Here is a 47,715-nt window from a genome sequence, read left to right as displayed (position 1 = left end):
GTCCGGCCCGCCCGCCCGCCGTCGGCACCCCGCCGGCGCGTCCGACCGCCGCGCGCCGAATCGTCCGGGCCACCGGCGCCGGAGCCCGGCGCCTGCCGATTCCACGGGCTCGACTGGGTTCCTTGGCCGGCCGGCGGTGCGCTCCCCGGCGCCGCGCCTGCCCCCTCTGCGCTCTCTTCCGCTCGCGCGTCGGAAGCCGCTTCCGCCATGGAAGCGGCGGCCTGGCCGGGAACGTCGATATGGCCGGCCGGGTGTTCGCGCGCCGCGACCGGTACGTCTTCGTACTGCCCGGCTTCCCGGTCCACCGGCGCCGGCCCCGCGGCAGCGGCCGGCGCCTCGACGATCGGTGGCCGCTCCCCGCGCACCTCGGCCGGCGGCGTTCCAGCCGCGAGGGATTCGGTCACCGGCATCCCCCCGGTGGCCGAATCGGCCGCCGGCATCCCGGCAGTGGCAGGATCGGCCGCCGGCATCCCGGCGGGGCTCGACCCGGCGCCGGCACTGTTCGCGGAACCACCGCGCGATCCGGCCGTACCCGGTTCGCCGGCCGCCGATACCGCGCCACCCTTCGCGGGCTCGTCCGGCGTGGTCGAGTGCCCGGGATCCGCAGGCGGCGCGGACAGGGAGGACTCTGCCGCCGTCATCGGCGTCGGGATCCAATTCCTGGGTGCGACAGGCACTTCCGACGGCACGCGCGCGCCACCGTGCTGGACGGCGGCCGGGCCGCGGGTCCCGTCGACCGGCGTGGGCTGGGTGCCACCGGGTGCCCCCGCCGGTCCGGGCTGCGCGACCGGTGTGGTGAAGTCGAGGTCGGCCACGCTTTTCGCGAATTTCTCCGCGTGCTTCACGATATCGTCGGCGTGATCGTCGAGAACCTGCGCGTAGCGGCGGACCTCGTCGGGATCGATATACAGGGAGTCGTTCCCGCCGCCGTCCACTCCCAGCAGATCGGCGGCGGCGTTGTAGACGACCCCGCTGATCATGTCCGAGACCGCCGCCTCGAGCGGTTCGATGGCCTTGCCGAGTACCTCGGCGACGATATAGGCCACGAGCATCTCCTCCATGGCCTTGATCAGACGTTTCGCCGCCAGTGAGATCGTCTGCCCTACCGCCGCGGAGGCACCGGAGGTGGCGATCGTCGCGGCCATGGTCGCGGTGTAGGCGGCCGCGAGGAGCGCGAGTTCGGTCAGCACGGCGACCTTCACCACGGTGATCACCTCGGCGGCGATCTCGAGCGCTCTCGCCACCGCCCGGCACAGTTCGTCGAGTCGCTCCATATGCGAGGCACTCAAACTCGCCCAGGATGCCACCAGCGCCCGGTACGACTGCCCCTGATAAACCGACCCCATATCGGTGATCGTCCCGGTGGCCGCCTGGTGCGTCCCCGAGACATCGTCGGCGAACGTACGGACCTGAGTGGCCAGCTCACGAACCTGATCCTCGTTGATGTCCGGGTACGGGACACCGATGAAGTTCAGGAACTGCGCTACTTCGTGGGGTATCTCTATGGCCAAGGGCGGGTGTTCCGCTCAGACGACCCGTACGACGACGGCGCTGGGGGGCATCGGGGAATAGGTCACGGTGGCGCCGGAATACGGCGCCTCGATCACCATACCGTTTCCCGCGGCGAGCTGAACGTGTTCGGGTCCGCGCGAACTGAACGACGACGCCGGGAACACCAGATCACCGGCCCGCACGTCGCGCGGATCGATGCGCTCACCCGAGTAGATCTGCTCATAGGTGGTGCGTGGGAGCACCACCTCACCGTCGGTGGCCTGGGCGATGGCGTACTGCGTCAGCCCGGAGCAGTCGAAGCCGCCGCCACTGGGCCCACCGGCGCCACCGCCACCCCAGATGTAGGGCAGGCCGAGCGCGCCATCCGCTACCTGGGCCGCCCGGCCGCCGCGGGTCTTGTCCCAGTTGCGGCGGATACCCCGGCGAGACGGCTGATGGGCCACCCTGCTGACCTGTTGCCCGGAAACCATACGGGGCCGGCGGCGCCTCCGCTTGCGTTGCGGCGCACCCGCTTTGCGGGTGCGCTCGGCGAGGGCCACCGGCGGCATGATCTGGGCCGCTTGTTTGCGTGCCGCGTCGATATCGGCGTTCACCTGCCTGGTCGCGTTCGTGATCGTCTGCTGAGCCGAGTCGAGTAGTGCCGGGCCGCTGAACCGGGTGTCACCGATGGAGGTGATGGCCTGGATCCGAGCCTGCAGATCGGAGATCTGACTGCTGAGGACGCCGCGCCCGTTCAGTGTGCCGGCCCCCGATTCACCGACCGTTTTGGTCACCAACCCGTCCCGGCCGTACTGGGTGTCGAGCACCGTACGTTGCTGGCCCAGCGCATCACCGTAGCCACGGGCGCCCCCACCGGAAAGCCGGGTGAGATCCGCGGCCATGGCCTGCGCGAGCGTGACCGAGGCACGCTCGGACGGCTGCCCGGCCCCGTACAACCCGAGCAGCTCGCGCAACACACCGTGCACATCGTCGGTCAGTGCCGGCATGCGATCAGCTCACCATCGCTCATCGCACCGACTTACCTCTCTGCCCCAGCACCCCGGGCAATTACTCGGCAATCAAGCCTCTGTTGTCCGTTCGACTATGCGACAACACGCCGATGAACGACGCCTCCCGTATTCCCATCCTTAGGAAGGCAACACAATAAAGTGGACATCACGGGAGGCGACGACAGCGGATGGACACAGCGACGGCAGACGCGGATCTCGATACCCCCGGAACCACAGGCGGCCACCGGCCCCCCGGCGCGCGGCCGGGCGAGCCACGTCCCGGTCCGCCGGTGCCCGGCGCGGCCGGGGCCCAGCCGACCACCCTGATGAGTAAGAAGGACACCGCGACCGGCGAGACCGTCGCGGCGCGCACCGGCGGACCCACGTCCGAGAGTGGGATGCAGATCGTCGGCAACTCCGGCCCGGACAAACCCCGATACCAGGTGACGCTGGTGGTGCCGCCGGGCGGTTCCACCGAGCTGAAAACTTTTATCGGGCAGGCGCAGAGCACCATCCAGCAGTCGGTCGACGTACTCGGCTTCGGCCGGTCCGACCCACCACCACCACCGAAAAACGGGAAGACTCCGGACAAGGTGCGGACTCTCGACCTGCCCCAAGCGGGCAGAGGTGTGGACCAGTACAAGCAGCAGGTGTTCTCGGCGGGTGCACGGCAGGACACCATGGTCGGCATGGACGCGCAGGTGGACGGCACCTCGCAGATGGTCGCCGCCGAGCAGGCCCAGACCCTGTTCTCCATCCAGCACGTCGTGGCCGACCTGAACACCGCCCTGCGCTCGGTGGGCTCGAAGAAGCTCAAACCGGCCGAGGAAGCCACCATCATGGATCATGTCGCCGCTGCGGTGACCAAGATCCACGACAAGGTGCAGGACGCGCAGAATGTGAACGTCGGCGCCGCAGGCGGCGGCTCGGGAGGCTCCGCCGGTGGCGGCGGAGCGGCCGGCGGCGGAGCGGGCGCGGCGGGTGCTGCCGGCGGTCTCGGTTCCATGTTGCCGATGCTCGCCATGCTGCCCATGGCGCTGATGCCCATGCTCGGCCAGCTCCCGGAACTCCTCGGTCAGAAAGACGACGAGGACGACGAGGACGACAAGGACGACGAAGCCCGGCCCGGTCAGCCCGCTCCGTCACCCGGCCCCACGCCGAGCGATCCGACGACCACGGCCCCCCCGGACAACGCCGCGCCTCCGCAGGGCGACACCCCGCCACAGAACCAGCCGCCGCAGACGCAGAGCGAAATTCCCTACGGCCCGACACCTCCCAGCAAACAGGTGTGACGCCGTTGCTCGCACCCCGCGAGCGAGCAACGGCACCACTCCGGACCACGCACCGCGCGGTTCGCCCCCGGCTTCATACGCAGCGGATCATCGGAATCCGCCGCGCGGCCCCTTCGAGCATCTCCACGGCTCATGGCCGGACAACAGCTCCGAGCGGTTCACTACCCGGGCCGCCCACCACTGGAACCCTGTGTTCGGAGACCGGCACCGGAAGCTCGGTCCACCGTCCGTTTCGCCCCCGTGCCCTCCCGCTCCCCGCGGGAGGGCACCGGCATCAGGAAGCCGCTCCGCGGGACTCCGGTGGCGGAGTCACCGAGGGCGGCACCGCCCCCGCCGGTGGGGCGCCGGTATCGGGCGCGGCGACGGCTCCGGTCGGCGGGGCGGCCACCGCGGGCCGCGGCGCATCCGTCCCGGCGACGGCTCCCGGTTCCACGGGGGCCGATACGCCCGTAGAACCACCGGCCGGGCGTACCACCTGCTCGTCGACCCCGGCGGATACCGCCGCCGGTGCGGCGACGAACGTGGGGTGCTCCAGGATCTGACTGTGCGCGTACACCGCGTCGCGCAGGCTCTGCCGGTCCGGGTCCTGATCCAGCAGCGCGACGAGTTCGTTGCAACGTCGCTCCCAGACCATGGCCCGCAACGCGCTCACCTCCTCGCCCACCCGGATGGCACCCAGATCGACCCGGCCCACATCCACCCGCTGCGAGATCATCGCGGCAGCCAGCAGATCATCGGCGTCGCGGAGCTCGTCCCACCAGGACCGGGGGATGTCTTCGCCGGCTTCGACCCGGGCCAGGATGCGGTCGCGGATACCGCGGGCGCCCACGCTGTCATAGTGCCCCGGCACGGAGCGGCCCAGGTGCGCGTGTGCGTCGAGCGCGAGTTCCACACAGCGCGCCCGTACTCCGGCATCGGGTACCGCGGCCACGGACTCCAGCGCCGGCGCGGAGCCGGTGAGGCCCAGGCGGTCAGTGGTATCGGGAGTGAGGACACGAAGATCGAGCTCGTAGCTCGGCCCGACGAGTCCCTGCATCGCGGCATCGGGCAGCCGGCTCTGCAGACCGGGATCGATCGGCCCGGACGAGGCGAGCGCGGAAAGCACGGCATTGGCCTTGGCGCCCCATGCCTTCCCGAATTCGGCCAGGATCCGTGCCGGGTCGGAGACACCCTCCCAAGGAGCCGCGACTTCGCCGTCGGCACCGAGCAGTTCGTCCCACAACCACGGTGTGGAGACCTGGCGGGGCAGGAACAGCCCGGCGGGCATCCAGCCGCGGCCCTCGTTGGAGGTGATGAACATGCCCGCGCCGCCGGGCCCGCGCAGGACCGCCACCGCCCAGGTCATCCCGACCGCTGATTCGGTGGCGGCGAGGACGGCCCCGAGCAGGGTCTTGGCGAGCACGAGGTCGTCATTCACCACGTCGCCGACGATGTAGGCGGGTTCGGACGCCTTGTCCTTCGCCGAGGCGACCGCCGAATCGAAAGGAGTTCCGATGATCGGGACCGGAGTTCCGCTCGCTGTACCCGCGTCCGCGCCGGTCGGCGGTATCGCCGCCGCGCCCCGGCCTTCCTGGCCGCCGCCGGCGGGGCCGCTGACGACGCTGCCCGGATGAACCGGGTCGCCGGTAACGCCCGAACCACCCGCGGGGCCCGCGGTGATCGGCGACGCGCCCGTCGCGGCGACCCGGTCGCCGGCCGGCGGCACGGCGCCGGGCGGGGCGGCAGCGCCGCCGGGTACTTCGCCGTTGCGTCCGGGCGCGGCCGCGCCGTTGGTGGCGGTATCCCCACCACCCGGAGCACCCGGCAATCCCGGGGACGCCGCGGCAGCGGGCATCTGGGTGCCCGGGGCACCCGGTGTCGCGGATTCACCGGCCGGTCCGCCCGGCGGGGGGCCCGACGGCGGCCCGGAGGGGATGCCCGCGGGCGCAATACCCGGATCGCCGATCCCGCGCGGACCATCGGGATCTTCCAGCGCCCTACCGATATTCGCGGCACCTTCAGCGTCGGTCCGCTCGTAGGCTTCCGCCGATTCGATCAACGAGTCGGCGGTTTGATCGTGCTCCCGCGCCAGCGCCTCGCCCGCCCGTTGCCGCGCCTCGTAATAACGTTCCAGCGCTTCCTTGACCGGGTTCGCGATCTTTCCATAGGTGGGTTCGAAGTTCGCGAGCCATTCGGCCGGTGGCTGGGCCCATTCCCGGGTTTCCGCCGCGACCTGCCGATGTTGGCTAGCCAGCTGGCGCAGTACCGCAGGGTCGATATCCAGCCATTCCGGCATGCTCGATCAATCCTTTCCCACCAGCGACTCATCCTCATTGTCGATTCTCCCCAATGCTGGGGAGACCGTACGGTCGGCCCGAACCCGGGACCTCAGCGCACCGAGGCCGTACTCACCGTGGCGCGGCGCGGAGCGGGTGGCGCCGCCGGCGGCGATGCGAAGAAGGGGTGTCCGAGGATCTGCGCGTGCGCGTACACCGCATCGCGCAAGGTCTGCCGCGACCGCTCCTCGGCCAGTAGAAGGACCAGTTCGTTGCACCGGCGCTGAAAGGTGAGGGTGCGCAACAGCGACAACTCCGATCCGGGATCCAGAGCCGCCGCGTCGGAACGGAGTTCGCCCAGCCCGATACGACCGGTATCGGCCCGATGTCCCAGCGCGGTGGCGGCGATCAGATCGTCGGCGTCCTGGATCTCCTCCCACCAGCTGTCCGCGAAATCCCGGCCGTCCCGCAGGGCGCGCAGAATGCGGAGCCTGATCGCCGGAGCGTCCATGGTGTCCACCGCCGGCAGTTCCGCCCGTGCGACGCGTGTGTGCGCGTCCACCGCCAATTCCAGGCAGCGCAACGCGATCCCGCTGTCGGGCACCTTGGCAGCCCGGTCGAGCAATCCGGGCGCGGCGGTGATTCCCAGCCGGTCCAGGGTTCCCGGGGAGGGGTTGCGCAGGTCCATAGTGTCCGACGGCGGCACCGAGCCTGCCAGCGCGACCGTACCGAGCAGACGGCCCAGCTGTGGATCGATCGGTTGCGACGACGCCAGCGCCGATAGCTTCGCACCGGATTTCGCGCCCCAGGCGATCGCGAACTCCACCAGTACCCGGGCCGGATCCGCGACGCCCTCCCAGCCGCACCCCTCGGCCACCGACCACAACCACGGCAGCGACACCTCGCTCGGCAGATACAGCCGAGCGGGCAGCCAACCCCGTCCCTCGTTCGAGGTGACGAAAGCGCTCACCCCGGTGGCGTGGCGCAGCACCGCGACGGCCCAGTCGACGCCGACCACCCACGAATCGGTGACCGCTCGGATACCGCCCAGCAGGGTGCGGGCCAGTACCAGGTCACCATCGACCCTCTCCCCCACCACGAACGACGGCGCCGAGGCCGAGAGCATGGCGGCGCCGACCGCGTCGTGTACCAGTTCGCCGGGCCCGGCGGACTTCCCCGCGCTCGCATCACCGTCCGGTATGGGGACGGGCTGCTTCCCCGGGGACACCGCGCTGACAACCGAGGACGCTCCGGGCGTGAGCGCTTTGCCGGTCGCCCCCGGCCCGCGATGCGCTTCGACGGGTACCGCGGCTCCCCGGCCGGCCTGAGCGGAGGACACCGTGCCCGCGGCCGGGGCCGAGCCACCCGCCGACGTGGCGGGCGCCTGCGCCCCGGTATTCGCGGCGGTCGCCGACGTGACCGCCGGGGCGGCTCCCGCCGCCGATGCCACTGCGGCCGGGAAGATCGGCGGTGCCGCGGCCGGTGCGGCCGGATGCTCCTCGGACTCCGGTGCCGGTGCGCCGGTCCCCCGGAGCACACCTAACACGTCGGCGGAGCCGTTGTCGCGGTGCATCTGCACTTCACGATCGGGCTGTTCCGATACCTCCGTCCGGGCGGGAACATCCGCTGCGGCCTGTGCGTCGCTCGGGGTATCGGCCGCCGCGGCCTCGGGCACGGCGGCGCCGCCGGTTCCACCGTGGACATCCGGTTGCGGCGCGGCGCCCTCGACGCGCGGTACCGGGGGCACATACCCCGGGGTGCCGGGCCCCGGCCCGGGATCGGCGCTCACCGGGCCGGGGCCGGGGGCCGGCCCCGTGACCGCGGGGCCGCCGGGCATCTCACCGGCGTTCACCGGCACTCGGACCTCGGGCGGCGAGAGCGGCTGCGGCCCGACCTGGTCCGGTCCGGGACGCAGCAGATCGTCGATCAGGTCGATCAGTATCCGGCCGAGCTCCGGATTCGGCAGTATCGGCCGCTCGAAGCCGGGAACCCACGGCCCGCCGTCGTAACCCGGTGTGTGCCGCCCCGGGTGGTCGTGGTGGTCGGGACCACCGTGCGGGCCGGGGCGCCGGCGCGGGGTGTGCGGGACCGTCCCCCCGGTACGCCACGGTCCCGGCTGACCGAGCGCCTCGGCGATATCGTCCAACCGGGGCAGCCCCTGCGGTCCCAGCGAATTCAGTGCCGCGTTGACAATATCGACCACCTCTCCGCGGGCCTCGCCGAGGATCTGCTCGGTCGCCTGACGGTCGGCCTCGGCTTCGGCTTCATCACCCTCTTCGTCGTCGCCGTTGTTGTCACCGCGGGTGGCCTGCTCGATCCGGTCGGTGGCATCGTCGACCACATCGAGCATTTGATTCCTGGTGCGCCGCACCACATCACCGAACGTATCGAAAGTGTCTGCCGCGGCCGACAGCGCCGCCGCGAAGGCACGCGGGTTCTCTTCCAGCGCGACCAGGGCGCGCCGGATCTCCGCCAGCCCGGCCGAACGCCGGACCGTCTCGTCGAACGCGTGCCGTGCCTGTTCGACATCGGAGAGATTCAGCGCCTCGGCGCCCTCGCGCGCAGAGCTCGCCAGGCCGTGCCACGCCGACGGCGGTATCTGTGGCCAGTCGTCGCCGACGATGCGGTTCCAGTGTGGGCTGGTCTGCTCCGGCGCCATCGTGTCCGGTCAGACCGCGGCGGAATGGACGACGCCGCGGCCGTCGATATCGGCGTTGCCGAGCACCGTTCTACCATGATCGGTGGCCTGCACAGTGGTATCGGATTGTCCGGCGACCGCCGCGGCCGCGGCGGCGAAGGTGTCCCGGATCCAGTCCAGTTTTCCGGTCATGTTCCGGTCCAGCGGCGAATCGGCTTTCGATTGCAGTACCAGCGAATCGACGGTGGTGCCGACGCTGTCGGTCATCACCGTGAGAGCTCCGGCGGCCTCACCCACGCTCGACGTCACCGCGTCGAGGGAAACAATGTCCACCATGGTCGTGTCCTGTCTGTCCTGTGCCCAGGTCAGGCCGGGCGGAGGCCGAAGGCCTGGTCCTCCAGAGCCTGATAGGCGGCTTCGGTCGGCAGGCCGAACGAATCGATGGTGTAGGGCCGGGCGCCGTTGGCCTCCATCTCGCGCCGCAGCCCCAGCCGGGACTTCGCGTGCGCGAGCCCCGCGACCTTGAGAATCTCCGCGCTCAACCAGGTGTCGCCGTTTTCCCGGGCGTCGTCGGTGATGTGCAACCCCACGATTTCCCCGTCGCGGTCGCAGGCCACGCCGACGGTATGGTCGGGGTTGAACACCTCGTGCACCTGGGGCGGCCCCACGGATTTGGTGCTCGGGGTGCCGTCGAGCCCCTCGTCGGTGTCGTCGTAATCGAAATCGTCGTTCATTTGCGTCTCCTGCAGGGTTTCGCCGAGCCTAGGCCAGAGTTTCCGACAGCGCCGACCACGTTTCGTCGCCGATGGTCATCGCCAGCCGCAGCGGCCAGACCCGCGCGCCCAGATACATCTCGCCACTTCCGTCACCGATGAGGTCCAGATAATCGGCGCCGTCCACATCGGCGTTCATCGAGATCGTGGTCACCGGGGGATTCCCGTCGTCCACACTGACGATCGACCCACCGCCGCCCGGAATGAAGCTTTTGCGGCAGCGCGGACTGTTACCGATCGCGACATCCGCGTTGTTGGTGGTGACGGTGATCGCGGGATTCAGCAGCAGCTGGGTCACCCAGGACCGCGCGGCCAATTCGGGCCGGTCCCCGTTGATTCCGAGCACCAGCGAACCGGCCAGGTCCACCACCAGCAGCTGGTCACTGTTGGTTATCCCAACGATCACCAACCGGTTGGGGCTGTCCACCGGCAACGGCAGATCGTCGGCGGAGACCGTGCTCGAATCCGCGCCGATACCGCCGTTGGCGGCCGGATACTTGGTGACGATCCCGGTGGCCACGTCGACGGCGAAGGCGACAGCCGGGTTGGGTGAACCGGACCCGAGCGCCGCCAGCCGGGCCAGGCCTTCCTCGTGTAGCCAGCCGATCGCGTCGGCTGCCGAGACCGAATCTTCGGCCGTCTCCGTGCCCATGGCCCCGGTCATCGCATCGCCTCGCCGACCCCGGCGGGTTCAGGTCTCCCCGGCTCGGCGTCGGCCGCCACACCGTCGGTGATCACCGTTTCCATGATCACTTGGTATTGCCGGGCCGCGTCCTGAGTGCTATCCCGGATAGCGGCCATGATTTCGGTGACCAGTTCCGCGCTGCTGAAACGATCCACGGTGCCGGGCGACAGATAGAGGCTGGTGAGCCGGCCCATCGCGTCCACTTCCGGAATCACCGTGCCGCTGGGCGAGGGCCGCCGCGCCCGCACATCGTCGATACGCTCGCGCATATCGGCGATGCGGTGCCGTAACTCGCGGGCCGCGTCCAGCGCGGCCTGTACATCGGGGTGGATGCTCATGCGTTTCCTCCGGAGCGGGACGGGGCCTGGTTGGCCGGCGACGGTGTCGGTTGAGTGACCGTCGGCGCGATGGTGGGCCGTTCCCCGATAACGGGTTCGGTGTGCGGGGTGTCGTCGACGTACATGAGCCGGTCCGGATGCCAGGCGACCACCCGGTTGCGTTCGCCGCCGGCTCCGCCGCCGCCCGCGCCACCCATACCCGGCGACATGGGCATGTACGGCATCATCGGCGAGCCGGCGGCGCCGCGACCGTAGGCGGTTCCGCCGCCCGCGGCGGTCTCGGCCACCGGCACCCGTGGCGCGCCGCCCACATTGCCGCCGGCATTGGCGGCGGTCAGCGGCATGGCCGTCGTCGCCGACAGGGTCTGCACATCGGCGGCGCTCGGTATCCCGCCGCCGGGCATCGTCGGCAGCGACGGCGACCCACCGGAAGGACTTCCGTACGACGGTACCGCGTAATCCCCGAGGCCGTAGTCGTCGTAATAGTCGTCGTACCAGTCGTCGTCGGAGATATCCCCGGTATCGGACAGACCGTTGCTGCCGAGCTGCATCATGCTCATGAGCATCGGGAGCATCTGGGAGAGCGCATCGCCGGAACCACCGGAACCACCGGCGCCGGTCTGCGCCGCCGCCTCCCCCGTACTCTGCGACGAATTCGCGATACTCGTACCCGTCTCGGTGGCATACGAACCCGTAGCTTCGCCCGAACGCACGTTCAACTCGTTGTATTCCGCGGTCGCGGCGGCGAGGGCCGCCTGATTCTTGGACCGCGCCGCCGCCAGCATCTTCTTACGGGCGGCCAGGATCTCCTCCGGGGTCGGGTGTTTGGCCTTCGCCCGGGCGAACGCGTTGCCATAGGATTCGGCGCCCTGCGCCAGCTTCTCCATCGCGTCCCCCAACTGGTCCATCCAGCCACGGTAGGTGGTGAACCGCTGCGCGACCTGTGAACCCACCGGACTCCAGTTCTGCAGGATCGAGCCCGCCCGGTCCATATCACCGGCGGCCTGCGTCCGGGAACTGGTGTTGAACAAGCGCACCGAATCGGCGAACCGATGCGCCGGTTCGGGACCGGGCCCGCTCTGCAGCTGACGCGCGAAGGTCAGCGGGTCGCCCGTGGTGACCGGCATATTGCTCAACCCCGGCGGAACCCGGCGATACCCCACCTGTTCCACGGCGGGGACAGGATTGTCCACCAGCTCCCCCGCCGATCCGTTGATCAGCCGGGCACCCTCATCGTCCGCGGCGGCATATTCCACCGCTGCCTGCCCGATGAGGTGCGCATCGCGCTGGATCTTGTTCAGCACCCCCACGGTGGCGTTGAACAGTGCCGCCGCCTGCGCGTTCAACTGCGGGACGGCCTGCGCGGAGATCGGGTCGGAGCCGGCGGGGAGCACCCATTCACGGGGCACGGCCGCGCCGGTGAGCCGGGCCAGGTCCGCAGAACGCCCCGCGACCGATACCAGTTCACCGAGATCGACATTCAGCGCCATGTCTCATCTCCTCTCACCCGCACCTTCCGGCCGCTAAACCGGCGCCGTCAACGCCGGCACATCGGCCGCGGTCTGGTCGGTGGATGTCTGCATCGTCTCCTGACCCTTGTCGCCCGCGGCTTCCAGGCCCTTCGGATGCTTGAAGCCCGCGAACTCACCGAAGTCACCCTCAGTATCCGACATTTCCGGCGTATACTCCCGGAGTTCCCCGGCCACGACCACTTCCAGAGTGCCACTCTCCCCGTTTCCGAAGGCGACCACTATCGCCGTCCGGTATTCCGGCTCGTCGCCCGATCCCGTATCCGGCTTGTCCTTCGGCGGCTTCGCCTTGTCCCCGGTATCACCGCCGACGGTGACGACGGCCGCGGGCTGGCCGGACGTCGCGGCCGGGACCAGTGCGGGCTGCTCCGGCTCGCTCTTCGGCTTCCAAAGCCAGGTGGCGACATCACCGGTGGTCAGCTGGGACGGATCCGTAGCCGGCCCGATGTCCCGGTTGCTCGCCCACGCTGCCGCGGTCCCCTGATAGGCGGCCTTGGCGTCGGTGCCGTTCTTGTTGGCGAACGCGCTGTCGAGCCCCTGCGCCGCCGAGAGAGGAATCCGCTGCGTACGCCCGTCCGGCAGCACATAGGGCACCAGACCGTCTTCCCCGGCGACCCGCTTGGGCACACCGACGCCGGTCTGGCTCGAGTTGACCCCGTTCGGCGGCCCGGCCTGGTTGTGTGCGGGCTGGGCCGGTGTGGCAGCGGCGGCGGCATTGTTGGCATTGGTGGCCGCGGCCGCCTGGTTCGACCACGGTGTGGTGCCGGCCGGCGGGGTGGCCTGTGGCATGGTCGGGGCGGCGGCGCGGTCGTAGCGCGACGGGTCGATATCGCGGAAACGCCCGGCCATATCAGGGTCGTTCATACCGCGCATAGCCGCTTGGCTGGCCATCATCATCGGCAACTGGGAGAACAAACCTCCCAGCCCACTCGCGGGATCGTTCACTCCGACCCCGGCGGTATTCGGGTTGTACGAAGGAGTGTTCGGGTTGTACGAGGCCGGGTCGGCGGTCGACGGGCTCTTGCCGATCCCCAGCGCGTTGTCGGCCTGCTTCTGCAGGTCTTCGGCCTGCTGCTTGAACTTTTCGGTGGAATCCTTCAGGTCCGCGGTCGTCGGCGGATTGGAGTAGCCGGGGAGATTGCCCGGGTCGTAGGGGTTGTTCACTCCGATCCGCGAACTGTCTGGGTTCAGGGCCGGGTTCTGCTGTTGATTCGCGTAGTTGCCGACGGAGTTGGCCAGGTCCTCGGACGCGGCCTTGTCGGCGGCAGCGGTTTTCTTCGCGATCTCGTCGGCAATTTCCGCGTTCTTCTCGGCGTCCCCTTTGAGCTGCCCGGCCAGTTCACTGAACCCTTGGCCCAATATATTGATGACCTCGACATCGGAGCCCTGCTGAAGCCTTGTCTGCATCCATTCGTTGACCCCGGCGATGATCAACCCGATGTTCTCCTGGCCGGTCGCCGTGATCTCCTCCACTTTCGGGAGCGCGTTCACCACGGTCTCCTGCTGGGTCGTCAGCGTGATCGCGGTTTTATCGAGTGCCTCGGCGGCAGTTTTGTATGCCGCACCGCCGGTGCTCTGCACAGCGGCCCGCTTCGCCAACGTCGGAACGGGCTTCAACTCGATCTCTTTCTTCTTCTTCAGATCGCCGTAGAGTTCGTAGTTGGTGACAAAAGTGGAGGCGAAGGAGTCTTTCAATCCGCTATACCACTCGATCAGGTTCGGATCCAGTTTCTCCGGCCGCAACAGGAACCCACCGGGCACGCTCTTGGCGTCGACTCCCGTCTGCTGAACGAACGGCTCCGTTCCCATGACTCCCGCCGCGCTCGCGGGTTTGATACCGTCCCACACCAGCGGGATACTGTTCCCGGCCGCGCCAGGGGCAGTACCCCCGCCGCCCTCGTCCGAAGAATTGTAGTGGTTCCATAGCGCGCGGGTACCGGCCGAGCCAAGGCCGATGAGGACCGGCTGCCCCCACTTGTCCACCCACTTACTTTGCTTGTCGAAATTCTTCAGCGCGTCTTCGGCTTTCTTCAAGCCTGCCGCCGCGGAGTCGGCCTCGCCCTGTTTGCGAATCCAGTTGTCGAGTTCGGTGTCCCGGGTGAGTATGGCATCGTCGCGGGCCGCCTGTGCGTCGGACTGCTTCCGGGTCGCGTCACGAACGGCCTGCTTGGCATCCATCTCCTGCCGCCGCAGCGATTTGTTGCTCCCGTTCCGCCGAATAAGATCTTGGATATCGGCGAGCCTGTCGTTGGCGTCGGTGAGCGCCTGGTCGGCGGCATCCAGCTCCCGTTGCGCGACGGTGAGAGCACCATCGGCCGAACTGTGGGCGCCCGCCGCGGAAGTAGCGGCCGCTTTCGGCTCACCCGCCTTGGTCAGGGCCTCATCCAATGAGCCCTTACGTTTTTCGAGGAGCTTACCCACCCCGAATTTGCTCGCCCCCACACCGATCAGACCACCCGCGGCTCCCAGACCGGCGCCGGACATGAATCCGTCCATACTCGGGCCGTTCTCCCAGAACTCGCCGGCCACACCACCGGCCGCACCACCCACGATCCCCTTCGTAATCGCCCCACCGGGAATCACCTTCCCGACGATCGTGCTGACGGCGACATCCGCGATGAAACCACCGATACCCATCTCAGCTCCTTATGCGGTGATCACGGCGCCGGCGGCGGGCTGATCCGAGGGAGCGCCCGACACCGCCGCGGCGATATCGGAGCCGGCGCCGGTCGTACTCTTCTCGATTCCCGGCGGATGGAACATTCCGACGAAGGGACCGAATTCACCACCGCCATCACTCATCTCCGACAGCGACGTCACCACCCGGAGTTCCCCTTCGATCACCGCTTGGAGTACCCCGGTGTCCGCGTCGGAATCCAGGACCACCAGCAATGCCGTCCGGCTGCCGCGACCTTCCCCTTCGGCCGGCCCCTCCCACAGCCCGACATCACCGGTCATCAGCTGGTACGGATCGATACGGAGCCCGATCCGCTTCTCGTCGGTCCATTCGGCCGGGGTTCCCGTGTAGGCAGCCCGCGCGTCGGTACCGGCGGCGTTCCCGAAGGCCCCGTCCAGTGCCCGCGCCACCACGGCCGACACCTCCTGGGTCTCGCCCGTCGGAAAGGTGTAGACGACATTGTCCTCTGATCGGGCGACGGCGGGCTTGGGCACCGGCGCGGCCGCCGGGGCGGAAACGGTCTTCGCCGGTGGAGCCCCGGCGGTGGACTGTGCCGGGGTCGCGGGCTGCCCGGTCGGCTGACCGGGTGTGGGTGCGGCCGCGGGCGCCGCGACGATGCTCTCGCCCGGCCGCCCGGCGTTCTCGTCGCGGTCGCGGGAATCATCGTGGGCGCGACGGGAGGTCCCGCCGTTACGGTTGGTCAACGCCTGCAACATCTGCGGCATCATCATCGCCGCGAGCGGCGAGCTCATCCCCGCTGCGGCGGTGGCCGCGGGCGGGACGATTGCGGGTGTAGTCGGCGCCGCCCCGGCGTCCGGGCCCGCAGCGGTGGTAGTGGGGGTACGGCCTGCGCTGTCGTCGCCGGTCGAGCCGCCGGTTCTCTTGTCGGCTCCATCAGCGGTACCCGAATCGGTTCCCGAACCGTCGTCGGATAGGTCCAGCGCCGGCGGCGGCTGCGAAGTCTGCGCTGTCGCGCCGGTGGTGGTATCGGTCGTGGTGTCCGCAGGAGTGGTCTGCCGGAACACCGGGTCCTGGTCGGTTCTCACGTCGGAGCCCTTGTCGTTCCCCTTCTTCTCCTCACCGCCCTGCTTCGAGTCCTTCTCCTTCGGATCCTTCTCCTTCGGCTTCTTCGCCTCGGTTTCCGCGGCCAGTTCCTCGAATTTTTGGGCGTAGGCCGCCATCAGATTCCCCCCGCTGCCCAGGGCGGACTCGACGAGCACCATGACATAGGCGTCCTCACTCGGCCCCAAACTGAACATACCGGTCGCGGCCAGGAGGCTGTCGTCGACGACGAAAGCCGGCACCCCGGTGTGCAGGCTCGGTTTCGCGGCGTACTCCTCGTTGTAGCCTTTTATCCGCTCGGCATCGCGTGGATGTGTACCGGCGAATTTTTTCAAGGCGCCGATGGATGCGTTGACATCGTCGCGGGCCGCATCGCACAGCTCACCCGTGCGATGCACCGCGACCGCCACCGCCTCCGTCGTATCCCGTAGGTCGCTGTAATACCCTCGCAGCGCCGCCACCCGGTCGACGTAGTTGGGGATTCCCGACGCTTCCTCCCCGGAGATATCGCTGACGTCCAGGCTCTTCGGCAGCGTGTCCTTCGACGGCTTCGTTCCGAGGCTCTTCCAGAAGCCCGCGTAGGTGGCGGGCAGCGTCCGGTAGTTCTGCTGCATGGGCGCGGTGAATTCGAGACCGTAGGGCAGATTCCCCGGATCGGGCATGTATATCCGCGCCATCTTCTCCGGCGCTTCCGGAATCTCGTCATCGGTGATATCGATAACCGGCACTTCGGGATAGCCGCCCATGTTCTTGTAGTAGTTTTCGCGCAGATTCATATCGGTCTGCCACGGTGTGGCGCCGATGCCGGAACCGAGCATTCCGGAAACCAGCCGCGTCGTGGAATTATTGAGCCCGGAGCGCACTCCGTTGAATGCGCCGGGGATGGCTCGCGCCGCCCCATTCGTCACAAGGCCACGCCCGCCCTGCAATGCCGTCTGTCCGACCGCGCTGAAGAATCCACGACCGATGAGCCCGGCAGCCCCGCCCAGGAGACCACCGGCGGCGCCGAGCGTCATGCCGGCGAGGAAATCCTCGCCTTGAGCCGCCGCGGTCAGGCCACCTGCCAATCCGCCGACCAGAGCGGCGCCCGCCGGCCCACCCAGCGCGAAACCGGCAGCGCCCGCCACACCGACGACGACGTCGTCCCAATGGTCCTCGAACCAGTCGCCTATGCCCACGCGATCACCCCTCGCATGCTCTATCGGCAGCGACGCGGACGACCGGCCCGCCGGCACGGTGGGCGTTCACAATCGGGCCGGCACCGGGACCCGAGCATCGGCAGCCGACCATGCGCGCGACTCCTTCCTGAACCCACTCATTGTCTTGGATTCCCAATGACGGGAAGCGCTGACCTGGCCGAACAGGTCATCATCGAAGTCCCCGGTCATACACTGACGTGCACGAACACCACTGTCCCTCAGGGTCACCCGAGGGCCGGATGCCGCAGGAGGAAACAGTCGATGAACCTGCGTCAACCACTAGGCGAAGCGGCGGCACATCCCCCGGCACGGCGCAGCGGAATCGCGGGCGGACCGGCCCGCGTATCCGCCGGTGGGCGTGCGATCCGCAGCGGCGCCTGTCCGGCGGTGACCTGCCCATGACCACATCGACACCCGCGGCGCAACGGCCGGTGCCCGCAACGGAATGGGATGCGCTGCGTTGGTATCCGGACACCCTGGTGCATCGGGCCCGTGAGTGGGTCGACGGCAACCCCTGGCGGCGCCGCCTGCTGTGGTCACTGCTGATCGTCCTGGTCATGGTCGTCTTCCCCGGCATCGTCGGCGCGGTGGCCACGGCGCAGACCAGTAGCGGTGTCTCCCAGATCGATGGCCTGAGCTGGATGAACGTACGCGACTCCAACGGGGTACCGCTCGCGAGTTACACCTTCGCTACAGACAAGGGTGGTTTGTTCAATCCGGGCAACACTGTCCTGTGGACCCTCATCAGCCTCGAATTCGTCGGCTACATGGCCATTGTCACCACCGCCATCTGGATCATCGGATTCGCGTTCAGTTTCGCCTGGCTGGATATGTTCGCCAACGCGCTCACCGGTGTCGCCGACGCCCTCGCGCGCCAGATCGCCACCCCGATGCTCCTGATCACCGCGGCCACCATCGGCGCGTTCTTCGTGGCCTGGTTCATCGTCCGCGGTTTTCCCAGCAAAGCCGTGATGCAGATCATCACCATGCTCGGCGTGGCGATTCTGGGTCCGCTCTTCCTGGCCGAACCACTGGCCGATGTGCTCTCCTCCGACGGGTTGCTCACCCAGGGTCGTGATGTCGGCCTGTCGGTCGCGGCGGGGCTCACCGGGGACGGCAACCCGAATCCCGCCCTACTGGTCACGACCATCCAGCACGATCTGGCAGATAATTTCGCTCGTAAACCGGTGCAGGTGTGGAACTTCGGTCAGGTCGTCGACAACTACGCGGCCTGTGAGACCGCCTGGTCCGCCGGCGTGCTGTCCGGAAAGGACAGCAATGTGCGGGAGGGAATACAGAATTGCGGTAATCAATCCGCCTACGCGAAAGCCTCCACACCCACAATGGGCCAGGTGGGCACCGGCCTCATTCTGCTGATCTGTGCCACCGTGCTGCTGATCTTCGCCATCTATCTCGCCCTGAAGGTGATGAAGGCGGCAATGAACGCCATCTATCACGGATTCATGACGATCTTCGGGTTCGCCGCCGGCGGTTTCGTGTACGGACCCACGCAGACATTCCTCGTCCGCAATATCGTCGACGCGTTCATCGCGGCCGCTCGGATGACGGTGTTCATCGTCTTTCTCGGTGTCTACGTGCTCTTCATCAGCAACCTCTTCAATCAGGCGGACGGCCAGGTCATGTCGGTCATCGTCATCCTGTGCGTCGTGGAGGTCGTGGGGGTCTCGCAGGTGCGGCGACTGAACAACAGTTTGTCCCGGGGCAACGACTGGATCGCCAACCGGGTGTCGATCGCCATCCAGGGCAATTCCTCCGGCTCTGGAGGCGGAGGCGGGACCGCGCTGGGTATGGGTGGCGGCGGTGGCGGTGGCGGCGGCGGCGGTGGATTCCCCGGGCTGGCGGCGATCGCGGCGTTGAACACCGTCAACAGTTCGCCGCTCACCGGCTGGGCCATGGCCGCCACACCGAACCCGCTGAATCCGCTGGCCCGCGGCAAGAAGCGTTCGGAACTGGCCAATATCCAGACCGCCGGCTCGCGCCTGGAAATGTACCAGTGGAGCCACCTGGGCCGCGCGAACTGGCTGCGCAAAGCGCAGGCTCGCTCCCACGATCACGGCGGTATGACCGAGGCACTCGGTATCGCCAACGCGCTCGACGGTCTCGGCGACAGCAGGGTCCCGGACGGGCAGATGGCGGCAGTGCTGCGTGCCGCCGGCACACCGGACGAACAAGTGCACCAGGTACTGCGGGCAGCAGCGGCGATGAAGTCCAGTATGTCGTCGAACCCGTACGGCTGGGGGCCCCTGCAGAAGGCGCTCGCCGCATCTCGCGCGGTTCAGAACCATCTGCTTCCTACGGACACGGTAACCACCCAGCGGGCTTTCGCGGCTCAAGCGGTCGTGGCGGCGAACAACTTCGCGAGGCACACCAGCACACCACCGCCCGGGGCGCTGGTAGACCAGGCGTTCGTGAGTCGTGTGCGGCGGCACTGGGACTCCGATATCGGCTTGCGCAATGCCATCTCGGGTGAGGAGTGGAACGCTGTCGGCCGCGACACTCGATGGACAATCGCCACCGAGGCGGCCACCGAGTTCCAACAGGCGGCACTCAATTACTACAACAGCCCCATCGAACACAATCGGGCTCGGCTGGCCATGTGGTCAACCCGTATCGCCAACCTAGACCATCTCGACCCCGAAGCCGGTCTGGACCCCTGGGATCCGTAAGATCGAGCACCGGCCGTGCCGGGCCCGGCACGGCCGGTGCTCAGGCGAAGCGCCGTGCCTCGTAGCTCTTGGGCAGACTTGTGACCCGAACAACGTCACCGGTTCTCGGTGCGTGCACGACCTGACCGTTGCCTATGTACATCATCACGTGCCCGTACTGACCGTTCTTGTAGCTGGTCGAGGGGAAGATGAGGTCACCTGGCTGGATATTGCTCGGGTTGACCGCCGGGAGTTGCCGATACTGATCGTTGGCGACGCGAGGTATTTTGACCCCCGCCTTCGCGGCCGCATACTGCGTAAGTCCGGAGCAGTCGAAACTGTTCGGGCCCTCGGCGCCCCACACATAGGGGTCGCCTCGCTGGGCCAGCGCGGTCTTGACCGCGAATTGCGCCCGCTCCGAGCCACCGTTGACGGTCGACCCCGCGACAGGGGTGAGCTTCACGCCCCCGGGCAATTCCTTTCCCAGGATGTTGTACAGGTACTGGTTGGTGAGCTGGTTGATCGCCGAGGCGGTATCGGCCGAATTCGCCGTACCCCCGGAAACGATCTTGTGCGCGGTCTGCAGTGCCGCGGTGAGGATCCGGCGGACCTTCTGCTGCCCCTCTTTGGTGTACGCCAGCGGACCCAGCTCGGCCAGCGCCGCGTTCGTCTGTTTCAACAGCTGCCGCACGGCATTCTGGTCGACCTTGTTGGTCCCGGCGAGAGTTGAACAGTAGTTCGCCAGCTGTTTGTCCAGATTGTTGAAGGCGGTGGCCCGAGTCGCCTGGAACATCCGCTTGGCCTTGATCATCGCCGGGCCGTCACCGCTGCCGCCGGTCTGGCTTCCGCCGACCTTCTCCCGCAGTTTCTTCACTTCGGGATCTTTCGGCTCCCCTTCGCCGTACATCGCCTCGAGCAGTTTCAGCACCTTCATGGCCCGGTCGGATTGCGGGTCGATCGGCGTGCCGGCCGTTTCGGCAGCGGGCGCCGCGGCGCCGGCACCGGACCCACCGCCCAGCAGCCCGGACAGCGCCGATCCGATCATCGGCAACAGTGCCGAGCCCGCCATCAACGCCATGGGCGCCATCTGCGCCAACATCTCCGGGTCCACCAGCGGTTCCGGTTCCGGCTCGTCCTCCTTCCGCGTGGCAGGAGCGGCGGGAGCAGCAGCGGGCGGAGCCGGTTGCGCGGACACCGGCGCGGCGACCGCTGGAGGCGCGGCGATCGGGGCCGCGACAGGTGTGACGGGAGGCGCGGAGATCGCGGAGTTCGGCGCGGGCGCGGCGGGCGGCGCCGACGCGGAATTGCCGGCGGGGGTGGCGCCGTTCTGCCCCGCGGGACCTGCCGGTGTCGAAGGTGCTCCCGGCGGCGATCCGTTGCCCGTGCCCCTACCCCACTGCCGCCGCTCACCCGGCTGCCAAGGCGAGCCGGACTGCGGCACAGCGTTGTCCGGCTCCGCCTCGCTCTCGGCCTCGACCGGGTAGGGTCCGATTTCCGCGCTGGTCACGCCACCTCCCCCAGTACCCGTTTGATCTGCACCTCGGCACCGTCGGGGACGCCGAGCCGCACGAACCTGCCGTTGTCCACGGTCACCAGTTCGCGTGGCCCGAGCGCGATCCCGGCCTTGGTGGCGGCGTTGTCGCGGTACTCCCAGAACACCACGTCACCGGGTGAGGCCGCGTCCGGGTCGACCAGCTGCCCGCAGTAGCCTTGGGCGCCCACGCTCACCGGCAGCACCACCGCGGGGACTTTTTTCGCGGGGTCTCCACAACTCTCCTCCGCGACGGGGGCCGGGGCGCGGGTCGGCGCACACTGTCCGGTCGTGGTGACGATCGAGGCACTGTAGACCACATCACGTATGTACTCCGCCATGGCCGCCGTTCCTCCGGCTTCGGGATACCGCAGCGCAAGATCGGCGGCGCAGACCGCCGCGAAGCCGGTATTCGGCTGCCGCAACGGCTGGTCTTGATACGGCGCCGACTGCATCGCCGTGTAACAGGCCCGGTCGCGATCGGTCAGGTCGGTATCGCCGTCTTCGATCTGCATCGCGGCGTACGGATTAGCGGTGGGACGAGGCGAGGTGGCGGCCGGGTACGAGTCCGGGGCGGAGGTCGTCGTGGTCGGCGCGGTGGGGGTCGCGGTACCGGTCGTCGTTCCCAGGGCGATATCGCACTGCCGCTGGTAATCGGTCCGGCCCAGGGAGACCATCTCGCCCAGCGGGGCGATCACCGCTATCACCGTACCGCCGCAGCCGCAGACCAGGATCAGGAAAACGATCAACATGATCGTCCTGAACTGCCGCCCGTCGGGTACGCTCTTGTCCGCCGCCTCGTTCACGTCCCGGTCACCGCACCGCCTCCGGCTCTCGTCGGTCGGTTTTCGCGACGACGGTCGGGGTACTGGTGATGGCTTCGGCCCGGTCCGCCCGGGCCGGCCCCAGCACCTTTCCCCGGCCGATCCGGCTCAGCGCGTCCCGCATGAACATCTCGCCCCGCCGTTCCTCGGGTACCTGCCGGCCCGCCCCCACCGGCGGTGAGGTCTCCTCGCGGAGGGCCTGGAGCAGGAACGGCGCTTCTTCCAGGTCGACTCCGAGCCACTCCAAACTGTTACGGGCCAATGTTTCGTCGCGCTGACGGAACACGAAGCGGTTCGGGATCAGATTGTGCGCCGCGCCCTGGAAGTCGGTGGCCGGATCGTGCGAGGCCAGGCCGATCGCGGCCAGGTGCTTACGTCCGTCTCGGCTGAAGTCCGAGGTCACCGCAGCGCCCACCTGGGTCTGGGTGAAGTGGTGCGCTTCGTCGCCGACCAGCAGGCCGAAGCGGCCGTTATCGGAGAGGAAAGCCTCCCGCGCCGTCACACCAACCAACTCGTACAAGGCGGTGCCGAGCCGTTTGGTCAGCGGCAGCCGGTTGTACAGGTGCGGGGTGGTGAGTTCCTCGGCGGTCGGCAGCGCCAGCCGGTGGCTGCGCACCACGGTCGCCGCGGCGTCGAGTCGGATCGGCGCCAGGTTCGGGTCGAACAGCACCGGTACCCGTTCCACGATGGTGCCCAGCCGGGCCGCCAGGTCGGAGTACTCCTCGAGTGAGCCCGGTTGGTCACGCAACCGGCAGACCACGCGGAACAGGTCCAGCAGACTGGCGATCCCGTGTTCGGCGATGCCGCGAGGCGAGAGCAGATTGCTGATGACCGCGCCGGTACCCGAGGTGGGCGACAGGTCCAGCAGCGGCAATACGGAATCCAGTGCGCGTTCACCGGCCACCCGTGGATCGAAAAGGCGCAACGGGTCCAGCGATACCGTCGGGTTGGCGAGGTCGATGATCACCGCATCATCGATTGCGGACGCGAAATGCTCCCATTCCCCGACCTGACTGCGATCGATGGCGAGGAACTGCCCGCCCATATCGTGCACGAGCACGGCCATCAGCTTCAGGAAATACGATTTACCCGAACCCAGTTCGCCGGTCACCGCGAAGGAGGCCGACAGGTCGTGCAGCGCCGCTTCCATGATCCCGAAATGGATGGGTTCGAAATGGCCGGACAGCAGGTTGATACCGATCACCGGACCGCTGTCGTCACCGATCTGATTGGTGGTGAACGGTACGAAACCGGCCCACATATCGGAGGGGACGATATGGGCGAAATCGTCGAAGGCACGGCGCGGCGGACTGCCCGGAATCAGGAGCGACCACAGATCGACCTGCGCGCCGACCGGCGCGACCATCTCCACCTGGAATCGCTTGTACCGGCGCCGCAGGGTGTTCACCGCATCCATGGTCTCGTCGCGGGACGGGCCGCCCACCGCGATGACCGTGGTGAAGGAGACCTCCGATTCCCCGCCGTTCACCTCGAAGTGCTGATTGTATTCGCCCAGCATCTGTGCCTTGGACATCAGCGTGTTCTGCGCGAAGGAGATCTCCTGATCGCGCTGGTCCATCTGCTCGCCGAGGCGGCGCAGGTTCACCTCGTTCGCCTTGAGCACCTGATCGGCGGGTTTGGTGGAGATCCGCATACCCCAGTCGACGGTCACATCACCAAGGCCGTCGATCACACTCAGGAATTCGCTGCCACCGGGAAACATCATGCCCGCGTAGGGGAAAGAACGCGGAGTGAGCATCGCCTGATACGACGGCCGGTATCCGGTATCCGGTTGCACCACCTTGATCACCGGTACGAACGAGGGACGCAACCGACGCTGCGAATCGGCTCGGGCACCCTCGTCCAGGGCCGCGGATTTGAACACCGCCGCGGTCGCGTCGTCCAGGGCACCCGCCCGGGTGGGCGCTATCGGATCGCCCACCGCGCCGCGAGCCAGATAGTGCTCCCACAGCCACTGGAACATGGCGGCCGGCACCGGCACCGGATCGAACTCGCTACCGACACGGGAGAGGATCTCGTTCGCCTCATCCTCGTAGGCATCCAGTTCGGCGCGCGAGATGGCGGTGGCGTCGATGGTGGTGGTACTGCCCCGCCACATCCGCGACAGCGCGGAGATTCCGCTCGTGTTCGCGGTGCCGACCGGGATCGACAGCAGGAAGATCCGGGTCTGCGGGGAAATGGCCCGGACCCGTTCGTAGGAGGCGAACACCTCGTCGGCGTAGTCGGCGCATTCGTCCAGATCCACGCCCTCGACCATTTTGCTCAGCACATCGATCGTGTTCTGCCGGGCCTGGATGCCGAGTAGCAGCGAACCGTTCGGCAGATTATTGATCAGGGAATGATGCGCGAGTTTGACATCGAATTTATCGCTCGCCTTGCGCAACCCGTAACCGAGCGGAGTGATGAAATAGGTCGCGGTGACCAACCCGGTGTGGGTGAACTGCAGGTGTCCGCGAATCGCGGCCGTGGGTTGTAGATCCCGGTTGAACCCCATCAGCGTCCCTCTCCGCTCTTCGGCCGCCCCCCGTTACCGTTGATCATCGTCCGCCAGTTCGACGGCGTGCCGGACGCGACGGCGGGTTCGACCACTTCCACCGGACGCAGGAAGCGTTTCGTGCCCAGCATTTCCAGGATCTGACCGCCCCGGGCGGCCGCTCGCTTGCCGCGTTCCCTGGCCGGCACCGGGGTAGTCGGCTCGTGGGGCAGGATCGCCACCACTGTCTCCTCGACGAACATGGTGATCCGGGCCGATTCCGGAGTCACCGGCATCCCCGAGGCGAGGGCCGGTTTCGGATACAGGATCAGCCGGCCGAACCACACGACCCGGGACAACAGCCGCACCCCGGTGTAGGGGATCAGGCCGAGCCCGAACCCGATGACGACGGTCAGTGCCACACCGACCAGAAAGGTGATCGCCGGATTCACCGGCAGGGTCATCGCGCCGACGCCCGTGAGTATCAATCCCACGGCTACACCCGCCACCTGCGGCAGGGTGTAGGGCCCGAACGGCAGCTTCTGACCGTTCTGGGCCTTGCCGATCATGGTGGGGACACGTTTGACCGGCGTGAAGACCTTGATCACCTGGGTCACCTATAACCGCCCACGGGGTGGTCCGGCACGATCATGTTGGCGTCGCCGCGGGCGTAGTTCACCAGCGTCGGCAACATCCAGAACAGCACCGCGGCCAGGATCGCCGAACCGGCGACGCCCAGGATCTTCGCCGGGGACAGTTTGGATTTCGCCGCCTCCGAGATCATCACACCCATCGACACGATGGTGATGAGGATCAGGCCCGCCCAGCGGACGAAGACGAGAATGCCGTACAGGATATTGGATATATTGCCCATGGGTTGGTCGCCTCACGTCAGTTCTGGGTGGCCGGTGGAATCTCTACGGTCGTGGTCGGAGCTCCGGTGGTGTTACCGGGCGCCGGGCCGACTTTCTCCCCCTGCGGTGCGACGGCGGTGAGTGGTTCTTTCAGCGCGGGCAGCGTTTCGATGATCCGCACCTGCCACTGCCCGTCCCCACGGACCATCGTCAGTGGATAGGCCAGCGCCGGAGCGGCACCCGTCGGTCCCTTCGGGGTCACGGTCGCCAAGATCCGGGCGGTTTCACCGGCGGTACCGCAGGCGGAATCCTCGGCGGTGACGGCCACCGTGCTCAGTTCGGTGAACGGTGCCGGACGTAACGCGGCGATACCGGACTCGACGGTCACATACCGCGCGACATCTCCCGAACCGGTCAGGTAGGCGGTCAGGAATCCGGTGGCGACCTGCGTGAACGCGGTCTCTTCCCCGCACGGTGCCGAATAGGCCTGCGCGAGATCGGCTCCGATACCGGGCGGCTGCACCGCGGCGGGCAGGGTGAGCGCCCGCAGGTTGCCCTCAGATACCGAGACAGGGACCCGGTAGTACTGCCGCGGGCCGTCGGTCTGGCCGCGTCCCACATGCACCGACACCGTCACCGACCAGACCTCCATGGTCCCGGCGGAAAGCGTTCGGGTGGTGTACACGACGATCGGGTCACGGACCTGCTGGCCGGTTTTGGGTAGCGCGATTTGCTGGGATCCGCCCACATATCGCGACAGTGATTCCTGTTGCGCGGTTCCGGCGCTCAGATAGGCGACGACGAAATCCTCGGCGAAGGAACCGGCCAGCCGGTCGTGACCCGCGACGGTCACCATCGCGTCGTCACCCGGGGGCTGCGGGTCGGCGGCGAAGAAGCTGTAGACGGCGTGGCCACCGCCCAGGACCGCGAGGACGGCCAGAACGACCACGACAATATTGTCGCGGCGCCTGCGCGCGGCCATCCGGCGAAGCAGCGCTTCGCCCGAATCCGCACGTCCGGCCACCCCAGTCCTCACTCTCGAAATGGTAAAGAGCGGCCCCGCGATCGACCGGCGACCCCTTCCCACAACTGGGGACTCGACTGGTCCGGCACGGGTACCGCGGCGCTAGGACACGGTGCTGTGCCGCCACCGGCCCGCCAGCCGATAGCGGAGCTGATCGTCGTACCCGATCGGCGACCCCGGCGCGGCCAGATCCGTCGGTTCCGGTTCCACCATGGGTATATCGTCGGCCACCCGGACCAATTGGGCGATCGCCAGCTCCCGATTGGAGAACCCGGGATAGGGATAGAGCAGTAGCGAGGTCGGGGTGTAGCCGCCCGCGTAGTTGAGGGTCCGCAGTGTCACCCCGACGCTTTCCCCGCTACGCACCCGTGAACCCAGTTCCACCAACCGGGCCCGATCATCGGGATGGAACACGTCGACCGGACGGAACAGGTAATCCCAGCGGATCCAGGGCGCCGGATCGGTCAGCCAATGCGAGATGCTCGTATGCGCCAGCTGGACCACCGCCAGGTGGTTTCCCGCACGCCGGTGCGCCTCGCGCAGTCCGACACTCTCCAGGGTCGGCCAGACGGCCGGGTCACTGTCGGAGGTGATGTCCTCTATGAGCCACCAGGCCCCGCGCAGAGACTCGCTCTCGCGCGCCCGGACCGTGATCCGCCACCGGGTGGCGCGTCCCGCGTTGCGCAGCACCGAAACCTCGAACTGCAGTTTGTCCCCGGGCACCGGCCGATACAGGAGATCGAGCACTTCGGCGTGCCGATCGAAGGCCGAGATCCGGTGGAAGAATTCCGCGATGGACATCCGCGGTACATATTCCTCGGGCGCGATTCCCGACAGCGCGGTGATACCGCTGGGTTGCGCGAGGGTCTGACTGTCCAGCTCCCAGATCACCCCGACCGCTCGTGGCAGCGGCGGCACCGGCCCCTTCTCCGGTCCGGCCCACCAGCGCACGGCGTGCACCTCGCCGCCGGGACCGAAGACCGGACGCACCAACAGTTTGTGTGGGCCGGCCCTGGTCGGGACGATTTTGTCCACCTCGGCCGCGCCCTCGATCGAGGCACGCAGCACCTCGGTGATATCGCGGGTACTCAGCCCGTCGTACAACGCGGGCGTGCGGGCGAGCTGCCGCTGCAGCACCCGCCGCCAGTCGGCGAACTCACGTGCGGCATCCCCGACCGACGCGACCGAGAATCCTTCCGGCGCCAAAGTTTCGACCGTCACCCAGGGGATCACTGCGCCCTCTCATCGCGTGCGTCCTACCGTTGCGCGGTGGGTGCCTCAAACGAGACATCGGCCGCAGAACATAATGTACCGTTGCGCAGCGGTACGTTCAACAGTGGACCTTGGGCGTAACGCGAAGAACGGAACCGGCAACCGGGCAAACCAGCAACCCCCGTTGACCGGGCGCGCCGATGGCCGGCCGAGCGATTCTACGGAAACCATTGGCGACATGAAAAGTTCAGGTCTCGCATCGGCTACCGGCGCGGCGCCCCGTCCGCGCCGGACCGGACGTTGAATACTGGCACCGACCTGCGCTAATCATTGGCAAATCATCCGACGGAGACTACGACCGCCTGATCTCGATCGGGGACGCGGAAGGCGAGCCGGGTCGCCGTGCCGACGGGACACCGGAACGACAGCCCGGGTCATCGCCGTGGCGGATGCCGGAACGGGGGCGGAGATCGCTCTGCCGAACAGCCCTACCGGGAATTCCGGTGCGGGCCCACGACGCCCGGATCGGGCGACACCCGGATCATTCGTTCTGTGTCGTCAGGGCGATAACGCCCGCACCGGCCAGCAGACCGAGGTCTTCCAGCTCGGAGGGCACCGCCCGCAGGCCTGTCAGAAAAGGCAGTCGCGCGTGCATCGCGATCGCATTGTGCAGCGACTTCCACAGCGCCGTCCCGGGCGCGGCGATCGGCCCGCCGATCACCACCCGATCGATATCGAGCAGGGGTGCCATCGAGGCGATGGCCCGGCCCAGCGCTGTCCCGGCCCGCTCCAGCGCGGCCACCGCGATCCGGTCCCCGGCCTGCGCGTCCTGCGCGAGGGCCTCGATCGAGTCGCCGACCCAGCCCTCGTTCCGCGCCCATTTGGTCAGTGCGGCACCGCCGGCCACCGACTCCAGACAGCCGCGGCCGCCGCATACACAGGGTTCGTCGTAGCCGGGCACCAGCATATGGCCGATCTGGCCCGCGTTGCCGGTGCGCCCGACCACGACGAATCCGCCGACCATGACCCCGCCGACGATCATGTCCGACAAGTAGATCGACACCGAGTCCATGATCTCCTGGGTGGCGCCGAAATGACGTTCGGCCAGGGCCAGGCATACGCCGTCGAGCGCCATCGCCACCACCGCGGACGGAAACAGCTTCTGCACCGATTCCACGAGCGGAAAACCGGCCTGCCACTCGCGGACCTGCTCCGGAGCGACCACCCCGGACGCCATGTCGATGGGGCCGCTGGAGGCGATACCGACCGCGGTGACATCGCGCCCCGCGGCGATACCGAGCAGCAACTCCCGCACTCGATCCCAGGCCGCGTCCTGCGGGACGGGGATTCGTTCGACCCGGTCGGCCCCGACGTCGTCGGCGATCTCGATTGCGGCGAACCGGGTCGGACCGATCTCCAACGCCAGGATTGTCATCTACGCACCACCAGAGCTAGATCCGTGTTTGCCCCGGAGCATAGTCAGACAGCCGCCGGCTCCGTCGGCCGAAGTGGGCGACCCAGCACGATATGCCGTTTCGGAGCCCCGGCGACCGTCGTGCCGTGAGTGGGGCGCGGGCCGTTGCGGATGATCCGCATCGGACGCTTGTGGTCGATGGGCACGGTGCGGTGCCGGTCGAGGTTCTCGATGACATTGCCCGAGTTGTCGTAGGCGACGCCCGCCCAGATCATGGCTCGCGGCGCATCTCCTCGCTCGATGAGGGTCTGCGCCAGTCGGCTGCACTGCGCGAACAGCGGGCAGCCATAGCAGATGCGCACCGCTGAATGCCAGGCTTCCGGAGTGCCGGAGTCGAGGTCCCAGCTGTCGGGCACCTCCGCACACGGGGGGCGCTGCGCCGATTTCGCGGTCGCCGGAAGCGGCGTCGCGGGAAGCCGGGAAGTAGTGGTGGCGCGGGGTGTAACCACACTCACGGAACGAATTCGCATTGTGCTCATAACCGTCTCCGGAACTGCCGAGGGCACGCCGGGTTGAACCGATACGTGTCCCGTTGGTCGGGCGGAACGTCAGGGCTGCTCAACAGTCCCCGGAAACCAGCTGATGTCAGCTGCATCACGCACGTTAGAGCACGGAAGGCTAATCAGGCAAGGGCTCATGCCGTTAGGTAACGGGACGTTGACCTGTTTTTCACATCTTTTAGCCGCTGCTCAGCGGTTCGTTTGGTTACGGACCGTTTATCTACGGGCCCGATTATGGTTTCCTATACGTATGGCTGGCGAATCCGAGTACACGATCGACGAGCTGGCGCGGGCTGCCGAAACCACCGTGCGCAGCGTCCGCGTGTACCACGAGCGTGGGCTGCTGCCCTCGCCCGACGTCCGGGGCCGGATCGGCTACTACGGCTCGGACCACCTCAACCGGTTGCAGACCATCAGCCGCCTGCTCGGCCGGGGTATGAAACTGAACGGCATCCGGGAACTCCTGGCCGCCTGGGACCGCGGTGACGGCCTCGGGGACGTACTGGGGGTTACCGACCAGACCGTCAGCACACCCGGGCGACAGGCCCCGGTCGCGGCGAAGCCGGAGCCCGAGGAGCCGGCCCACGAACTTCCCGAATATGTCCAGCAGGCACTGGCCGCCAGTGACGACCCCTTCGACGTGTACCGGGTCACCAACCCACGCTGCAGCGATCTGGCCACCCGGCTCACCGACGCCGGCCTGCCCGCCGCCGCAACCTTCCATCTGGTCGAACGTATGCGTGCCGATTGCGACCGCATCGCCGACCGCTACGCCGCCGAAATCTTCTATGTCCTGGCGAGCCGCGCCTACGAGCAATCCGAGCGAAACCCCAAGGACCGCACCAAACTGGAGACCGACCTGGCCATTGCGCGGCTGATCGTCACCCGGGCCGCGTCCGAATTGATCGACCAGGCCTTCGGGCGCCGCGCGGAGCTCCCGGCGCCGGATGTGGAGATCGGGCTGCCCCGTACCGGTCAGCAGAGCGCGGTGAACGACGAGAAACAGCCGTCGCGATCGCGGATCTGAGGTGCCGCACCGAGGCGGCGCGGCGATGCGAACGAACAATTGTCGGGGTGACAGGATTTGAACCTGCGACCACCCGCTCCCAAAGCGGGTGCGCTACCAAGCTGCGCCACACCCCGTCGAGAACAAGATGCCACGCATTCACGGCGAAGGCAAACCACACCGGAGCCCCGCCCCCGACGCCGACGGTAGGCAGCAGACCGGGCACGGAAGGCCGGAGGCGGCGGCCGGCCCCGCTCGGCCGACGACCACTCCACCAGGTCCGGCTTCGGCCACTATCCCACGGGTCCGCACGCACCGGCCCGGTCTCCGGTGGGCCGCCGCGGTGATCACCCCCTGATCGTCACCTTCTTCAGTAATCCCGACTGCCCCGCCGGGCCGCTACGGGCCGCGAGCGGCCCGGGTGGCGGCCGTACGCCGGACGGACGGACTCGCATGTCGACGTCCGGTGCCGCCGACGGCCGATGGAAGAAGGGGAGCGAGCAGGAGGCCGGTGGCGCACCCGCTGGTACGCCCGGCTCTCAGCCCTGCGGAACTACGAAAAAAGACCCTGCTGGCAGGGTCTTTTCGGGTGGAGCGGGTGACGGGAATCGAACCCGCACCATCAGCTTGGAAGGCTGAGGTTCTACCATTGAACTACACCCGCGTGCATACGATATCCATGGGATCGCCACGATATCGCGCGCACAGCGACTCTACCCAATCGCGGTTTCATTTCGCCAATCAGCCCCGCACCGGCGCGGATCCCGCCGGTTGCACCGGGCCCGGGCAGACCGCGCCGACCCACCAGTGACGGGAAGACCGCATTCCGGGTCACCGGGCCGGGTACGGCCGCGATACTTCTGCAAAAGTGTGTAACGCAAGAGTTTCCGCGACGATAGGAGCAGAGATCACTGTTGTACCGGGGCCCGGAACCTGTTCTAGAACGCAGGTCGGCGGGTTCCACCATCTTGCTACGATCTTCTTGCCGGACGGGGTATCTGGAAAGGGGGCGGTAGCGTGCACCCGACAAGGTGGACCATCCGCATAGCAGTGCGACAGAGCCGGCCCAGCCCGGTACCGACGTGGCGGACCCTGATCCGCGGCGTGAGCTCCACCGATACCGGTGGTCGAGATGACCGCTGAGTCCCGGCCACCCGTCCGTTCCACGGCACGGGAGTGGGCGCTGGCCGCCGGCGCCCAACCCGACGCCGAGATCAGCGCCGCCGAGATCGAACCCGTGCTCGTCGAAATCCTCGAACAGCTGCTGCACCTCACCGTTTCCGACCCCTTCCCGATTCGCGCGGCCCGCCGACTCGGTGCCCGCCTCTGCGCCGAACCGCTGCACCGGGTCCGGATGCTCGCGCTGGTCACCCGCACCCTGCTCGGCTTTCCGGCCGGCCCACGCGGATCCCTGGTGGCCACCCGATGGCCGCTGGTGGCCAGCCAGGCCATCGACAGTTATGCCCAGGCGCTCCAGGAGCTTGCCCTGGCCCAGCAGAAGAAGAACCTTTCCGACGAGGCCACGCAGCGGGTCCGCGAATTCGCCGCGCTGCAGCAGCGGCTCGAGCACGAGGCCACCCACGACGCACTGACCGGGCTGGCCAACCGCACACTGCTGCGCAAGCGGGTACGCATGATGGCCGAACAGGCCGACCGCGGAGTGGGTCTGCTGGTGGTGGATCTGGACCGGTTCAAGCAGATCAACGACGGCTACGGTCACGCGGTGGGCGACGAGGTACTGGTCGAACTGGCCAAGCGGCTGCGGGAGGTGGCGCCACCGGGCGCGGTGGTGTGCCGCTACGGCGGGGACGAGTTCGTATTGGCGGCCGGGATGGCCGACAACCGTGTCACCGAACTGGCCCACGCCATCGTGCACGCGCTGAACGATTCAGTGTGGTCGTCGGCGGGACCGGTACCGGTCTCGGCCAGCGTCGGCACCACCTATGCCCCGCCGCAGGACCGCAGCGAACTGGCCGAATTGCTGCGCCGGGCCGATCAGGCGATGTACTCGGCGAAAACCGCGGGCGGGCACCGGTACGCCGGAGCGGAAACGCTGGGTACCGATACGGCCGTCGCGGGTTGATCCGCGCGGTTCAGGCGGGCTGGCACTGCGCGCACCAGAACAGGTTCCGACCCTCCAGCACCGTATGCCGCACCGGTTCGCTGCAGCATCGGCAGGGTTCACCCGCCCGGCGGTAGACATAGGTGCGCGGCCGGTCCGCGGCATAGGAGGGCGCGCCGTGATCGTGCTCCGGCCGCACCACATGCATTTTTCCGCGACGCACACCCACGCGCATCAGGTCGACCAGGTCGGCCCACAGCGCCGACCATTGCGCGGCGGTCAGTTCCGCGCCCTGGCGTTGCGGGGGGATGCCGTGCCGGAACAGTACTTCCGCGCGATACACATTGCCCACGCCGGCGATCACCCGCTGATCCATGAGCAGGGATCCGATACTGCGCCGCGAGCGGCGGATCCGCGCCCACGCCCGGTCCGGGTCGGCGTCCGGGCGCAGCGGGTCGGGTCCGAGCCGGGCGATGAGCACCTCGGTCTCCGGCAGGGTGAGGACCTCACAGGCGGTGGGGCCGCGCAGATCGGTGCCGAACCCGCGGCCGTCGCGGCCCGGCCCGGTCAGCCGCATCCGGACCTGCCCCACCGGCTCGGGCATCGGCAGCTCCGATTCGCTGAAGGTGCCGTACAAGCCCAGGTGGATGTGCACGTACAGCTCGCCCTCGTATTCGTGGAGCAGATGTTTGCCCCACGCCCCGGAGCGGACGAGAACCCGGCCGTCTACCCGGGCGGCTCCCGTCGCGAACTTCCCCTGCGGGCTCGTCACCCGCACCACCGCGCCGGCCAGCCGCTGTTCGTGCCGGCGGGCGAGGCGGTGCAGAGTGTGACCTTCCGGCACCCGACTACTCGCTCGCCCGGTGGATCAGTGGGCGGGCAGCGCCGGCGGTTCGCCGGTCTTCTCGTAGTCGGCGAGGATATCGATCCGACGCTGATGCCGCTCCTCGGCGGACCACGGGGTCTCGATGAAGGCGTCCACGATCGCCAGTGCCTCGTCGCGCGAGTGCATCCGGCCACCGATACCGATCAGCTGCGCGTTGTTGTGTTCCCGCGCCAGGCGGGCGGTCTCGACGCTCCAGGCCAGCGCGCACCGCGCACCCGGCACCTTGTTCGCGGCGATCTGCTCGCCGTTACCGCTGCCCCCGAAAACCAGGCCCAGGCTGCCCGGGTCGGCGACGGTGCGGCGGGCCGCCTCGATGCAGAAGGCGGGATAGTCGTCGAGCGCGTCGTAGACGAGGGCGCCGCAGTCGACGACCTCGTGACCGGCCTTTTCCAGGTGGTCCTTGACGGCGTTCTTCAATTCGAAACCAGCGTGATCGGCACCCAGGTATACGCGCATGGCTGCGATTCTGTCAGGCCTCCTGCCGGGCGCCGACGGCGGGCGGGTTCACCGGCTCACTGCCTAGAGTCGTGGGTATGCAGCCGCACGACCCTCCGCAGCCGTCCGGATCCGGCCCCGGCGCCGCCTGGTCCGCGAGTACACCGGAGCCCGGGCCCTACCCGTGGCTCACCGACCATCCCGGCTCGTCCGTTCCGCTCCCGGGCGGATACCCCCCACCGCCGGTGCCGCGGCACGAGCCCCGCGGGCTGTCGCCGTTCGGAATGCCCGCCCGGCACAGCTGGGAGATCCCACTGCTGGTCGTGGTGATACTGCTCACCGCTGTCTCGTATGTGCTGGCTTTTCTGTTCCTGTTCCTCGGGCTGGTCAACCAGTTCATCCTGATCCTGGTGGCGGCCCCGCTGCTGCTCTGGTTCGGCCGCGGCGTCAACCTGTCGTCGCAGCGGGTGAACGGGGTGAAGATGTCACCCTCCCAGTTCCCCGAGGGATATCGGATGGTGCAGGAGGCCGCGGCCCGCTTCGGCATGGCCAGTGCCCCGGACGCCTACGTGGTGCTGGGCAACGGTCGGATCAACGCCTTCGCCTCCGGGCACGGTTTCCGCCGCTACGTGGTCGTATACAGCGATCTGTTCGAGATCAGCGGCGCCGCCCGGGAGCCGGACGCCCTGGCCTTCATCATCGGTCACGAAGTAGGCCATATCGCGGCCGGCCACACCTCCTATTGGCGACAGCTCGGCATGTTCCTGGCGCCGTTCCTACCGATCCTGGGCAACTCGCTGATCCGTGCCCAGGAGTACACCGCCGACAACCACGGCTACTGCCACCGGCCGCAGGGGGCACCGGCCGCGATGGGCACCCTGGCCGCCGGGAAGTATCTGAACTCGCTGGTGGGATTCGATGAGATGGCCGACCGCGCGGCCCAGGAACGCGGATTCTTCGTCTGGATGGTCAACGCGACGACCTCGCATCCCGTGCTGACCTGGCGTATGTGGGCGCTGCGCGATCGCAGCCGGCACGGGAGGCTGTTCTGGCGGCCCGGCCCGGGCCCGCAGCGATTCGGCCCGATGCCCGGACGGCCACCGGCGACCGGGCCCGGTGACGCCCTCACGCTGTCGAAAGGTTCGTACTGAACCGGACGGGTCGCGGCCCCCGAGCAGACACCGCGACCTCGCGGCTCAGTCGAATTCCGGGCTCTCGTCCCGGGTACGCTTGAGTTCGAAGAAATGCGGATAGGCCGCGAGCGTCACCACGGCGTCCCAGAGTTTGCCCGCTTCCTCACCGCGCGGAATACGGGAGAGCACCGGGCCGAAGAACGCGACCCCGTTGACGTGGATCGTCGGCGTGCCGACATCCGGACCGACCTTGTCCATCCCGGCGTGATGGCTCTTGCGCAGCGCCTCGTCGTACTCGCTGCTCTCGGCGGCGGCCGACAATTCGGCCGGCAACCCGGCCTCCGCGAGCGCGTCCGCCACGATCGCGGCGGAAGTGCCCAAACGGTCGTCCTCGCGCTCGAACTCGGCGCGGCGATTGTGGAACCGGGTCCCCAGCGCGGTGTACAGGGGCGACAGGATCTCCTCGCCGTGCTGTTCGGCCGCGGCGACAGCCACCCGGACCGGCCCCCAGGCGTAGGTCATGAGCTCCTGGTACTCCGGCGGCAGATCCCGGCCCTCGTTGAGCACCGCCAGACTCATCACATGGAACCGCGTCTCGATATCGCGGACCTTCGCGACTTCGAGGATCCACCGGGAGGTGATCCAGCACCACGGGCACAGGGGGTCGAACCAGAATTCGGCAAGGTCCTTCTTCTCGGCCGAGTCGGGCACGTTGCGTTCCTCTCCACGGGTCGGCGGTGGACTACCACCCACCGCCACGGCTACCGCCGCAGTACCGGCCGGTCGCCGGACACGGGCGCTGTAACGAGCAACCCCGGCGGATGGATTTTCGTTCCCGATCCGGCCCGGAGATCGGTGCTGCCCTTTGTAGGCTGGCAGAGGATTCGGATCGTCGCTGGAACCACCCACCACAAGGGAGTATCAGCCATGACCTCTGCGCAGCATTTCCTCATTGTCGGCGCCGGACTGGCCGGGGCGAAAGTCGCCCGGGCGCTGCGGGACAACGATTTCGACGGGCACATCACCCTGGTCGGCAGGGAAGAGCGGCTGCCGTACGAGCGGCCGCCCTTGTCCAAGGAGTACCTGGCCGGAACGAAGCCGGTCGAGGAGTTCACGGTGGAGACCTCGGCCTGGTATCGGGACAACGCGGTGGATCTGCGGCTGGGCACGGAGGCCACCTCGATCGACCGGGCCGCCCGGACCGTCACTCTCGCCGACGGCTCGGCACTGGAATACGACAGACTCGCGCTGGCCACGGGCGCGGAGTCCCGGAGGTTGCCCATTCCCGGCGCGGACGCCGAGGGTGTGTACACCCTGCGCACGCTGGAGGAATCGGATGCCCTGATCGAACTGTTCCGCACCACGCGGCGCCTGGTGGTGATCGGGGCCGGCTGGATCGGGCTCGAGGTCACCGCGGCGGCGCGCGCCGCGGAGGTGGCGGTCACCGTCCTCGAAACCGGCTCCGCGCCGCTGTTGGGCGCGCTCGGCCCGGAAATGGGCGAGGTATTCGCGGATCTGCACCGCGACCACGGGGTCGACCTGCGTTTCGGCTCGCAGGTCCAGCAGATCACCACCGCGGACGGGCGCGCGACCGGTGTCGCGCTCACGGACGGCACCGAATTCGCCGCGGACGCGGTACTGGTCGCGGTGGGGGCGAAGCCGAATATCGAACTCGCCGAGAGTTCCGGTCTCCTGACCGATTGCGGCATTCTCGTCGATGCGAGTCTGACCAGCAGTGATCCGAATATCGTCGCGGTGGGCGATATCGCCGAGCAGGATCACCCGGTCCTGGGCCGCCGTATCCGGGTGGAGCATTGGGCGAACGCGTTGAATCAGCCCGCGGTGGCGGCCGCGGCCATGCTAGGCCGCGCCGCGTCCTACGACCGGCTCCCCTACTTCTTCACCGACCAGTACGACCTCGGCATGGAGTACACCGGCTTCGCCGCACCCGGCGACTACGAGCAGGTGGTCGTCCGCGGTGACCGCGAGGGCCGGGAATTCGTCGCGTTCTGGCTCGATCCCCAGCACCGGGTCCTGGCGGGGATGAATGTGAACGTGTGGGATGTCGGTGATCGGATCAAGGAGCTGATCCTTTCCGGTGAGCCGGTCGACCCGGCCCGGCTGGCCGACCGTTCGACACCGTTGTGATCTGTGACCCACATCACCTCGAACCCGACTCGGTTGTGTCGGAATCACCGACCCGGCTCCGACTTCTTCGTGAACGCGCCACCGGGGCGCGACCGGAACCAGGAGAACCCGTGAAGTACATGCTGATCAAGACCTACGCCGCGGCCGCCCACTGCGATACCCCGCTGCCGGAGTGGGCGCCCGAGGACATCGCCGCCCATATCGAATTCCAGCGCACACTCGGCGCCCAACTGGCCGCGGCGGGTGAGCTGGTGGACGCGCAGGGGCTCAGCGGCCCGGACGAGGCACGGCTGGTCAGTTCCGACGGCCGTTCAGCGCCGGTGGTGACCGACGGGCCGTGGGCGGAGACGAAAGAATTCCTGGCCGGCTACTGGATCGTGGATGTCGACAGCCCTGATCGGGCCGTCGAGATCGCCGCGCGGGCCTCCGCGGCCCCCGGCCCCGGCGGTAGGCCGATCGGCGAGTACATCGAGGTCCGCCAGATCATGTCCGCGCCCGCCACCGAGCTGTGACCGGTACCCGTCGCCACGGCGGTGATCCGATCGAGGACCTGCTGCGTGACCTCACGCCGCGGGTCCTCGGCACGCTCCTCCGGTGGTCCGGCGATTTCACCGCGGCCGAGGACGCGCTCCAGGAAGCAATGCTGGCGGCGGTGCACAGCTGGCGTGCCGACGGGCTCCCCGACAATCCGGGCGCGTGGTTGCTGACGGTGGCCCGGCGCCGGGCCACCGATGCCGTCCGGGCCGATATCGCGCGGCGCGAGCGGGAATGGCTCGTCACCGCACAGAGCCGGTCCGCCGGTCCGGCAACGCCTGCGGACCCGCCGATACCGGACTCGCCCGGTGCCGATCGAGAACACGACGACACACTCACCCTGTTCTTCTCGTGCTGCCACCCGGTACTGACCCCCGCGCACGCTGTCGCCCTCACATTGCGCACGGTGGGCGGACTCACGACCGCCGAGATCGCCCGCGCCTTCCTCATCCCGGAAGCGACCATGACACAACGGCTGACCCGGGCCCGGCGCCGGCTGGCGGCACTGGACAGACCGTTCGCACCGCCGGCCGCCGGTCAGTGGGAACAACGACTCGCCGCGGTGCTGCACGTGCTGTACCTGATCTTCACCGAGGGGCACACCAGCACCTCCGGCCCGCGGCTCGCGCGCGCCGATTTGTCCATGGAGGCCATCCGGCTCACCAGGCAGCTGCGGCGGCAGCTGCCCGACGACCCGGAGGTCGGCGGCCTGCTCGCCCTGATGCTGCTGACCGACGCCCGCTGCGACGCCCGCACCGGTCCACACGGTGAGCTGGTCCCGTTGGCCGAACAGGACCGGCACCGGTGGAACCGCGCCGCGATCACCGAGGGCCTGCGGCTGGCCTCCGCCGCCGCGGCCCGCGGCCTCACCGGCGCCTACCGGATCCAGGCGGCCATCGCCGGAGTCCACGCGCAGGCGGTCCGGTACACCGATACCGACTGGGACTCGGTCCGGCGCCTCTATCTGCTGCTCGGGCGGGTGGCACCGGGCCCGCTGGTCACCCTGAACCTGGCGGTGGCGACCGCCATGGTGGATGGGCCGCACGCCGGTCTGGCACTCGTCGCCGACCTGGACACGGCCCTGCGGAGCACCCATCGGCTGGCCGCGGTACGTGCTCATCTCTACGAGATGTCCGGCGACACCGCCGGGGCGATCGCCCATTACACCGACGCGGCCGGCCGGACCGGTAGCCGAGCCGAATACAACTACCTGACCCTACGAGCGGCCCGGCTCCGGCACCCGCCTCACGACTCCGGCGAACCCCAGCTGCGGCCGGTGATCAGCTCATAGGCTTCGACGTACTTGCGCCGGGTCGCCGCGACGATATCGGCCGGGATCTCCGGGCCGGGCGGTTCCTTGTCCCAGCCGGTGGAGGTGGCCCAATCCCGGACGAACTGCTTGTCGAAGGACCGCTGCGGCCGGCCGGGCTCCCATTCCGCGGCCGGCCAGAAGCGGGAGGAATCGGAGGTCAGGAGTTCGTCGCCCAGAGTGAGGACATCACCGTCCCAGCCGAATTCGACCTTCGTATCGGCGATGATCACACCGCGTTCGGCCGCGTAGGCCGCACCCCGGGAGTACAGGTCGAGCGTGAGATCACGCAGCCGCGCGGCGACCTCGGCACCCTCTTGCGCGACCACCTCGTCGAAGGTCATGGGCTCGTCGTGGCCCGTATCGGACATCTTGGTGGTCGGGGTGAAGATCGGTTCGGGAAGTTTGTCGCCTTCGCGCAATCCCGCGGGCAGCCGGATCCCGGAGACCGAACCGGTGCGCCGATAGTCCTTCCATCCCGAGCCCACCAGGTACCCCCGGGCGACGCACTCCACCAGCACCATCTTCAACGGCTTCACCCGCACGGCCCGGCCCGCGAACTCCGGCGGCACGTCCGTCCCGGAGAGCACATGGTTGGGGATATCGGCGAAATACTCGAACCACCAGTTGGACAGCTGCGTCAGCAGGGCGCCCTTGTCCGGGATCGGGGTGGGCAACGAGACGTCGTACACCGAAACCCGGTCCGAGGCGACCAAGAGCAACGTGTCGCCGTCGGTGTACAGGTCGCGCACCTTTCCGGCGTGCACATGCTTCACGTTGTCGCTCCGATCCTGGTCGTGTGGCCGGCGAGATCGACTCCCGCGCGGGCAACCTTACCGGCGTGGCATTGTGGACAACGCCCGTGCCCGTTGCACTCGTGTCCTCGAAGGAGCCCGATGTCCGCACCGAACCTCACCCGCGAACAGGCGATCGAACGCGCCGAGGTCGTCTCGGTCGAGAACTACCGCATCGAACTCGACCTGACCGGCGGGATGGGCGAGTCAGGCCCGGAGGCGGTAGCGGAGCGTAACGACCCGGGGCCCTCGCCCATCCCCGATGAACACGGGGCGGGGAAACCGGGCGAGCAGACGTTCTTGTCCCGCAGTACGGTCACCTTCACCGCGAAGCCCGGTGCGTCCACCTTCATCGATATCGTTGCCCGGGGAGTGCGTTCGGCGGTGCTCAACGGCACCCCGCTCGAAATCGGCGACTACGACGAATCCACCGGCCTCACCCTCCCCGACCTCGCCGAGCGCAACGAACTCGTGGTGGAGGCCGACTGCGAGTACTCCCACACCGGTGAGGGCCTGCACCGGTTCGTCGATCCGGCCGACGACGCGGTCTACCTCTATTCCCAATTCGAAACCGCCGACGCCAAGCGGATGTTCGCCTGCTTCGACCAGCCCGATCTCAAGGCCACCTTCGATATCGAGGTCACCGCCCCGGCGGACTGGAAGGTCATCTCCAACGGCGCCGCCACCGTGGACGGCGGAAAGCACCGATTCGCCACCACTCCGCTCATGAGCACCTACCTGGTGGCGCTCATCGCCGGTCCCTACGCCGAATGGACCGACACCTACACCGACGACCACGGCGATATCCCGCTGGGCATCTACTGCCGGGCCTCGCTGGCCGCGCATATGGACGCCGACCGGCTGTTCACCGAAACCAAGCAGGGATTCGGCTTCTACCACAAGAACTTCGGCGTCCCCTACGCGTTCGGGAAGTACGACCAGCTGTTCGTCCCGGAGTTCAATGCCGGTGCCATGGAGAACGCGGGCGCGGTCACCTTCCTCGAGGACTACGTCTTCCGGTCGAAGGTCACCCGGGCCTCCTACGAGCGGCGCGCGGAAACCGTACTGCACGAGATGGCGCATATGTGGTTCGGCGACCTGGTCACCATGAAGTGGTGGGACGACCTGTGGCTCAACGAATCCTTCGCGACCTTCGCGTCGGTGCTGTGCCAGGCCGAGGCCACCGAGTACACCAGTGCCTGGACCACCTTCGCCAATGTCGAGAAATCGTGGGCGTACCGGCAGGATCAGCTGCCCTCCACCCACCCGATCGCCGCCGATATCCCCGACCTGGCGGCGGTGGAGGTGAACTTCGACGGCATCACCTACGCCAAGGGCGCGAGTGTGCTCAAACAACTCGTGGCCTATGTCGGGCTGGAACCGTTCCTGGCCGGTCTGCGCGCGTATTTCGCCGACCACGCCTACGGCAACGCCACCTTCGACGATCTGCTGGCGGCGTTGGAGAAATCCTCGGGGCGTGACCTGTCCACCTGGGGCGCCCAGTGGCTGAAGACCACCGGCCTCAATATCCTGCGGCCCGACTTCGAGGTCGACGCGGACGGCAAGTTCACCTCCTTCGCGGTGATCCAGGAGGGCGCGGCACCCGGCGCCGGGGAACGACGGGTGCACCGGCTGGCCATCGGCGTCTACGACGACCGCGACGGCAGACTGGTCCGCACCCGGCGGGTGGAACTCGATCTGGACGCCGCCGAGCGCACCGAGGTCACCGACCTGATCGGTACCGAACGCGGGAAGTTCGTACTGGTCAACGATGACGACCTCACCTATTGCTCGGTGCGCCTCGACGCCGATTCGCTCGATGTGCTGGTGAACCGGATCGCCGATATCGCCGATCCGCTCCCCCGCACCCTCGCCTGGTCGGCGGCCTGGGAGATGACCCGGCAGGCCGAATTCCGCGCCCGCGATTTCGTCGCGCTGGTCCAGCGCGGCATCGGCGCGGAAACCGAGATCGGTGTGGTGCAGCGGCTGCTCATGCAGACCAACACCACCCTGCGCAGCTACGCCGATCCGGCCTGGGCCGAGAGCACCGGCTGGCCGGAGTACGCGAACCGGCTGCTGGAGCTGGCACGCGAAGCGGCGCCCGGCTCCGATCATCAGCTCGCGTTCGTCAACGCCCTCACCGGCGCCAAACTGGCCGCCTGGCACAGCGAGGTGCTGCGCGAACTGCTCGACGGTAATCCGGCGGCCGTCGGCCTGCCCGGCCTGACCGTCGACACCGACCTGCGCTGGCGGTTGCTCACCGCTCTCGCGGCGGCCGGGGAGATCGACGCCGACGGCCCGGACACCCCGGCCATCGACGCCGAGCTGCGCAACGACGAAACGGCGGCCGGCCGGCGGCAGGCAGCCACCGCGGCCACCGCGCGCCCGCAGCCGCAGGTGAAGGAAGCGGCGTGGGACAAGGTACTCGGCGACGATTCGGTGCCCAATATCACCGCCCGTTCCATCGTCGGCGGTTTCGCACCGGCCGGACAGGACAGCCTGCTGGCGCCGTTCGTGGCGCGGTACTTCGACGAGATCCCCGCGGTCTGGGAACGTCGGTCCAGTGAGGTCGCGCAGACCGTGGTGGTCGGACTGTATCCGGCCTGGGATATCAGTGACGACGCCGTCGCCCGCGCCGACGAGTTCCTCGCCGCCGATCACCCGCCCGCCCTGCGACGCCTGGTGAGCGAGGGTAAAGCGGGGGTCGAACGGTCACTGCGCGCCCGCGCGTTCGATATCTCCTGATCCGGAAACGGCGAACGGCGCGTCCACCGGTGGTGGACGCGCCGTTGTCGTCTGTCGCGAGTGCTCCCGGCCATCGGGCCGGAGGTTGTCAGCGGCCGATGGCCGCGGCCATCACCCGCACCGCCGAGATCAGCCCGTCGATCAGTTCACCCTGCCGCAGCGAGCTCAGCGCGGCGGTGACCCCGAGCTGGCACACCCGGTCGTTCGCGCGCTCGGCCACATCCCTGCCGGAGCGAACCTCCACGGCGTGATCATTCGGGGAGACGGCGATGAGCACCGAACGTGCCGCCTCCGGAGTATCGGGGAACAGCGCGTCCACCGCGGCCGCGGGATCCACACCCAGATCGCCGATGAAGACGTTGAACCGGACCTTGGTCGCGCGAGTGGCCTCGGTGAGCACATTGTCCATGGCCAGCCGCTCGTTGTTGTCGAACGGCGCCTCCTTGAACACGTCACCGGCCTCGTGCACCCCGGAGACCCGGCCGCTGCTGGTGAGCGCGTATCCACGCGGCAGTTCGGACTCGACCACCGCCGGCCACTTAGTACTTGCCACTTGCCCGGCCTCCGATCAGTGCTTCCCTGGGTGCCTCGAGGGCATCGAACGCCACATGCGAGCCGTGCGACGACTCACCGGCGTCATAGGAGTGACCGGAAACGGTCACCTCGTCGGTGGCACTCCACAGCACCGGGGCGGCCGTCCACTTCTTGCTCATATCGAAGTGGACCGGCTTCTCACCGGGCAGCGGCTTACCGAGGTACGACAAACCAGCGATTATGAGGTAGATCCCCAATGGGATACCGGCGAAAATCGCCACCGTCTCGAGAATGCTCACGCCCTAAAGGTAGACGATCCTCTGTAGTAGTTCACCGACGGATAGCCCGTGTCACCGGTAACACCACCCATACCCCGAGGTCACACCCGGGATCAAGCCTCCGTCGACCAACGCGACCACCCGCGTCGAGGCTTGCGGGATACCTCGAAGGGTTGAGGCCCGTCTCGACCCTTGGCCGAAGGTGCTCAAAGGTCGCCCTCCATGGACGGCCCACCGCACATCGCATGAGCGAAGCTCGAGTCTCGAGGCCGAAACGGCGAGACCGACGGGGCCTCGACCCCGCGGCGGTCTCACCAGGCCGCGTTCACCAGCGAATTCGCCGCCATCTCCAAATAGTCGAGCAGCTGGCGCCGATGCTCGTCGTCCAGGGCTTGCGGCTCGATCTCGGCGACCGCGATGCGCATACAGCGCAACCAGGCATCCCGCTGCACCGGCCCGATCTCGAACGGCATATGCCGCATACGCAGGCGCGGGTGGCCGCGTTCGTCGGAATAGGTGCGGGGGCCGCCCCAGTACTGCTCCAGGAACATTCGCAGCCGGCGTTCGGCCGGGCCCAGGTCTTGTTCCGGGTACATGGGGCGTAGTACTTCGTCGGCGGCGACCTCGCGATAGAAGGCGGCGACCAGCCGGTGGAAGGTGTCCGCCCCGCCGACGGCCTCGTAGAAGGAGCGTGTGGCCTGATCGCCCGCCGGAGTGCCCGAAGCCGTATTACCCGAAGTCATGAACCCTCTCGTTTCGCCGGATGCGCCGTCCATTGTGCCCGCGCCGGCCCGGGTTCGCAGATTCGCCGGGCACCCGGCCGGTGTGACCGCTCGCACCTGGTGTTTCCGGCTCTGTGGCCGCCGGGGGTCGCTTCAGCGACAGTTAACCGGCCATTGTGCAAAATAACCGTGCGTCACGGGGCTTTCCATGGTCAACTGGGTTCTGTCTCCGCCGAGATACCACATGATCTTGAAACGCAGAATTTGGGGTCGACATGAAGCAACGGACCGGCGCCCGATCACCGGAGGCGATACGCCACCGACAACTGAAGCCCGCCGACGTCCACGCTCGTGGGTCGGGGGCTCCTCCGCTGCAACTGCTGTCCGATCACGCGGTCGACCGGCACACTGCCGATACCACCGCTCGTTCCGATTCCCTTCCCGGGAGCGATTCCGCTCCACACCTCGCCGCGCCGCCACCGATCAGTTGGCCGAAGCGCCGCGTCCTGCTCCTCAACGCCACCTACGAACCGCTCACCGCGCTCACCGCCCGCCGCGCGATCGTGCTGCTGGTCTGCGACAAGGCCGACGCGGTCCACCACGATCCCACCGGACCCGTCCTGCATTCGGCCGGCGCCGCCGTCGCCATTCCGTCGGTCATCCGGTTACGCACCTACGTCCGGGTCCCCTACCGCGCCCGCGTCCCGATGACCCGGGCGGCACTCATGCAGCGGGACCACTACCGCTGCGGCTACTGCGGCGGTAAGGCCGAAACCATCGACCACGTCATCCCGCGCAGCCGCGGCGGCCAACACAGCTGGGAGAACTGTGTGGCCAGCTGCGCACCCTGTAACCATCGCAAGGCCGACAAACTGCTCAGCGAACTCGGCTGGACGCTGCGCGCACCCCTGATATCCCCGAAGGGGCCGCATTGGCGCCTGCTGTCCACGGTCAACGAACTGGACCCGATCTGGCTGCAATACCTGGGCGAGGGCGCGGCCTGACGCCGCGGCGGCACCGCGGCCCGGCGAAGCGGCGTCAGGCTCCCGGCGCCGGGGTCAGCGAGAGCCCGCCGGTTCTCCGGCGGGCGACCGAACCGTAGCGGGCGTCGAGGCGCAGCCAGGTGTTGCTCGCCCGCACCCGGACCAGTTCACCCGGCGGAATCCGCCCGGCATCCGCTCGCTCGCCCGAGTGTGGGATGAAGTCCATGGCAGTGAGGGCGAAGACCACCCGCATCGGTACCTGCACGCGTACCTCCGCCGCCGAGACGGTCAGCACCGTCTGATCGAGTAGAGATGCGGGTGGTCCGTGCCCGGAACCGTGCTCCTTCGCCAGGTCGGCCCCGCGTTCGGCGAGTTCGACCAGGGTGCGGGCGGGCAGATCGTCGATATGCCCGAAGCCGGCGTCCGGTGGCAGGGCGCCCCGCCACGCCGAATCGAGGGAGTAGCCCAAATCGATCGGGCCCGGCGCGGACAGCCCGGTCAACACGGTGTCCGCCCCCACCGTCACATCGTCGGCGGCCAGCTCGGCGACGACCGTCCGGGTCGCCAGCGCCTCGAAGCCGGTGGCGACCCAGGCGGCCACCAGCCCGGTGCCGCGCCGCCGCAACCGCACCACCACCGCCGGATCCAGACGTTGTGCCCGGGTGAGGAATGTGGCCAGGTTCTCGCGTTCTGCCGGGTCCGTTACGGACAGGACCCGCTGATCGGTCGTCACGATCGAACCGACACCGCCGACCCGCTCATGCTGTGTCCATCGGGCATAAGCGAGGGCCCTGCGTGGTCACGCTCCGCTACCGCCTCCGGGCCCGACCCGCTCATGCCGTGTCCATCGGGCATAAGCGAGGGCCCTGCGTGGTCACGCTCCGCTACCGCCTCCGGGCCCGACCCGCTCATGCGTCCAGCCACTGTGCGAGATAGTCGCGTTCGGGCCCGGTGAGCCGGCGCAGCCGCTGGGTCCGGATATCGAACGCCGCCAGCTGGGTGGTCGCGGTGACCGCGGCGGGCGAGTCGGGCGCGGCACCCGCCGCCCGGACCTCGTAGGCAACGGTGAAATCGACCGCCCGCAACTGTTCGATCCACATGGCGATATCCAGCGGCGTGTCCTCGTGCCGCAGCTGCCCCCGGTACTTCACGCGCAGATCCGCGAGCACACAACCGTCACGCAACCCGACGGTCGGCCGGTCGTCGTCGAACAGCCAGGGGATACGCGCCTCCTCCAGCAACGTCACCATCCGGGCGTGGTTGACGTGCTGGAAAACGTCCATATCGGACCAGCGCACGTGCACAGCGGTATGGAACCGCCGCGGCGATGCCGCAGCGGGTACCTCCACATCCGGACTCGCTCCGTTGCGGGGAACAGCGTTCGTCACCGTGGTACCTCCGATTGAGCGCCCACCCCACTCACCATGCTGCGCACCTGCCGCGCCGCGACCGACAGCGTGGCGAGATCGTGGGTTCCGGACTCGAACAGTTCCGCCAGCGCCGCGCGGGCACGGCCGAGCCGGGACTGATTCTTGGACTCCCAGTATGCAATCTTCTCGTCCGCGCTCTCCTCGGGGTCGCCGCCGGAGAGGACATCGAGGGTAAGCGACCGCAGCGAACTGTACATATCGTCGCGCAGGGCGAGCCGGGCCAGCGCGTGCCAGCGGTCGCCGCGTTCCAGATGGCTGACCGCCTCCAGCAGCCAGTCGATCTTCAGATGCTCGTTCAGCGCGTAGTACAGCGCACCGACCTCCTCACCGGAGCGGTCGGTGATATCGGCGATATCGATGACATCGAGCAGCGGGAACAGATGCAGCAGTGCGAAGACCTCGGTCGCGAGATCCAGCGGCGCCCCGTGCGCGACGAGGTCGGCGGCCTGATCGGTGAGCGTGGTGACGTGGTGGCCACGCAACCAGCCCGGCACCTTCGGCGCGAGTTCGCGCACCCCCACCCGGTACCGGTTGATCTCGGCGCCGACGGCGATGGGCTGTGGACGGTTGGTGAGCAACCAGCGCGACGCCCGGTCCAGGGTCCGTTTGGTCTCCAGCTCGAGCTGGTCGCGGACACCCACCGTCGTGTCGGCGGCCCGGATCCGGTCCCAGATATCGTGCAGGCCGAAGATATCGGTCACCGCGGCGAAGGCTCGGACGGTATCGGTCGCGGTGGCACCGATCTCCTCGCCCAGCCGGAACGTGTAGGTGACGCCGCCGTAGTCCACCACCTCGTTGGCGATCATGGTGGTGACGATCTCCCGGCGCAGGCGATGTTTCTTGATCGCCGCACCGAACCGTTCCCGCAGCGGGGTCGGGAAGTATTCCGGCAGCCTGGTGGCGAAGAAGGCACTGTCGGGCAGATCGCCGGCCAGCAGATCCGCCTTGAGCGCCAATTTCACGTGGGCCAGCAGATTCGCGAGTTCGGGCGAGGCGAGCCCGGTGCCCTCCTCGAGCCGGCGTTTGAGAACGGCGTCGGTGGGCAGCGCTTCGAGGCCCCGGTCGAGTCCGCGCGCGGTCTCGAGCTCTTCGATGAGACGCCGGTGCACATTGAGCATCCGCGTCGACTCCGCCCGGGATATGCCCATCACATAGTTCTGGGACACATTGTCCTGCAGCACCATCTGC

39 protein-coding genes, 2 tRNA genes and 1 pseudogene are annotated in these 47,715 nt (G+C 68.2%); 10 read left to right on the top strand and 32 right to left on the bottom strand.

The window, feature by feature from the left end:
* A partial coding sequence (locus tag NGR01S_RS28955) for a WXG100-like domain-containing protein (protein WP_063042449.1) occupies nucleotides 1-1,511 on the bottom strand: 1,511 nt, incomplete at its 3' end.
* Between the two features lie 15 nt (nucleotides 1,512-1,526).
* Nucleotides 1,527-2,498: a C40 family peptidase gene (locus NGR01S_RS28950; RefSeq protein ID WP_063042447.1), complete on the bottom strand. Its 972-nt coding sequence runs from the start codon at nucleotides 2,496-2,498 to the stop codon at nucleotides 1,527-1,529.
* 191 nt (nucleotides 2,499-2,689) lie between these two features.
* Here NGR01S_RS28950 and NGR01S_RS31820 point away from each other — a divergent pair, with 191 nt between their 5' ends.
* On the top strand, nucleotides 2,690-3,793 hold the full coding sequence (locus NGR01S_RS31820; protein ID WP_174551762.1) for a hypothetical protein: 1,104 nt from the start codon (nucleotides 2,690-2,692) through the stop codon (nucleotides 3,791-3,793).
* A gap of 274 nt (nucleotides 3,794-4,067) precedes the next feature.
* Here the strand turns inward: NGR01S_RS31820 and NGR01S_RS28940 are convergent, their stop codons facing one another.
* The 9 genes from NGR01S_RS28940 to NGR01S_RS28900 all read right to left on the bottom strand — a co-directional run bounded on the left by NGR01S_RS28940 (nucleotide 4,068) and on the right by NGR01S_RS28900 (nucleotide 16,928).
* Nucleotides 4,068-6,068, bottom strand: coding sequence for a type VII secretion target (locus NGR01S_RS28940; RefSeq protein WP_063042443.1), 2,001 nt, complete (start codon nucleotides 6,066-6,068; stop codon nucleotides 4,068-4,070).
* Nucleotides 6,069-6,160: 92 nt separating this feature from the next.
* Nucleotides 6,161-8,707, bottom strand: coding sequence for a hypothetical protein (locus NGR01S_RS28935; protein WP_063042441.1), 2,547 nt, complete (start codon nucleotides 8,705-8,707; stop codon nucleotides 6,161-6,163).
* A gap of 9 nt (nucleotides 8,708-8,716) precedes the next feature.
* Nucleotides 8,717-9,022 (bottom strand): hypothetical protein, encoded by a 306-nt coding sequence (locus tag NGR01S_RS28930; protein ID WP_063042438.1) that lies wholly within the window; start codon nucleotides 9,020-9,022, stop codon nucleotides 8,717-8,719.
* 29 nt (nucleotides 9,023-9,051) lie between these two features.
* Nucleotides 9,052-9,420 carry a hypothetical protein gene (locus NGR01S_RS28925; protein ID WP_063042436.1) on the bottom strand — a complete coding sequence of 123 codons (369 nt, stop codon included), beginning with the start codon at nucleotides 9,418-9,420 and terminating at the stop codon, nucleotides 9,052-9,054.
* Nucleotides 9,421-9,448: 28 nt separating this feature from the next.
* Entirely contained in the window at nucleotides 9,449-10,111 is a 663-nt protein-coding gene (locus NGR01S_RS28920) for a hypothetical protein (RefSeq protein WP_063042467.1), read from the bottom strand.
* Between the two features lie 8 nt (nucleotides 10,112-10,119).
* Nucleotides 10,120-10,482 carry a YbaB/EbfC family nucleoid-associated protein gene (locus NGR01S_RS28915; RefSeq protein WP_245664816.1) on the bottom strand — a complete coding sequence of 121 codons (363 nt, stop codon included), beginning with the start codon at nucleotides 10,480-10,482 and terminating at the stop codon, nucleotides 10,120-10,122.
* On the bottom strand, nucleotides 10,479-11,972 hold the full coding sequence (locus tag NGR01S_RS28910; protein ID WP_063042434.1) for a PPE domain-containing protein: 1,494 nt from the start codon (nucleotides 11,970-11,972) through the stop codon (nucleotides 10,479-10,481). The genes NGR01S_RS28915 and NGR01S_RS28910 overlap by 4 nt, the downstream gene beginning before the upstream one ends.
* 33 nt (nucleotides 11,973-12,005) lie before the next feature.
* Nucleotides 12,006-14,648 carry a hypothetical protein gene (locus NGR01S_RS28905; protein WP_063042432.1) on the bottom strand — a complete coding sequence of 881 codons (2,643 nt, stop codon included), beginning with the start codon at nucleotides 14,646-14,648 and terminating at the stop codon, nucleotides 12,006-12,008.
* A 9-nt stretch (nucleotides 14,649-14,657) separates the two neighbouring features.
* The gene (locus NGR01S_RS28900) at nucleotides 14,658-16,928 is read right to left on the bottom strand and encodes a hypothetical protein (RefSeq protein ID WP_063042430.1); all 2,271 of its coding nucleotides are present in this window, start codon (nucleotides 16,926-16,928) and stop codon (nucleotides 14,658-14,660) included.
* 419 nt (nucleotides 16,929-17,347) lie between these two features.
* Here NGR01S_RS28900 and NGR01S_RS28895 point away from each other — a divergent pair, with 419 nt between their 5' ends.
* Nucleotides 17,348-19,636, top strand: a complete 2,289-nt coding sequence (locus NGR01S_RS28895; protein WP_063042428.1) for a hypothetical protein — start codon at nucleotides 17,348-17,350, stop codon at nucleotides 19,634-19,636.
* A 40-nt stretch (nucleotides 19,637-19,676) separates the two neighbouring features.
* On the opposite strand, the gene NGR01S_RS28890 is transcribed toward NGR01S_RS28895, so the two are convergent.
* The 9 genes from NGR01S_RS28890 to NGR01S_RS28850 form a co-directional block, all read right to left on the bottom strand.
* Entirely contained in the window at nucleotides 19,677-21,122 is a 1,446-nt protein-coding gene (locus NGR01S_RS28890; RefSeq protein ID WP_063042426.1) for a C40 family peptidase, read from the bottom strand.
* On the bottom strand, nucleotides 21,119-21,898 hold the full coding sequence (locus tag NGR01S_RS28885; protein WP_157107491.1) for an NlpC/P60 family protein: 780 nt from the start codon (nucleotides 21,896-21,898) through the stop codon (nucleotides 21,119-21,121). The genes NGR01S_RS28890 and NGR01S_RS28885 overlap by 4 nt, the downstream gene beginning before the upstream one ends.
* Nucleotides 21,899-21,959: 61 nt before the next feature.
* Nucleotides 21,960-24,485: an ATP-binding protein gene (locus tag NGR01S_RS28880; RefSeq protein ID WP_063042422.1), complete on the bottom strand. Its 2,526-nt coding sequence runs from the start codon at nucleotides 24,483-24,485 to the stop codon at nucleotides 21,960-21,962.
* Nucleotides 24,485-25,072, bottom strand: coding sequence for a hypothetical protein (locus NGR01S_RS31815; RefSeq protein ID WP_174551761.1), 588 nt, complete (start codon nucleotides 25,070-25,072; stop codon nucleotides 24,485-24,487). Before NGR01S_RS31815 ends, NGR01S_RS28880 begins: the two co-directional genes overlap by 1 nt.
* A gap of 5 nt (nucleotides 25,073-25,077) precedes the next feature.
* On the bottom strand, nucleotides 25,078-25,338 hold the full coding sequence (locus NGR01S_RS28870) for a hypothetical protein (RefSeq protein ID WP_030525365.1): 261 nt from the start codon (nucleotides 25,336-25,338) through the stop codon (nucleotides 25,078-25,080).
* 17 nt (nucleotides 25,339-25,355) lie between these two features.
* Nucleotides 25,356-26,354 carry a conjugal transfer protein gene (locus NGR01S_RS28865; RefSeq protein ID WP_245664815.1) on the bottom strand — a complete coding sequence of 333 codons (999 nt, stop codon included), beginning with the start codon at nucleotides 26,352-26,354 and terminating at the stop codon, nucleotides 25,356-25,358.
* Between the two features lie 90 nt (nucleotides 26,355-26,444).
* Complete coding sequence (locus tag NGR01S_RS28860) at nucleotides 26,445-27,563, bottom strand: GAF domain-containing protein (protein ID WP_063042463.1); 1,119 nt, start codon at nucleotides 27,561-27,563, stop codon at nucleotides 26,445-26,447.
* Between the two features lie 532 nt (nucleotides 27,564-28,095).
* Nucleotides 28,096-28,989, bottom strand: a complete 894-nt coding sequence (locus NGR01S_RS28855) for an ROK family protein (protein WP_063042420.1) — start codon at nucleotides 28,987-28,989, stop codon at nucleotides 28,096-28,098.
* Between the two features lie 44 nt (nucleotides 28,990-29,033).
* Nucleotides 29,034-29,483 carry a hypothetical protein gene (locus NGR01S_RS28850; protein ID WP_157107489.1) on the bottom strand — a complete coding sequence of 150 codons (450 nt, stop codon included), beginning with the start codon at nucleotides 29,481-29,483 and terminating at the stop codon, nucleotides 29,034-29,036.
* Nucleotides 29,484-29,778: 295 nt separating this feature from the next.
* Here NGR01S_RS28850 and NGR01S_RS28845 point away from each other — a divergent pair, with 295 nt between their 5' ends.
* Entirely contained in the window at nucleotides 29,779-30,555 is a 777-nt protein-coding gene (locus NGR01S_RS28845; RefSeq protein ID WP_084481791.1) for a MerR family transcriptional regulator, read from the top strand.
* Nucleotides 30,556-30,597: 42 nt separating this feature from the next.
* Here the strand turns inward: NGR01S_RS28845 and NGR01S_RS28840 are convergent.
* Nucleotides 30,598-30,671: transfer RNA gene (locus NGR01S_RS28840), tRNA-Pro, on the bottom strand.
* 453 nt (nucleotides 30,672-31,124) lie between these two features.
* A tRNA-Gly gene (locus NGR01S_RS28835) sits at nucleotides 31,125-31,198 on the bottom strand.
* 468 nt (nucleotides 31,199-31,666) lie between these two features.
* Between NGR01S_RS28835 and NGR01S_RS28830 the strand changes: the two genes are divergently transcribed.
* The gene (locus NGR01S_RS28830) at nucleotides 31,667-32,617 is read left to right on the top strand and encodes a GGDEF domain-containing protein (protein ID WP_063042461.1); all 951 of its coding nucleotides are present in this window, start codon (nucleotides 31,667-31,669) and stop codon (nucleotides 32,615-32,617) included.
* Nucleotides 32,618-32,627: 10 nt separating this feature from the next.
* On the opposite strand, the gene NGR01S_RS28825 is transcribed toward NGR01S_RS28830, so the two are convergent.
* Together NGR01S_RS28825 and NGR01S_RS28820 are read right to left on the bottom strand one after the other, a co-directional pair.
* Complete coding sequence (locus tag NGR01S_RS28825; RefSeq protein ID WP_063042416.1) at nucleotides 32,628-33,440, bottom strand: Fpg/Nei family DNA glycosylase; 813 nt, start codon at nucleotides 33,438-33,440, stop codon at nucleotides 32,628-32,630.
* A 24-nt stretch (nucleotides 33,441-33,464) separates the two neighbouring features.
* Entirely contained in the window at nucleotides 33,465-33,938 is a 474-nt protein-coding gene (locus NGR01S_RS28820) for a ribose-5-phosphate isomerase (protein ID WP_063042414.1), read from the bottom strand.
* 77 nt (nucleotides 33,939-34,015) lie between these two features.
* On the opposite strand from NGR01S_RS28820, the gene NGR01S_RS28815 reads away from it, so the two are divergent.
* Nucleotides 34,016-35,068 carry a M48 family metallopeptidase gene (locus tag NGR01S_RS28815; protein WP_063042459.1) on the top strand — a complete coding sequence of 351 codons (1,053 nt, stop codon included), beginning with the start codon at nucleotides 34,016-34,018 and terminating at the stop codon, nucleotides 35,066-35,068.
* Between the two features lie 45 nt (nucleotides 35,069-35,113).
* On the opposite strand, the gene NGR01S_RS28810 is transcribed toward NGR01S_RS28815, so the two are convergent.
* Complete coding sequence (locus tag NGR01S_RS28810; protein ID WP_063042412.1) at nucleotides 35,114-35,761, bottom strand: mycothiol-dependent nitroreductase Rv2466c family protein; 648 nt, start codon at nucleotides 35,759-35,761, stop codon at nucleotides 35,114-35,116.
* Between the two features lie 216 nt (nucleotides 35,762-35,977).
* Here NGR01S_RS28810 and NGR01S_RS28805 point away from each other — a divergent pair, with 216 nt between their 5' ends.
* The 3 genes from NGR01S_RS28805 (at nucleotide 35,978) to NGR01S_RS28795 (ending at nucleotide 39,023) form a co-directional block, all read left to right on the top strand.
* Nucleotides 35,978-37,198: an NAD(P)/FAD-dependent oxidoreductase gene (locus NGR01S_RS28805; protein WP_063042410.1), complete on the top strand. Its 1,221-nt coding sequence runs from the start codon at nucleotides 35,978-35,980 to the stop codon at nucleotides 37,196-37,198.
* A 110-nt stretch (nucleotides 37,199-37,308) separates the two neighbouring features.
* Nucleotides 37,309-37,710 (top strand): YciI family protein, encoded by a 402-nt coding sequence (locus tag NGR01S_RS28800; RefSeq protein ID WP_174551760.1) that lies wholly within the window; start codon nucleotides 37,309-37,311, stop codon nucleotides 37,708-37,710.
* On the top strand, nucleotides 37,707-39,023 hold the full coding sequence (locus tag NGR01S_RS28795) for an RNA polymerase sigma factor (protein WP_245664814.1): 1,317 nt from the start codon (nucleotides 37,707-37,709) through the stop codon (nucleotides 39,021-39,023). Before NGR01S_RS28800 ends, NGR01S_RS28795 begins: the two co-directional genes overlap by 4 nt.
* On the opposite strand, the gene NGR01S_RS28790 is transcribed toward NGR01S_RS28795, so the two are convergent.
* A complete protein-coding gene (locus tag NGR01S_RS28790) occupies nucleotides 38,978-39,817 on the bottom strand; it encodes a phosphoribosylaminoimidazolesuccinocarboxamide synthase (protein ID WP_063042408.1) in 840 nt (279 codons plus the stop codon). The two genes, NGR01S_RS28795 and NGR01S_RS28790, sit on opposite strands and share 46 nt — an antisense overlap.
* A 120-nt stretch (nucleotides 39,818-39,937) precedes the next feature.
* Between NGR01S_RS28790 and pepN the strand changes: the two genes are divergently transcribed.
* Complete coding sequence (gene pepN / locus NGR01S_RS28785) at nucleotides 39,938-42,580, top strand: aminopeptidase N (protein ID WP_063042406.1); 2,643 nt, start codon at nucleotides 39,938-39,940, stop codon at nucleotides 42,578-42,580.
* 88 nt (nucleotides 42,581-42,668) lie between these two features.
* On the opposite strand, the gene NGR01S_RS28780 is transcribed toward pepN, so the two are convergent.
* From NGR01S_RS28780 to NGR01S_RS28770, 3 genes are all read right to left on the bottom strand, one after another.
* Complete coding sequence (locus NGR01S_RS28780) at nucleotides 42,669-43,133, bottom strand: DUF5130 domain-containing protein (RefSeq protein WP_063042404.1); 465 nt, start codon at nucleotides 43,131-43,133, stop codon at nucleotides 42,669-42,671.
* Nucleotides 43,120-43,413, bottom strand: a complete 294-nt coding sequence (gene ctaJ, locus NGR01S_RS28775) for an aa3-type cytochrome oxidase subunit CtaJ (RefSeq protein WP_063042402.1) — start codon at nucleotides 43,411-43,413, stop codon at nucleotides 43,120-43,122. The genes NGR01S_RS28780 and ctaJ overlap by 14 nt, the downstream gene beginning before the upstream one ends.
* A gap of 290 nt (nucleotides 43,414-43,703) precedes the next feature.
* Nucleotides 43,704-44,135: a globin gene (locus tag NGR01S_RS28770; protein ID WP_063042400.1), complete on the bottom strand. Its 432-nt coding sequence runs from the start codon at nucleotides 44,133-44,135 to the stop codon at nucleotides 43,704-43,706.
* Between the two features lie 254 nt (nucleotides 44,136-44,389).
* On the opposite strand from NGR01S_RS28770, the gene NGR01S_RS28765 reads away from it, so the two are divergent.
* Complete coding sequence (locus tag NGR01S_RS28765; protein ID WP_245664813.1) at nucleotides 44,390-45,118, top strand: HNH endonuclease; 729 nt, start codon at nucleotides 44,390-44,392, stop codon at nucleotides 45,116-45,118.
* Between the two features lie 34 nt (nucleotides 45,119-45,152).
* Here the strand turns inward: NGR01S_RS28765 and NGR01S_RS28760 are convergent, their stop codons facing one another.
* From NGR01S_RS28760 to NGR01S_RS28750, 3 genes and pseudogenes are all read right to left on the bottom strand, one after another.
* Nucleotides 45,153-45,830 carry a DUF8185 domain-containing protein gene (locus NGR01S_RS28760; RefSeq protein ID WP_063042397.1) on the bottom strand — a complete coding sequence of 226 codons (678 nt, stop codon included), beginning with the start codon at nucleotides 45,828-45,830 and terminating at the stop codon, nucleotides 45,153-45,155.
* A gap of 175 nt (nucleotides 45,831-46,005) precedes the next feature.
* The gene (locus NGR01S_RS28755; protein WP_063042451.1) at nucleotides 46,006-46,446 is read right to left on the bottom strand and encodes an acyl-CoA thioesterase; all 441 of its coding nucleotides are present in this window, start codon (nucleotides 46,444-46,446) and stop codon (nucleotides 46,006-46,008) included.
* Between the two features lie 35 nt (nucleotides 46,447-46,481).
* Nucleotides 46,482-47,715: pseudogene (locus NGR01S_RS28750) on the bottom strand (NAD-glutamate dehydrogenase); the annotation flags it as partial.

Origin of the sequence: Nocardia grenadensis NBRC 108939, from assembly GCF_001613445.1 — a bacterium.
Lineage (GTDB): Bacteria > Actinomycetota > Actinomycetes > Mycobacteriales > Mycobacteriaceae > Nocardia > Nocardia grenadensis.
Note: the sequence above shows the minus strand (reverse complement) of the source record. Positions and strands in the feature narration are given on the sequence as shown.

Excerpts from the sequence above, each read along its gene's own strand:
- NGR01S_RS28895 (WP_063042428.1), top strand. The coding sequence starts at position 17,348 with ATGACCACATCGACACCCGCGGCGCAACGGCCGGTGCCCGCAACGGAA.
- NGR01S_RS28935 (WP_063042441.1), bottom strand. The coding sequence starts at position 8,707 with ATGGCGCCGGAGCAGACCAGCCCACACTGGAACCGCATCGTCGGCGAC.
- NGR01S_RS28915 (WP_245664816.1), bottom strand. The coding sequence starts at position 10,482 with ATGAGCATCCACCCCGATGTACAGGCCGCGCTGGACGCGGCCCGCGAG.
- NGR01S_RS28910 (WP_063042434.1), bottom strand. The coding sequence starts at position 11,972 with ATGGCGCTGAATGTCGATCTCGGTGAACTGGTATCGGTCGCGGGGCGT.
- NGR01S_RS28855 (WP_063042420.1), bottom strand. The coding sequence starts at position 28,989 with ATGACAATCCTGGCGTTGGAGATCGGTCCGACCCGGTTCGCCGCAATC.
- NGR01S_RS28845 (WP_084481791.1), top strand. The coding sequence starts at position 29,779 with ATGGCTGGCGAATCCGAGTACACGATCGACGAGCTGGCGCGGGCTGCC.
- NGR01S_RS28820 (WP_063042414.1), bottom strand. The coding sequence starts at position 33,938 with ATGCGCGTATACCTGGGTGCCGATCACGCTGGTTTCGAATTGAAGAAC.
- NGR01S_RS28830 (WP_063042461.1), top strand. The coding sequence starts at position 31,667 with ATGACCGCTGAGTCCCGGCCACCCGTCCGTTCCACGGCACGGGAGTGG.
- NGR01S_RS31820 (WP_174551762.1), top strand. The coding sequence starts at position 2,690 with ATGGACACAGCGACGGCAGACGCGGATCTCGATACCCCCGGAACCACA.
- NGR01S_RS28885 (WP_157107491.1), bottom strand. The coding sequence starts at position 21,898 with ATGTTGATCGTTTTCCTGATCCTGGTCTGCGGCTGCGGCGGTACGGTG.
- NGR01S_RS28880 (WP_063042422.1), bottom strand. The coding sequence starts at position 24,485 with ATGGGGTTCAACCGGGATCTACAACCCACGGCCGCGATTCGCGGACAC.
- NGR01S_RS28815 (WP_063042459.1), top strand. The coding sequence starts at position 34,016 with ATGCAGCCGCACGACCCTCCGCAGCCGTCCGGATCCGGCCCCGGCGCC.
- NGR01S_RS28940 (WP_063042443.1), bottom strand. The coding sequence starts at position 6,068 with ATGCCGGAATGGCTGGATATCGACCCTGCGGTACTGCGCCAGCTGGCT.
- NGR01S_RS28765 (WP_245664813.1), top strand. The coding sequence starts at position 44,390 with ATGAAGCAACGGACCGGCGCCCGATCACCGGAGGCGATACGCCACCGA.
- NGR01S_RS28930 (WP_063042438.1), bottom strand. The coding sequence starts at position 9,022 with ATGGTGGACATTGTTTCCCTCGACGCGGTGACGTCGAGCGTGGGTGAG.
- NGR01S_RS28950 (WP_063042447.1), bottom strand. The coding sequence starts at position 2,498 with ATGCCGGCACTGACCGACGATGTGCACGGTGTGTTGCGCGAGCTGCTC.
- NGR01S_RS28770 (WP_063042400.1), bottom strand. The coding sequence starts at position 44,135 with ATGACTTCGGGTAATACGGCTTCGGGCACTCCGGCGGGCGATCAGGCC.
- NGR01S_RS28805 (WP_063042410.1), top strand. The coding sequence starts at position 35,978 with ATGACCTCTGCGCAGCATTTCCTCATTGTCGGCGCCGGACTGGCCGGG.
- NGR01S_RS28925 (WP_063042436.1), bottom strand. The coding sequence starts at position 9,420 with ATGAACGACGATTTCGATTACGACGACACCGACGAGGGGCTCGACGGC.
- NGR01S_RS28870 (WP_030525365.1), bottom strand. The coding sequence starts at position 25,338 with ATGGGCAATATATCCAATATCCTGTACGGCATTCTCGTCTTCGTCCGC.
- NGR01S_RS28920 (WP_063042467.1), bottom strand. The coding sequence starts at position 10,111 with ATGGGCACGGAGACGGCCGAAGATTCGGTCTCGGCAGCCGACGCGATC.
- pepN (WP_063042406.1), top strand. The coding sequence starts at position 39,938 with ATGTCCGCACCGAACCTCACCCGCGAACAGGCGATCGAACGCGCCGAG.
- NGR01S_RS28905 (WP_063042432.1), bottom strand. The coding sequence starts at position 14,648 with ATGGGTATCGGTGGTTTCATCGCGGATGTCGCCGTCAGCACGATCGTC.